Below are 57,671 nucleotides of genomic sequence, written 5' to 3'. Positions count from 1 at the left end.
CCCAGCGTCTGGTTCTTGGCGTGCCCCACCGTGTCGGCGCTGGGGTCGACGACCGCGTCCAGCACCATCCGGCCGACGTTCTTCGGGAACAGGTGGGCGTAGACGCCGCCGAGTTCGGTGCCGTAGGAGATGCCGAAGTAGTGCAGCTTCTCGTCGCCGAGGGCCTGGCGCATCAGGTCCATGTCGCGGGCGGTGTCGGTGGTGGAGACATGGGCCAGCAGCTTTCCGGCCGCCTCCTGGCAGCCCTGGCCGAAGTCCGCGGCGTCCTGGAAGTACGCCTTCTCCTCGGCCGGCGTGTCCGGGGTGGCGTCCACCGTCGCCTCGGCGGCCTGGATCTCCTCGTCGTCACGGCAGCGCACCCCCTCGCTGGCGGCGACCCCGCGCGGGTCGAAGCTCACCAGGTCGTACCGCTCGCGCAGCGACGAGACGGCGGAGGCGTACGACGGCATCATCGACACGCCCGAGCCGCCGGGGCCGCCGAAGTTGAACAGGAGCGATCCGATGCGGTCGTCGCCGGTGGCCTTGGCGCGGATCAGCGCGATGCCGATCGTCTCGTCCTTGGGCTTCGCCCAGTCCAGCGGCACCTTGAGCGTCGCGCACTGCCACTCGCTGCCGGGGGCGGGGGCGTCCGCCGTCGCCTTGCAACGGCCCCAGTCGAGCTTCTGCGACGTCGGCGAGGAGTTCTCCGCGCTGCTGTCGGACCGGCCGTCGCCGGGTGAGTCGCAGCCCGACACCAGCAACGCGGCGGCGGCACCCAGCGCCGCCCACCGTACGAAACGAGTCATGGACACATCCCCCCTCGCACGCCTCCGCATCTCGTCCGCGGATGGCTGTCAGGCCATGGTAGGCGCAACCCGCCGAGCCCGCCCAAGCCTGTGGATAACCTTCTGACCTGCGAGTTCAGGGTGATTCACGAGAGAGTCAGGAGCAGACGGTGCCCGCCGCCGGCACTTCGCCGTCCAGCAGATAGCCGTGCACGGCGTCCTGCACGCACTTGTTCTTGCTGTCGTACGCGCCGTGCCCCTGGCCCCTGTACGTCAGCTCCACACCGACCCCCTTGCCCAGCGCCTGCACCATCCTGCGGGCGCCCTCGTACGGCGTGGCCGGGTCGCCGGTGTTGCCGATGACGAGTATCGGTGCCGCGCCCGGCGCGCTCACGTCGGGATGGTCGGCCGCGCCCGGCACCGGCCAGTCGGTGCAGCCGACCAGGCCCCAGGCCAGGTAGTCCCCGAACAGTGGCGAGACGTCGCGGAACCCGGGCAGCTTCCGCTCCACGTACGCGGGGCTGTACCGCGGCTTGTCGTCGGCGCAGTTGATGGAGACGTTCGCCGCGGCCAGGTTGCTGTACTCGCCGTTCGGCCTGCGTCCGTTCATCGAGTCGGACAGCAGCATCAGGACCTGCCCGTTCCCGTCGTACGCCTGGTCCAGGCCCTCGGTCAGGTACTCCCAGAACTCCTGCGAGTACAGGGCCTGCGCGATGCCGCTGGTCGCGGCGGTCTGGGTCAGCTCGCGCGGGAAGATGCCGGCGATGGGCCTGCTGTCGAGGTCCTTCAGCAGCTTGGCGATCCGGTCCTTGACGTCCTGCGCGCTGTCCCCGATCGGGCAGTCCTCCGTCTTCGACACACAGTCCTCGGCGAAGTTGTCGAGCGCCCGCTGGAAGCCCCTGGCCTGGCCGAGCGAGTTCTGTTCGGGGGTCTTGGTCGGGTCGACGACGGCGTCGAAGACGGCGCGGCCCACGTTCTTCGGGAACAGGTGGGCGTAGACGCCGCCGAGTTCGGTGCCGTAGGAGATGCCGAAGTAGTGCAGTTTCTCGTCGCCGAGCACCTGGCGCATCAGGTCCAGGTCGCGGGCCGCGTCGGTGGTGAGCACGTGCGGCAGCATCTTCGCGGAGTTCTTCTCGCAGGCCTCGTTGAACTCCTGGACGTTCTCCAGCAGTTCGGTGCGCTCGGCCGCGTCGTCGGGCGTCGCGTCCTGCTGGAAGTAGGCGTCGAGCTGCTGGTCGTTCTGGCACAGTACGGGCGCACTGCCGCCCACCCCGCGCGGGTCGAAGCTCACCAGGTCGTACCGGGTGCGCAGATGCGCGTAGTCGTTGCCGAAGGCCGGCAGCGTGGTGACGCCCGACCCGCCGGGACCGCCGAAGTTGAAGATCAGCGAGCCGATGCGGCGGCTCTCGTCGCCGCTGGCCTTCGCCCGGATCAGCGCCAGCCCGATGGTGTCGCCCTCGGGGTCGTCCCAGTCGCGGGGCGCCTTCATGGTGGCGCACTGCCACTCCTCGCCGTTCGGCAGTGGCGAGGGGGTGTTCCCGCCGCCCTGCGCCTGGGACGGGGCCGGGCAGTCCGCCCAGCTGAGCTTCTGCCGCGTGAGGTCCTCGTCCTGGGCGTCGTCGTCGCCGCACCCCGCCAGCAGGGAGGTGAGCAGCAGGGCGGAGGCGGTCACGGCGGCGGCGCGCAGCAGGGAGGGGTTCGGCATGAGCCCATCCTGCGGCGGCACCCGGCGTGGCGCGCGGGGCACGGGCCGTACGAGGTACGCGTGTGCGTGCGGGCCATACGAGGTATGCGTGCGTGGGCGGCACGCGTGCGGCGGGTGCGGGCGGTACGCGCGCGCGTAGGGGGCGCGGGGCCACCCGCGCGCGCGTGCGCTGGGCCCCGCGAGGCCGGGATGATCCAAACGACAGGGCCTAGAGGGCGCCCTTGCGGGTGAGGTGGTTGAAGGCGAGCCAGCCCGGCAGCACCGGCAGCCAGAGGGTCAGCAGCCGGAACAGCAGAACGGAGGGGAAGGCGACCTCGCTCGGCAGGCCGACGGCGATCAGACCGACCGTCAGGGTGGCGTCGACCGCGCCCACACCACCCGGCGTGGGGGCCGCGGAGCCGAGCGCGTTGCCCGCGAGGAACACGACCGCGACGCTGGCGATGCTGATCGAGGTCGACTCGTCGCCGAACGCGCGGATCGACGAGTCCAGGCACATCACGAAGCACGCGGTGAGCAGCAGCATGCCGCCGATGCCGGTGAGCAGCTTCTGCGGCCGCTGGAGCACGTCCAGCATGCGCGGCACCACACCCGCGAACAGCGACCTCACGCGCGTGACGACGAATTTCCGCAGGAACGGCACCGAGGTCACCACGAGCACCAGCACCGCCACCGTCAGCAGACCCGCGATGACCGTCCGGGACGGCGACAGCGACGGCGTCTTCTCGGTGCCCGTCAGGTAGCCGAAGGCCAGCAGCATCATGATGTGGCAGCCGAGCCCGAACAGCTGCGAGGCGCCGACGCTCGCCACCGCGAGCCCCGGCCGTACCCCCGCGCGCTGCAGGAAGCGTGTGTTCAGCGCCACACCGCCCACCGCGGCCGGCGCCATGATCTTCACGAAGGACCCCGCGACCTGCGCCGCCACGGTCCGCAGGAACGGCACCCGCTCCGGCACGAACCCCAGCAGGCTCATCGCCGCGGCCACATAGCTCACCGCCGAGAACAGCGCCGCCGCCGCCACCCAGCCCCACTCGGCATTGGCCACGAGGGGGCCGAACTCGATGTGCGTGAGCTGCGTCAGCAGGAAGTAGGCGGCGATGGCGCCGGCGATGAAACTGATCAGCGTGCGCGGCCGCACCCGCTCCAGGCGGGCGGGTTCCACGGGCGCCTGCGGCCTGATCCGCAGCACCTCGTGCCGGATCTGGGTGAGCAGATCCTCCTCGCGCGCCTCCTCCAGGGCCTCGTCCACGGCTCGCTTCTCGGCCCGCGCCTGCGCGCGTACGGCCTTCTTGCCGGGCTTCTCCAGGGCGACCGCGGGCTCCTCTTCCCCGGTGGCCTCCGCGCGGGCCAGCTTGGCCTGCCGGGAGGCCTCCAGGACCGCCTCGCGCTCCCGCTCGGCCCGCTCCCGGGCCAGCCGGCGCAGGGTCGCGCGCGTGGAGCGCGTCAGCGCGATGGGCTGGAGCATCGGCAGACAGTCGGCCACCGCGTCGGGCCCGAGCACACCGACCGCCGAGGCCACCGCGCGCTCGGCGCCCACCCGCAGCGCGAGCGTGGTCATCAGCTGGGCGACGTCCATGCGCAGCAGCAGATCACCGGCCGCGATCTCGCCGCCGCGCAGGTCGGTGAGGACCACGGTGCCGGAACGATCCACCAGAATCGCGTCGCCCGCCAGCCTGCGGTGCGCGATCCGCCGCGACTGCAGGGCGCGCACCTGGTGCCAGGTGTTGTGCAGCAGCTCGTCGGTGATCTCCTCGTCGGTCAGGGAGTCCAGGGTGCGCCCGCCGGTGTGCTCGTAGACGAGCATCACGGCGTCCGGACCCAGCTCGGAGGTGGCGATCAGCTTGGGCGCGTTCGCACCGGCCGCGATGGCCGCGTAGGCGAGCAGCGCCTCCTGCTCCAGGGCCTGCCGCAGCGACTGGAGGCTGCGGCGGGTGGCGAAGCCGCGCAGGGTCATGTTGCGCCACACCCGGTAGAAGAAGCCCTGTGCCTGCTGCTCGCGGTCGACGACCGTGACGTCGAGCGGCGGGCCGTCCTCCAGGGTGACGAAGTAGTGCCGGCCGCGGTCGCCGGCGTCGGCCGTGTCCGCGGTGTCCTGGCGGGCGGCGCTCACCGGGCGGAACCCGACGGTCCGCAGGCCCGCCATCAGCGTCCGGCCCGTGGGACGGACGTTGGGCGAGCCGACCGCGTACAGCGTGCCGTAGGCCACCGTCCAGCCGATCAGCACCGTCAGGATGATCGAGAACGGTGTGGTGTAGCCGGTGACCAGCATCGAGAACGCGTCGAGGAGCAGCACGATCCACAGCACCGCGCGCCAGCGCGGTCTGCGGGACATGCCGACGGCCGTCATGTACGCGATGACAGGGGCGAGATAGCCGTGCACCGGGTCGGTGAGGGCGCTGAGGTCGCCGGGGGAGGGCTGGGTCAGGGCCTCCTGGATGGAGTCCGGGGCGGCCTTGGCGACCCAGAGGTCGGTGGCGAGCGTCACACCGTGGGCGAGGACGGCCGCGAGGACGCCGTCGGCGATCCGCAGCCCGTCCCGTTTGATCAGCCGTTCGATCGCGAAGGCGACCGGCACCAGCAGGATCGCGATGCTGGACGCCAGTCCCGCGATCTTGATCAGCAGGTCGGGCGCCTGGCCGGTGCCCTTGGTGATGTCCTGTTCGAGGCCCGAGGTGGTGCCGTGCGCGAACGCGGCGATCGCGAGCAGCACGACGACGGCGAGCACGCCCACCAGGAGCCGCATGAGGTCCGACGGGCGGTGCACGCGCGCGGGGAGGAGCGGTTCGTCGCCCTCGACTTCGTCGGTCGGCGTCTCGAGGTCGGGACGGACAGGACGGTCGGGACTGCCGGAGCGGTCGGGACTGCCGGGGCGGTCGGGACTGCCGGGACGGTCGGGCCGGCCGGGATCCGGGGCGGCGCTCCCGCGTGGATCGGGCCCACGCGTGTCCTCGCCGTGCGCGCCGGCGGTGTCCGGGCGCGACGACGCATCAGAGGTGCGGTCCGCGTCCTCCGGGTGCACACCCTGCTGATTCATCGTCTCTTCTTGATCTCGTATCACCAGTCACCGCCCGCACGATGGTGGCATGCTCCACCGACACACGGGGGCATCAGGGTGCAAATGCGGGGGCGCACAGTCTGCCCGAAGCACCGCTCCGGGGCGAGGGTCACGCACGGTTGCGACCGCGTCACATTGTCGGCGGCATGCGGCAGGATGGGACGAATGAGCGAGGAGAACCTTCCTGAGGACGCCCGCGCGGAGTACACCGACGCCCTGCCGGAGTACGCCGAGCGGGTTCTCGACGTCACGGAAATGATCCCGCCCGGGCGTGTCATGACGTACGGCGACGTCGCCGAGTGGTTGGAGGAGGGCGGCCCGCGTCAGGTCGGCCGCGTGATGGCGCTCTACGGCGGAGCCGTCCCCTGGTGGCGGGTCGTCCGCGCGGACGGCGTCCTGCTCCCCGGCCACGAACAAGAAGCGCTGGCCCAGTACCGCGCGGAGGGCACGCCCCTGAAGGAGGCGAGCCGGGCCGCCGAGGGCCACCTGCCGCGGGTCGACATGCGGCGGGCGCGGTGGGACGGCGGTGAGCGCGCGAAGGGTCACATCTGACAGCTTCCGCCATCGGCGACGGCGGTGGGGGACGCGTGATCCGTACGGGGGAAACAGGGCACGTCCGTGACATGACGTACGTTCGAGGGGCAGGGGACGCATGGGTCCGGCGAGCCCTGAGGGAACAACCGGAAGCTCTGCTTCCACCCCCTCCGTCGGCGTAGCGTCGGCTCCACCTGTCCCCCTCACCCCGCGGCCACCGCCGTCCCCGCACGGCGATCGGCCCTCCCGCACACCCACCAGGACCGGCGAACCACGTGAGCTCCTCTTCCTCCACCAGGCGCCTGTCGCACCCCACGGTGCGACAGGGGAACCGTGGCGCTTACCGGCTCGTCCGAACCCTCCCGGCCCGACCGGATCCCCCTCTCCTGGACGCCGCCCAGCGCGCCGTGGTTGACCACCGGACCGGCCCGCTGCTCGTCCTCGCCGGTCCGGGCACCGGCAAGACCACCACGCTGGTGGAGTCCGTGGCCGCGCGGATCGCCCGCGGCGCGGACCCCGAACGCATCCTCGTGCTGACCTTCAGCCGCAAGGCGGCGGTCGAACTGCGCGACCGCATGGCCCTGCGCATCGGCGCCGCCCGCGCGCCGAGGGCGACCACCTTCCACTCGTTCGGCTACGCCCTGGTCCGCGCCCACCAGGACAGCGATCTCTTCGCCGAGCCGCTGCGCCTGCTGTCCGGTCCCGAGCAGGACGTCACCGTCCGCGAGCTGCTCGCCGGCCAGCCGGAGCTGGAACGGCTCGGTCTCGCCCATGTGCGCTGGCCTGACGAGCTGCGCGCCTGCCTGACCACCCGCGGCTTCGCCGACGAGGTCCGCGCGGTCCTCGCCCGCACCCGCGAGCTGGGCCTCGGCCCGGAGGCCCTGGACGCCTTCGCCCGGCGCATCGGCCGCCCCGACTGGCGTGCCGCGGCCGCCTTCCTCGCCGAGTACCTCGACGTCCTCGACCTGCAAGGGGTCATCGACTACGCCGAACTCGTCCACCGCGCGGTGCTGCTCGCCCGCCGCCCCGAGGTCGCCGAGCGGCTCGCCGGACAGTACGACGCGGTGTACGTGGACGAGTACCAGGACACCGACCCCGCGCAGGTACGGCTGCTGCACGCCCTCGCCGGCGGCGGTCGCACCCTCGTCGCCTTCGGCGACCCCGACCAGTCGATCTACGCCTTCCGCGGCGCCGACGTGAACGGCATCCTCGACTTTCCGCGCGCCTTCCCGCGCGCGGACGGCCGTCCCGCGCCCGTCGAGGTCCTGCGCACCTCCCGCCGCTCCGGGGCCGCCCTGCTGGCCGCCACCCGGCTGCTGACCCAGCGCATGCCGCTGACCCGGCTCCCGGCCGAGAAGGTGCGCGCCCACCGCGAACTCACCCCGGTGCGCGAGGGCGGGCGCGTGGAGGTGTACACCTACCCGACGCCCGGCACCGAGCTGGACAACATCGCCGACATCCTGCGCCGGGCCCACCTGGAGGACGGCGTCCCGTGGCGGGACATGGCCGTCCTGGTACGCGCCGGCTCCCGCACCATCCCGGCGGTCCGCCGTGCCCTCAGCGCCGCGGGCGTCCCGCTCGACATCGACGGCGACGACCTGCCCCTGCGGCACGAGCCGGCGGTGGCGCCGCTGCTGACCGCGCTGCGGGCGGTGGCCACGGCGGAGGCCCGCTCCGCGGCAGCTGCCGGCCAGGCGGGCGATCAGGCGGCCGCTGCCGATCAGGCGGCCGCTGTCGGCCAGGCGGACGACCAGCCGGCAGCTGCTGCCCAGGCCGGCGAGCAGGCAGCCACTGCCCCCCAGGCGGCCGACCAGGCAGCCACTGCCCCCCAGGCGGCCGACCAGGCAGCCACTGCCCCCCAGGCGGCCGACCAGGCAGCCACTGTCCCCGAGGCGGCCGACCAGGCAGCCACTGCCCTGCACGCGGCCGACCAGCAGGCCCCGGAGCCCTGCTGGCTCGACACCGAGACCGCCCTCACCCTCCTCGCCTCCCCACTCGCCGGCATGGACGCGGCCGATCTGCGCCGCCTGGGACGCGCCCTGCGCGAGGAGGAGCGCGCCGCGGGCAATCCCGTACCGCCGCCGTCGGACGAGCTGCTCGCGCGGGCGCTCGCCGAACCCGAGCGCCTGGTCGCCCACGACCCGGCGTACGCGCGCGGAGCCCAGCGCCTCGGCGCACTGCTGCGCACGGCGCGCGAGCGCCTGGCGCACGGCGGTACGCCCGAGGAGGCGCTGTGGGACCTCTGGGAGGGCACGCCCTGGCCCGCACGGCTGGAGCGGGCCGCCCGGCGCGGCGGCGCCGCCGGCCGCAACGCCGACCGCGACCTGGACGCCGTGTGCGCGCTGTTCGCCACCGCGGCTCGCGCCGAGGAGCGCACCGGCGGGCAGGGCGCCCTGAACTTCCTGGAGCAGATCGAGGCCGAGGACATCGCCGCCGACACCCTCACCCGGCGTGCCCTGCGCCCCGACGCGGTCCGCCTGATGACCGCGCACCGCGCCAAGGGCCTGGAGTGGCGGCTCGTCGTCGTCGCGGGCGTCCAAGAGGGCCTGTGGCCCGACCTGCGCCGCCGCGGCTCCCTCCTGGAAGCCGACCGCATCGGCCGTGACGGACTGGCCGAACCGCTCACCCCGGGCGCGCTGCTCGCCGAGGAACGCCGCCTGTTCTACGTCGCCGCCACACGCGCGCGGGAACGGCTCGTCGTCACCGCGGTGAAGGCCCCGGCGGACGACGGCGACCAGCCCTCCCGCTTCCTGACCGAACTGGGCGTCGAACCGAAGGACGTCACGGGCCGTCCGCGCCGCCCCCTGTCCGTCGCCGCGCTCGTCGCCGAACTGCGCGCCACGACCGTCGACCCGCGTGTGTCGGACGCGCTGCGCGAGGCCGCCGCCCGCCGGCTGGCCCGGCTCGCCGCGCTCGCCGACGAGGACGGCCGGCCCCTGGTGCCCTCCGCCCACCCCTACCGCTGGTGGGGCATGTTCGAGCCGACCGAGAGCAAGGTGCCGCTGCGCCACCGCGACCAGCCCGTCGTGCTGTCCGGCAGCGCCCTCGACCAGCTCGCCAACACCTGCGCCCTCCAGTGGTTCCTCAGCCGCGAGGTGAAGGCCGACGCGCCCGCCACCGCCGCCCAGGGCTTCGGCAACGTGGTGCACGTCCTCGCCGACGAGGTCGCCTCCGGGCGCACCCCGGCCGACCTCGACGTCCTCATGGAACGCCTGGACTCCGTGTGGGACGCGCTCGCCTTCGACGCGCCATGGAAGTCGGCGCAGGAGAAGGAGCACGCGCGCGTGGCGCTCGAACGCTTCCTGAAGTGGCACGTCATGGACCGCACCGGCCGCTCCCCGGTGGCCAGCGAGCACGACTTCGACGTCACCCTGGAGGCGGGCGACTACGAGGTGCGCATCCGCGGCCAGATGGACCGCGTCGAGGCGGACGGCGAGGGCCGCGCCTACGTCGTCGACTTCAAGACCGGCAAGCAGGCGCCCAGCGCCGCCGAGGTGGCCCGCCATCCCCAGCTCGCCGTCTACCAGCTCGCCGTCCGCGAGGGCGCCGTCGACGACGTCTTCGACGGGGTGCGCCCCGAGCCGGGCGGCGCCGAGCTGGTCCAGCTGCGGCAGGGCGCCGCCAAGCGGGACGGCGGGGAGAGCCTGCCCAAGGTGCAGGCGCAGGAAGCCCTGGAGGGAGCGGCGGGGGAGTGGGTCGGCGAGCTGCTGGCCACGGCCGCCGGCAAGGTGCTCGACGAGCGCTTCGCCCCGACCACCGGCCAGCACTGCACGCACTGCGCGTTCCGGGCGTCGTGCAGCGCCCGGCCGGAGGGCCGCCACGTCATCGAGTGAGGTGCGGTGTGACGAGATTGAGTGACGTTGGGTGTGACGAGCCGCACCACCTGGGCTGACCTGCGCTTCTCCACCTCCGGCGACGATCGCGGCATCCGCTGTCAGTGGCCGCCGCTAGCCTCTCTGAGGTGCCCGCACGAATCACCGACCCCGAGCAGCTCAAGGAGCTCCTCGGCATCCCGTTCACCCCGGAGCAGACGGCCTGCATCACCGCGCCGCCCGCCCCGCAGGTGATCGTGGCCGGAGCCGGCTCCGGCAAGACCACGGTGATGGCGGCGCGCGTGGTGTGGCTGGTCGGCACCGGCCAGGTCGCACCCGAACAGGTCCTCGGCCTCACCTTCACCAACAAGGCCGCCGGCGAACTCGCCGAACGCGTCCGCAAGGCGCTGATCAAGGCGGGCGTCACCGACCCCGACACCATCGACCCGGACAACCCGCCCGGCGAGCCGGTGATCTCCACGTACCACGCCTTCGCGGGCCGTCTGCTGACCGACCACGGTCTGCGCATCGGCCTCGAACCGACGTCCCGCCTGCTCGCCGACGCCACCCGCTACCAGCTGGCCGCGCGGGTGCTGCGCGAAGCCCCGGGCCCGTATCCCGCGCTGACCCGCTCCTTCGCGGACCTGGTCAGCGACCTGCTCACCCTCGACTCGGAGCTGGCCGAACATCTCGTACGCCCCGAGGACCTGCGCGCGTGGGACGCCGAGCTGCTGCGCACTCTCGAGGGCGCCAAGCTCACCAACGCCGATCTGCGCAAGGTCCCCGAGACCGCCGCCGCGCGCCGCGAACTCGCCCAGCTGGTGCTGCGTTACCGGGCCGCCAAGCGCGAGCGGGACCTGCTCGACTTCGGCGACCAGATCGCCCTCGCCGCCCGCCTCGCCCAGCTGCCCGAGGTGGGCCGCCTCCTGCGCGACGAGTTCCGCGTGGTGCTCCTCGACGAGTACCAGGACACCTCGGTCGCCCAGCGCGTCCTCCTCGCCGGCCTCTTCGGCGGCGGCACCGGCCACCCGGTCACCGCCGTCGGCGACCCCTGCCAGGCGATCTACGGCTGGCGCGGCGCCTCCGTCGCCAACCTCGACGACTTCCCCGAGCACTTCGCGCACGCCGACGGCCGCCCCGCCACCCGCCAGGCGCTCAGCGAGAACCGCCGCAGCGGCGGCCGTCTCCTCGACCTCGCCAACGGTCTCGCCGAGCCGCTGCGCGCCATGCACGCGGGCGTGGAGGCCCTGCGCCCGGCCCCCGGCGCGGAGCGCGACGGCGTGGTCCGCTGCGCCCTGCTGCGCACCCACGCGGAGGAGATCGACTGGATCACCGACTCCATCGCCCACCTGGTGAACACCGGCAAGGCACCGGGCGAGATCGCCGTCCTGTGCCGAACGGCGACCGACTTCGCCGAGATCCAGGGCGCACTCGTCGCGCGGGACGTCCCCGTCGAGGTGGTCGGCCTCTCCGGGCTGCTGCACCTGCCCGAGGTCGCCGACCTGGTCGCCGTCTGCGAGGTCCTCCAGGACCCGGGCGCCAACGCCGCCCTGGTCCGGCTGCTGACCGGCCCCCGCTGGCGCATCGGCCCGCGCGACCTCGCCCTGCTCGGGCGGCGCGCCCGGCTGCTCGTGGCCCACGCGCGCGTGGACGCCCAGGACGACCCCGACCGGCGGCTCGCCGAGGCCGTGGAAGGCGTCGACCCGGCCGAGGTGATCTCGCTCGCGGACGCCCTCGACACCTTCCTGGAGACCCCGCTGGAAGGCGGGGAGGACGACGACGGGCTGCCCTTCTCGCCGGACGCGCGCGTGCGCTTCGCCCGCCTCGCCGCCGAACTGCGCGACCTGCGGCGCTCGCTCGCCGACCCGCTCATGGACGTGCTGCACCGCGTCCTCGCGGTCACCGGCCTGGAGGTGGAGCTGTCGGCGTCCCCGCACGCCCTCGCCGCCCGCCGCCGCGAGACCCTGTCGAACTTCCTGGACATCGCCGCGTCCTTCGCCGCCAACGAGAGCGAGGCGTCCCTGCTGGCCTTCCTCGGCTTCCTGCGCACCGCCGCCCAGTACGAGAAGGGCCTCGACAACGCCCTGCCCGGCGGCGAGAACACCGTCAAGGTGCTCACCGCGCACAAGTCCAAGGGCCTGGAGTGGGACGTCGTCGCCGTCCCCGGCCTGGTCACCGGCACCTTCCCGAGCGCCCAGGGCCGCGAGAAGTGGACCGCCCAGGCCAAGGTGCTGCCGCACGAGCTGCGCGGAGACGCCGACACCCTGCCCGACGTGGAGGCCTGGGACTCGCGCGGCATGAAGGCCTTCCACGAGGCCATGAAGGAGCACCAGCGCACCGAGGAGCTGCGCCTCGGCTACGTCACCTTCACCCGCCCCCGCTCCCTGCTGCTAGGCTCCGGCCACTGGTGGGGTCCCACCCAGAAGAAGCCGCGCGGCCCCTCCGACTTCCTCATGGCCCTCCACGACCACTGCGCCGCCGGGTACGGCGAGATCGAGGTCTGGGCGGACGAACCCGCCGAGGACGAGGAGAACCCGGCCCTGCGCCAGGCCACCGCCGACCGGGCCTGGCCGCTGCCCCTGGACGACACGGCCCTGGCCCGCCGCCGCGCGGCCGCCGAGACGGTCCTCGCCCACCTCGACGCCCTCGCCACCGCCGACCACGGCCGCCCGACGGCCACGCACGACGCCGACGCCCACGACGACCCGGAGTGGCCCGCGCCTCCGGAGGAGGACGACGTTCCGTACGACGAGCCGCCGTACGAGGACGAGATCCCGTACGGAGACGAGCCGTACGCCGACGAGGACGAGCCGTACGCCGACGAGTACGTCCCCGACGACGAACACGCCCCCACCGACGAGGACCCGGACGACTGGGACTCCTGGACCACCGGCCGCCCGACCGTCCCGCACCAGGCGACGGCCCCGGACCCCGGTATCCCGGAGCAGCCCTCGGAAGAGCCCCGCCTCACCCCCGAGGAGTCCCGGATGATCGCCTCCTGGGACCGCGACCTCGACGCCCTCACCGGGGAGCTGCTGCGCGCCCGGGAGAGCGTCACGGAGGTCCCCCTCCCCGCGTCCCTGACGGCGACCCAGCTGCTGTGGCTGGCCGACGACCCGGACGGCTTCGCGCGGGAGCTGGCCCGCCCCATGCCCCGCCCGCCGCAGCCCGCCGCCCGCCGCGGCACCCGCTTCCACGCCTGGGTCGAGGCCCGCTTCGAAGAGCTGACGCTGCCCATGCTGGAGCCGGAGGAGCTGCCCGGCACCGAGGCCGAGATCGCCGACGAACGCGACCTCGAAGCCCTGAAGGACGCCTTCGAACGCACCGAGTACGCCCACCGCACACCGCACCGCGTGGAGGCCCCCTTCCAGATCACGATCGCCGGACGCGTCGTACGGGGCCGTATCGACGCCGTCTACCGCGACGGCGACGGCGAGGACGCGACGTACGAGATCGTCGACTGGAAGACCGGCCGCGACCACACCGCCGACGCCCTCCAGCTCGCCCTGTACCGGCTCGCCTGGGCCGAGCAGCAGAGGGTTCCCCTCGAGTCGGTCACGGCCGCGTTCGTGTACATACGCAGTGGCGCGGTCGTACGCCCCGACGATCTCCCGGGCCGGGAGGCCCTGGAGCGGCTGCTGCGCGAGGAGCCGTCCGGTGACGAACCGCACGATCGGGCTGTCGGCGCGGGCCTATAGGCTCGTGACCATGAGCCAGACCCCGGACAGCGCCGTCCGCACGTACATCGACCAGCACCGCACCGCCTTCCTGGACGAGCTCGCGGAGTGGCTGCGCATACCGTCGGTGTCCGCTCAGCCGCACCACGCGTCCGATGTGCGACGCAGCGCCGACTGGCTCGCCGGCAAGCTCAAGGAGACCGGCTTCCCGACCGCCGAGGTCTGGGAGACGCCGGGCGCCCCCGCCGTCTACGCCGAGTGGCCCTCCGACGATCCCGCGGCGCCGACCGTCCTGGTCTACGGCCACCACGACGTGCAGCCCGCCGCCCGCGAGGACGGCTGGGACAGCGAGCCCTTCGAGCCCGTCGTCCGGGAGAACCGGCTCTACGCGCGCGGGGCCGCCGACGACAAGGGCCAGGTGTTCTTCCACACCCTCGGCGTGCGCGCCCACCTCGCCGCCACCGGCCGCACCGTCCCGGCCGTCCACCTGAAGCTGCTGATCGAGGGCGAGGAGGAGTCCGGCTCCCCGCACTTCCGCGCCCTCGTCGAGGAGCACGCGGCCCGGCTCGCCGCCGACGCCGTGATCGTCTCCGACACCGGCATGTGGTCCGAAGACACCCCCACGGTGTGCACCGGCATGCGCGGCCTCGCCGAGTGCGAGATCCGGCTCCACGGCCCCGACCAGGACATCCACTCCGGGTCCTTCGGCGGCGCCGTGCCCAACCCCGCCACCGCCGTCGCCCGCCTGGTCGCCGCCCTGCACGACGAGCAGGGACGCGTGGTGATCCCCGGCTTCTACGACGGTGTCGTCGAGCTGACCGACCGCGAGCGCGAGCTCTTCGCCGAGCTGCCCTTCGACGAGCGGCAGTGGCTGCGCACCGCGAAGTCGTACGCCGCCCAGGGCGAGGCCGGCTACACCACGCTGGAACGCGTCTGGGCCCGTCCCACCGCCGAGGTCAACGGCATCGGCGGCGGCTACCAGGGCGCCGGCAGCAAGACGATCATCCCGTCCACGGCCATGGTGAAGCTGTCCTTCCGCCTGGTCGCGGGCCAGGACCTGGACCACATCGAGCAGGTCGTCCGCGCGTGGGCCGCCGAGCAGGTGCCCGCCGGCATCCGGCACGAGATCGCCTTCTCCGCGGGCACCCGCCCGTGTCTGACCCCGCTGGACCACCCGGCCCTGCAATCGGTCGCCCGCGCCATGGGCCGCGCCTTCGGCACGGAGGTGCGCTTCACCCGTGAGGGCGGTTCCGGACCGGCCGCCGACCTCCAGGACGTCCTCGGCGCACCCGTCCTCTTCCTGGGCATCTCCGTCCCGTCCGACGGCTGGCACGCGCCGAACGAGAAGGTGGAGCTCGATCTGCTCCTCAAGGGCGCCGAGACCGGCGCCTATCTGTGGGGCGATCTCGCGGCGAACTGGCGTCATGCCCCCTGACCCTGCCCAGCCGTCCGGAGCCCCGGTCCGCGCGGGGCACACTGTAGGGACCGCCCCGCACCGCCGAGCCCTGCCGGACCCGGTCGCCTTCCGCCCGTACGACCCGCTGAACCGCCCGCCGAACCGAACCGCTGCACCGGGGGAGTTGGAAGCACCCGTGACCACCTGGACCGACCACACCGCCGACCGACCCATCTCGCTCACCGCCCCGAGCGGCATCGACCGGGCCGCCCACCACCGGCTCGACGAGGCCTGGCTCGCGGCGGCGTGGAGCCACCCCACGACCCGCTGCTTCGTGGTCTCCGGCGGTCAGGTCCTCATCGACGAGACGGCGGACGGCCGCACCGAACTCGTCATGACCCCGTCCTTCGAGGCCCCGCTCACCGAGGCCCACCGCTACTTCCTGGGCATCGACGAGGACGGCGTCAGCTACTTCGCCCTCCAGAAGGACGCCCTGCCCGGCCGGATCGACCAGTCCGCCCGGCCGGCGGGCCTGCGCGAGGCCGGCCTGCTGCTGTCCCCGCGCGACGCCGGACTGATGGTGCACGCCGTCGGCCTGGAGAACTGGCAGCGCACCCACCGCTTCTGTTCCCGCTGCGGCGAGCGCACCGTGATCGCCGCGGCCGGCCACATCCGCCGCTGCCCCGCCTGCGGCGCCGAGCACTACCCGCGCACCGACCCGGCGGTGATCATGGCCGTCACCGACGAGGACGACCGCATCCTCCTCGGCCGCCAGGTCCACTGGCCCGAGGGCCGCTTCTCCACGCTCGCCGGCTTCGTCGAGCCCGGCGAGTCCATCGAGCAGGCGGTGCGCCGGGAGGTCTTCGAGGAGGCGGGCGTCGCCGTCGGCCAGGTCGAGTACATCGCCAGCCAGCCCTGGCCCTTCCCGTCCAGCCTCATGCTCGGCTTCATGGCGCGCGCCACATCGACCGACATCGACGTCGACGGCGACGAGATCCACGAGGCCCGCTGGTTCTCCCGCGACGAGCTGGGCGCCGCCTTCGAGTCCGGCGAGGTCATGCCGCCCTACGGCATCTCGATCGCGGCCCGCCTGATCGAGCTGTGGTACGGCAAGCCGCTGCCGACGCGCAGCGTCATCTGAGCCGGGAAACGCGCGAAGGCGGCCCCCAGGAGATTCCGGGGGCCGCCTTCGCGACGTCACGGCAGGCCGACGTCAGACGCCGATCTTCTGCTTGACCTGCGCCAGCGACGGGTTCGTCAGCGTGCTCCCGTCCGGGAACAGCACGGTCGGAACGGTCTGGTTCCCGCCGTTCGCCTTCTCCACGAACGCGGCGGACTCCGGGTCCTGCTCGATGTTGATCTCGGTGTACGCGATGCCCTCGCGGTCCAGCTGGCTCTTCAGCCGGCGGCAGTAGCCACACCACGTGGTGCTGTACATCGTCACAGTGCCCAGCATGTCTTCGCGCTCCTTCGGCGGGTCGGGGACGGGTGGTCGCAGAGGGGGAACGTACTTGAAAGGGCCACCATTCCCGTACGCAGCTCTCGCCGGAGTGATTAGTACGACTGCAAGGTCCCGCCTGTGGACAACCGGCTCGGCAGTCTCCGGCGACCTGGCAGCATGGCTGTGTGACAGCAGCAACGCACTCCTCCCTCTTCCCGCAGGCACCGGCCTCGGCCGACGCGGTGCTCGAAGGGCTCGACCCCGAGCAGCGCGAGGTCGCCACCGCGCTGCACGGCCCGGTGTGCGTGCTCGCGGGAGCCGGTACGGGCAAGACCCGAGCGATCACCCACCGCATCGCCTACGGTGTGCGCGCCGGCATCCTCCAGCCCTCCAGCGTGCTCGCCGTCACCTTCACCAACCGCGCGGCCGGAGAGATGCGCGGCCGGCTCCGCCAGCTCGGCGCCACCGGCGTCCAGGCCCGCACCTTCCACTCCGCGGCGCTCCGGCAGCTCCAGTATTTCTGGCCGAAAGCGATCGGTGGCTCCCTGCCCCGGCTCGTCGACCGCAAGATCCAACTCGTCGCCGACGCGGCCGCCGCCTGCCGCATCCGCCTCGACCGCAACGAGCTGCGGGACGTCACCGCGGAGATCGAATGGTCCAAGGTCACCCAGACCGTCCCCGCCGACTACGCGCTCGCAGCCGCGAAGGCCGGCCGCGAGGCCCCTCGCGACCCGGCCGAGATCGCCCAGCTCTACTCGGCCTACGAAGACCTCAAGCGCGACCGCGTGGTCATCGACTTCGAGGACGTCCTGCTGCTGACCGTCGCCATCCTCCAGGACCGCCAGGACATCGCCGAACAGGTCCGCGCCCAGTACCAGCACTTCGTGGTCGACGAGTACCAGGACGTCAGCCCCCTCCAGCAGCGCCTGCTGGAGCTGTGGCTCGGCGACCGGGACAACCTGTGCGTCGTCGGTGACGCCAGCCAGACGATCTATTCGTTCACGGGAGCAACCCCCGACCATCTGCTCGACTTCCGCACCCGGCACCCCGGCGCCACGGTCGTCAAGCTGGTCCGCGACTACCGCTCCAGCCCCCAGGTCGTCCGCCTCGCCAACGGCCTGCTCGCCCAGGCCCGCGGCCGCGCCGCCGACCATCGGCTGGAACTTGTCTCCCAGCGCCCGGCCGGCCCCGAACCCGTCTACACTGAGTACACCGACGAACCCGCCGAGGCCGAGGGTGCCGCCGGTCGGATTCGCGACCTCCTCGACTCCGGCATCCCGGCCGGCGAGATCGCCATCCTGTTCCGCACCAACGCCCAGTCCGAGACCTACGAGCAGGCTCTCGCCGACGCCGGGATCCCCTACCAGCTGCGCGGCGCGGAGCGCTTCTTCGACCGGCCCGAGGTCCGCAAGGCCGGTATCGCCCTGCGCGGCGCCGCCCGCTTCGGCGGCAACGACTCCGCCCTGGACGAGGCCGTCGACCTGCCCTCCCAGGTTCGCGCCGTGCTCTCCTCCGACGGCTGGACCCCCCAGCCCCCGGCCGGCTCCGGCGCCGTCAGAGAGCGCTGGGAGTCCCTGGCCGCGCTGGTCAACCTCGCGCAGGACTTCGCCGCCGCCCAGCCCGGCGCCACCCTCGCCGACTTCGTCGCCGAACTCGACGAGCGGGCGAACGCCCAGCACCCGCCCACCGTCCAGGGCGTCACCCTCGCCTCCCTCCACTCGGCCAAGGGCCTGGAATGGGACGTCGTTTTCCTGGTCGGTGTCGCCGAGGGCATGATGCCGATCACCTACGCCAGAACCGACGAGCAGATCGAGGAGGAGCGCCGCCTCCTCTATGTCGGCGTCACCCGCGCCCGCTCCCATCTGTACGTCTCCTGGGCGCTCGCCCGCTCGCCCGGCGGCCGCCCGAACCGCCGCCCCAGCCGCTTTCTCGACGGACTACGCCCCGGCTCGGGCACCGCGGCGGGGCGGGGCGGGCAGGGCGGCGGCACCGGCGGCGTCGAGCGCGGCCTCGCGGGCCGGACGGAGGCCGCCGCCCCCCGGCGAACCCAGCGCACCCCCGCACGCTGCCGGGTGTGCGGACGCACCCTCACCGACGCCGGCGAGCTGAAGCTGCTGCGCTGCGAGGACTGCCCCTCCGACATGGACGAGGGGCTGTACGAGCGGCTGCGCGAGTGGCGTGCGGACCAGGCGCGGCGCAGCGGCCAGCCCGCGTTCTGCGTCTTCACCGACAAGACGCTGATGGCGATCGCCGAGACCGTCCCCGACGACGCGGGCGAACTGGCCCGGATCCCCGGCGTCGGGGCACGGAAGTTGGGCCGCTACGGAGCCGATGTGCTGGCGCTCTGCGCAGGCCAGGACCCCGGCGGAAGAGAGATCGACGACTGATACGAACTCGTCGAAAAAATAGTTTGCGCATGCCCCAGCAATCCCCATAGGTTCTTAGCCGTGGGAACGGCGGCCTTCTCGGAGGCCCCGATTCCGTGTTGTACTTGCATATCCGTCGGACTGGCTCACCCCAGTCCCCCGAGACGCCGAGAGGAGGCGAGTCCAGTGATCAGCATCAACAGCAGCTCCACCAGCACCGTCAAAATGACCGATCGCTCGGTCGTCGCCTCCCTGTGCATGCTCGGCGCCTCGGACCAGGGCACCGGTCTGTCCGGCATTCGTGCCGTCCGTCCGGCGTCCTCCGCTGCTCTCGCGGGCCTTCCCGTCCGTGAGCGCAATGAGCGACCGACCAAGGCACTGGAAGCGGCAGTAGAGGCACAGGCGCATGCCTATGTCTTTACGGCGACCGGTGCCGGATTCCGGACGCAGACGACGCAGCACCACCTGATGTGGGCCTTCCGTGGGCCAGAACCCTGGAGTGATCCAGCCTGATCGGCGATCAGGCCGGCGCCTTCAGGGCCGCGGAACCCCATCCGGGATCCGCGGCCCTTCTGTTTGCCCACGAACGTGGGCGACAGAGCGAAGGGGCCTCGGGACAAGAAAAAAGCGCCCGGTACCAGCCGCCACCCGGTCCACCCGACCGGAACGACCAGACGAGGAAGACGAATCGTGCAACTCGAAGCGCACGCCCCGTCCGTACCGCCTTCCGAAACGATCCCCCCGCCCGGCCTCACGGAGGACTCCACCTTGACCCCGCTCACCGCGCTCACCGCGCTCGACGACGCCATCGAGAACCTCGGCGTACCCGTCCCCTGCCGTTCCTACGACCCGGAGGTCTTCTTCGCCGAGTCGCCGGCCGACGTCGAGTACGCCAAGTCCCTCTGCCGCACCTGCCCGCTGATCGAGGCCTGCCTCGCCGGCGCCAAGGAGCGGCGTGAGCCCTGGGGCGTCTGGGGTGGCGAGCTGTTCGTCCAGGGTGTCGTCGTCGCCCGGAAGCGGCCGCGTGGCCGCCCGCGGAAGAACCCGGTCACGGCATGAACACCGCAGGAACGATCGACCGTCCCCTCACGCACGACCCCAAGAAGCAGGCCCCGATGAAGCCGTCCGCCAGCGAGCCCACCGGCTCCGCAACTCCAGACTTCACCACCACCGGCGCGACCGACTCGCGTCAGAACAGGACCCGAGAGATGCAACTCATCCCAGAAGCCCTGGCTCGTGCGCATATGCACGACCGACTGCATGAGGCGCAGCGGGAGCGCCGGGCCATGAGCCTGGCGGCCGCTCGCCGGATGCAGCGCCGGGCGGAGCGCGCCTCGCTGCGCGCCCGCCGGGCGCTCGCCCTGGCCGTCATGCAGTAACCCACCACGCCAGAAGCGGCGGCCTCCCGGATCCGGAGAGGCATGAGCTTCCCGCGGGGGCCGGTCCGTCCGAACGGACCGGCCCCCGCGGTGCGTTGTGCCCGGCGATCACCCGGCGACGGCGTTATCGTCGCCGGGTGACGAGTCTTTCCGGAGGCAGTGACAACGGCGCTTCCACCACGGAGCGCGGGCGGCTGGTGTGCGCCCGCTGCGGCACCCCCGCGGACGGCCCTCAGCCCACGTGGACCTGCTCCGTGGAGAACGGGGTCCGCCAGTACTTCTGCGACCGCTGCTCCCGGGAGAACCTCAGAGCGATCGAGGGGCGCCTCGACTCGGCCTGGTGGTAGGCCTCGGGCCTCCTCCCGGACCTCAGGCCTCCGCGGCCGGTTCCTCCTCCGCCAGTTCCTCCGGCACGAACCCCGGCAGCCACTCCTCCAGCTCCTCGCGCAGCCGGACGGTCGCCCCCAGCTGGCACAGGACACCGATGGTGCTGAGGGTCACACGGTGTATCAGGAGATACGCCGGGGGCAGGTTCAGCTGCTTGCCGAGCTGGTAGGCGGGGGAGCGGATGTCGGCGATCCGGGCCGCCTGACTGCGCATCCAGCCACGCGTGAAGGTGAACTCGTCCACCTGGGCCGGTTCGATGATCGGCAGGAGATAGTCGAGCACCGCGTCGGGGTCCAGCTCGATGGACTCCTTGACGAACCCCTCCGCGCACAGCAGGTCGTAGACGGCCTGGGCCTCGCCGTCGAGGGTCATGCGCAGGGACTCGCCGATCGGGGTCGGCAGGCCGCCCTGAAGGCGGTCGACCGTGCCGAAGTCCAGCACGCCCAGCCGCCAGTCGTCCTTCCCGTCCGGGCCGCCGGGCAGCAGGCGGAAGTTCCCGGGGTGCGGGTCGGCGTGGAGCAGGCCGGTGCGGGCGGGGCCGGAGAAGAGGAAGCGGGCGAGCAGTTGGCCGGCCCGGTCCCGCTGGTCCCGGGTGCCGTCGGAGATGATCTCCGACAGGGGGATGCCGTCGATCCACTCGGTGACCAGGACCTGGTCGCTCTGGTGGACCACGGCGGGCACCACCACGTCCGGATCGCCGGCGAACTCCTCGGCGTGCGCCCGCTGGGCCTGCGCCTCCAGGCCGTAGTCCAGCTCCTCCGAGACCCGGTCCTTCAGCTCCGTGATCAAGGGCTTGATGTCCATGCCGGGGACCAGGGGCCCCAGCAGCCGGGCGAAGCGGCTCAGCTGGTTGAGGTCGGAGATCAGGGCCTCGCCGGCGCCCGGGTACTGCACCTTGACCGCGACCTCACGGCCGTCGTGCCACACCCCCCGGTGCACCTGGCCGATCGAGGCCGCCGCCGACGGCTTGTCCTCGAACTCCAGGAACAGCTCGCGCCAGTCGTCCCCGAGCCGTTGCGCGAGCACCGTGTGCACGGTGCGCGTGGGCATCGGCGGGGCCGCCTCCTGAAGCTTGGTCAGGGCCGCCCGGTAGGGGCCGGCGATCTCCTCGGGCAGCGCCGACTCGAAGACGGACAGTGCCTGCCCGAACTTCATCGCGCCGCCCTTGAGCTCTCCGAGCACCTTGAACAGCTGCTCGGCCGTGCGCTGTTGCAGCTCGCGGCCGACGATCTCCGCGGACTCGCCGACGATCCGCTTTCCCAGGCCCCAGGTCGCCCGGCCGGCGAAGCCGAGCGGGAGCGCGGCGAGCTTGGCGGTCCTGGTGACCGCCTTCCGGGGAAGATCAGACATACGCCCTCCAAGTCCCAGCCGGCCGCGCCGCGCCTGCCGGACGGCGTACCCGCGTTGACGACCCTTGCTCCGTCATTGTCTCGTGCGCGGCGGCGTCCATTGAGGCCTGTTCCCCTTTTGCCTTCTCCGCAGCTCCGCACGGGCATGCGGAGTGTGCCCAAACCGGCCTCGCGTGCCACTGGAGGCCAGGGAGCGAGACCTCCCAGCGGGCCCCCGCGCTGGAGGGCGTTCGCCCGTCGAGGAAGGCGAGCGCGTGCGCGGCCGCGAGCCCGGCCACCGTGGTGGCCAGCGTCAGATCGCACGGCCGCACGTGCCGCTGCCTGCCCGACCGCCACTGGGCGACCAGCCGGGGCCAGGTCGGGTCCCGGTCGGCGCGCGCCTCGTGCAGACAGCCGGCGCAGCCGGTCTCACCGGGTAGGACGAGCGGGCCGACCATGCCGGTTCCCTCCACCACCCCGGCGTACAGGTGCGGGGTGCCCGAGGCCATGAGGGGAGCGGCGGTGTCCGGGTCGGGGGCGTGGACGGACACGTCGTCGCGTGGCGCGAGGACCACCAGGGAGAAGCCGGGGTCGGCCTCACCGGCGGGGGAGCGCCGGTCACGGCGGGGCGGGCGGTCCGGTGCGGCGGCGCGCACCACCCGCCGGGCGGACTCGTCCCGGCGGGCGCCCACGGCCTCGGCGGGCAGCCCGCCGGGAGCCACGTCCCACGGCTCCACAGAGCCGCCGTCGCGCACATCGACCACGCCGACGCCCGCGCCCGACAGCAGCGCGGCCAGCGTGGCACCGACCCGGCCGGCGCCTCGCACCTGCACCCGCAGGGAGCGGCGCGTGGCCAGCCGCTCGGTGGCCTCGCCCGGTTCCGACGTGGTCAGCGACAGCGTGGCGAGGTCGGGGCGCAGCCGGTCGAGGACCTCCGGTCTGCCGCGCAGGGCCTCCGCGGCCGGTCCGCCGCCTTTCGCGTCGTCGAGGAGGCCGGCTTGCGACAGCTCCCGCACCAGCGCGTCGACATGCCCGTCGGGCAGGTCCATGCGCTCTCCCTCGGCGCGCAGGAGGTCCAGTCCGCGGGTGCCGTTGAGCAGATCGAGGAAGGCGCCGGTCGCGGTGTCCATCGGACCGAGCGTCATCGCGTGTGCCGGAGTCATCCCGAACTGCACGGTGTTGAGGTCGCGCCAGCCGCGCCGGAGCGCGGGCTTCACCATCGGATGCATGACAGGCCCCCGTTGCCCAAGAAAGTCGTATCAAAACCCTTTTCGCCAACGGAAGGTGGATCAGCCGGGTTTGCCCCGCCAGGCCCGTCCGTTCCCGTCTGTGCCGGTCCGTGCTCCGTCGACACATGCCAGCATGCCCGGACTCGGCGGCGCGCGCCGGACGTTGTCCACAGGCGGCGGATGATTGTCGTACAAATCAAACGCACGGTGGGGCATCCGAACCGAACCGTTCCGGACCCGGGACTTCCCCCAGGTGCAGCGGGTAACGTCGGGGCGTGCCCGCCGATCCACTGCACCGCGCCGGAACACCACAGCGCAGCACGACGAGCCCGCCGACCGGCGGCTCGGGGGCGAGCGCGATCGAGGTACGCAGGAGCGCCCGCCGGCGAAGGACGGTGTCCGCGTACCGCGAGGGCGATCGCACCGTCGTGCTCATCCCCGCCCGGATGTCCGAGGCCGAGGAGCAGCGCTGGGTCAACGTCATGCTCGACAAGCTGGCCGCCCAGGAGAGCAAGCGGGTCCTCGGCGACGCCGAGCTGGCCGAGCGCGCCGAGCGGCTGTCGGCGCAGTACTTCGACGGCCGGGCGCGGCCCACCTCGGTCCGCTGGGTCACCAACCAGAACACCCGCTGGGGCTCGTGCACCCCGGCGGAGGGCAGCATCCGGCTCTCCCACCGGCTCCAGGGCATGCCCGAGTACGTCATCGACTACGTGCTCCTCCACGAGCTGGCCCATCTGCTGGTCCCCGGCCACGGACCCCGTTTCTGGCGGCTGTTGGAGGCGTATCCGCGCACCGAGCGGGCCCGCGGTTACCTCGAAGGGGTGGTGGCGGCCGAGCGGCTGCCGCACCTGCCGGGCGCGCGCGGCGAGTGACGTGATCCGCGCGGTCAGTGATCTCCCCCGCGCGGTCGGTGACTCCGTCCCGCGCGGCTTTCGCCACTGGTCAGCGGAGGTTCTGTACCGGGTCTGTACCGGCCGCGTCCGTTGTCGGAGTTTGCCGTTAGCCTGGCGCGACGCACTCACATTCGGGATGGGGGACGGTCGTAACGCATGGCCAGGGAATTCCAACGCGGCCACAAGGCCAGGATCAGTGACCTCACCGCGGGCACGGATCTGTACGTAGGCGTGCAGATCTCCGCCCCCGGACTGACCTTCGACATCAGCTGCTTCGGACTCGACGCCGACGAACGGCTCTCGGACGACCGGTACTTCGTCTTCTTCAACCAGCCGAAGTCCCCCGAGGAGGCCATCCAGCTGCTGGGCGCCCAGGCGGGCGACACGGAGTCCTTCCGGGTCACGCTCGACCGGATCCCGCCGCAGATCCAGAAGCTGTCGTTCACGGCGACGATCGACGGCGCCGGGCAGATGTCGCAGATCAACCCCGGCTACATCAGGATCGTCGCGGGCGGCGAGGAGGTGGCCCGGTACTCCTTCAACGGCTCGGAGTTCTCCACCGAGCGGGCCGTGATGCTGGGCGACTTCTACCTCAAGGACGTCTGGCGGTTCGCGGCCGTCGGACAGGGCTTCGACGGCGGCCTCGAGGCGCTGCTGAGGAACTTCGGCGGCGAGGTCGCGGAGGAGGAGTCCCCCGCCCCGCAGCAGCCCCAGGCCGCAGCCGCGCCCGGCTTCGCCCCGCCCGCCCAGGCCGCCGCCCCGCCCGCGTTCGGCGTCCCGGCCTCGCAGGCCCCCGCGCCCGCTCCGGCGCCCGCGCCCGCTCCGGCACCCGCCCCTGCGCCCGACCCCGCGCCCGCCCCGGCCCCCGCGCCCGCCGCGCAGGGCTTCGCGCCCCCGCAGGGAGCCACGCCGCCTCCGCCGCCGCAGCCCCAGGTGCACGCCGCGCCGACCATCGCCGCGCCCATGACGCCGCCCGCCGGCACCGTCCCGCCGCCCGCCCCGGCCCCGACGCCGCCCTACGGCCAGCCGGCCCCGCAGCAGCCGTACGGCCAGCCCGGCCCGCAGGCCCCCTACGGCCAGCCGCCCCAGCAGCAGCCGTACGGCCAGGCCGCCCCGGCCCCGACCGCGCCGCTGCCGCCCGGCTACGCCCAGCCCCAGGCGCCGCAAGCGCCCCAGGCCCCGACGCCGCCGCCCGGCTACGGCCAGCAGCCTCCCTTCGGCCAGGCCCCGGGCCAGCCGGCGCCCTACGGCGCCCCGCAGGGCATGCCTCAGGGAATGCCCCAGGGCGCCCCGCAGGCACCCGGCGTCGCCGCCGCGCTCCAGCAGTTCCGGGAGACGCCCACCGGGCAGCGCTGGACGCAGCAGAACAAGAAGATGGTCCGCGTCGACCTCGGCATCGGCGGCCAGCCCGTACTGGCGCGCCAGGGCAGCATGGTGCTCTACCAGGGCAAGGTCGACTTCAGCTACAAGGGCGCCGGGTTCGCCGGCCGGATCGTCGGCAACGCGACCGGCCAGGAGATGCAGCTGATGCGCTGCACCGGCCAGGGCCAGGTCTTCCTCGCCGAGAACTCCACGATGCTGCACCCGATCGAGCTTCAGGGCGACGGCATCTGCGTCTCCGCCGAGAACGTCCTCGCCTTCGACGAGAGCCTGACCTACGAGGTCCGGCGGATCGAGGGCCACGGCATCCCCGGCGGCGCGCTGTTCACGATGCAGTTCCAGGGCACCGGCACGATCGTCGTCAAGACCCACGGCACGCCCGTCGTGCTGCCGGTCACGCCGACCACGTTCGCCGACTGCAACGCCGTGGTCGCCTGGTCGGCCGCCTCCCAGGTGGTCGTCTCCAGCCAGGTCCGCATGCGCCGCAACGCCTACCCCGGCGACACCGGGGAGAGCGTCAACCTCCAGTTCCGCGGCGCGCCCGGCAACTTCATCGTCGTCCAGCCGTACGAGATCTGAGGGAGAGCCCGACATGAACCAGCCGCTCGCGGGCTACGCCCCCGCACCCGTCACCGCCCGCATGGAGAACCACGGCAACCACATGCTGAAGGTCGCCATGCAGACCGGAAACGACCTCCTCGCGCGCGTGGGGTCGATGGTCGCCTACGAAGGCTTCGTCCAGTACGAGCCCAACCCGCCGGCCGTGCGCCAGATCGCGAAGGACTGGATGACCGGCGAGGGCGCGCCCCTGATGAAGTGCTCCGGCGACGGCCTGCTCTACCTCGCCGACTACGGCGCCAACGTCGTCGTGATCAACCTCAACGGCGACGGGATCTCCGTCAACGCCACCAACCTGCTCGCCTTCGACGCACACCTGACCTGGGGCGTGGAGCGGGTCAAGGGGCTGGCGAAGTTCGCCGGGCAGGGCCTGTGGAACACGAAGATCTCCGGGCAGGGCTGGGTCGCGCTGACCTCCCGGGGCAAGCCGATCGTCGTCGACTGCGGCGGCGGTGAGGACGAGACGTACGTCGATCCGGACGCCCTCGTCGCCTGGTCCCCGAACCTGAAGGTGAAGGGCAAGCGCAGCTTCAAGGCACAGTCGCTGATCGGCCGGGGCAGCGGGGAGGCCTACCAGATGGCCTTCTCCGGCCAGGGCATCGTCGTCGTCCAGCCCAGCGAGGACAGCACCGACCGCCTCCGGGTCCGGGGCTGAGGGGGAGCCAGAAACACCATGCAGAGTCCGCTTTTCGCCCACGCCGAGCAGCAGACCCAGGAGCGCTGGAGCCTGCAGAACAAGCAGATGCTGCGCGTCGCCCTGGAGGGCCACGACGACATCCTGGCCCGCAAGGGCACCATGGTCGCCTACCAGGGCCTGGTGGAGTTCGACGCCGAGTACCAGAGCAGCAACGAGTCACGCGCGCGTGCCCGCACCGGTGAGGGCCTGGACCTGATGCGCTGCCACGGGCAGGGCACGGTCTACCTCGCCAACCTCAAGCAGCACGTCCACCTGGTGGACGTGGACCAGGACGGCCTCACCGTCGACAGCAGCTACGTCCTCGCGATGGACTCCTCGCTGCACCACGAGGTGATCGCCGTCGACAGCCTGTACGGCATCTCCGGCTCCGGGAAGTACCAGCTCAACATCACCGGCCGGGGCAAGGTCGCCCTGATGACCTCCGGCATGCCGCTGATGATGCAGGTGACGCCGGACAAGTACGTCAACTGCGACGCCGACGCGATCGTCGCCTGGTCCACCGGGCTGCGGGTGCAGATGCAGGCGCAGACGCACTCCTCCGGTGTCTGGCGGCGCCGCGGCAACACCGGCGAGGGCTGGGAGCTCAGCTTCATGGGCACCGGATTCGCGCTGATCCAGCCCAGCGAGCTGCTGCCCCCGCAGAACGCCCAGATCGGCTCGGGTCTCGCCGCGCAGTACGGGATGGGACAGCAGGGGGCCCGGGGGCAGAACCAGGGCAACGTCTGGAACTGAGGATCCGGAAAGCAAACGTAAGGGGCGACCGCCCAGGCGGTCGCCCCTTACACATGGGTCAGGCGCCGAGCCGCGCGCGCGTCGCCTCGAGTAGGCGTACGACGGACTCGTCCGCTACGCCGGCCACCTCGTCGTACGCGAACCAGCGCAGGTCCAGGGACTCGTCGCTGATCTCCTGGACCGCGTCCGGCGGCGCCAGCACCGCGTACTGCACGTCGAAGTGGACGTGGCACGGCGGGGGGATCGGATGCCGGTCCAGCCGCACCGGGCCGCCCGGCAGGAGGGTCAGCCCCGCGATGCCGGACTCCTCCGTGGCCTCCCGCAGAGCCGCTCCGGCCAGGGAAGCGTCCGCCGGCTCGCAGTGGCCGCCCATCTGCAGCCACATCCGCAGCTTGCGGTGGAGGGTGAGCAGCACGCGGCCGCGCTCGGGGTCGATCACCAGGGCGCTCGCCGTGACGTGGCCCGCGTGGCAGGCCTTCCACATGCCGTCCGGGTGGGCCGCCAGGTGGTCGAGATAGGCCTGGCGCAGCTCTTCCTGGCCCTCGTACCCCTTCAGCACGAGGACCGCGTCGTCGTACAGGCTCACTCGGTGCCGTCGCCCTTGCTCTCGCCCTCGTCCTTCTTGCTCTCGCCCTCGTCCCTCTTCTCGAGGTCGGCCTTGGTCGGGTCGGGCTTGTGCGCCGCCTCGCCGAGCATCTTGTCCAGCTCGGAGAAGTCCAGCTGCTCGCGGTGCACGAAGCCGTCCGGGTCGTCCAGATCGGTGGCCGTCGGCAGCATGTCCGGGTGCGCCCACAGGCCGTCCCGGCCGTCCACACCGCGCGCGTCGGTCAGCGACGCCCACAGACGGGAGGCGTCGCGCAGCCGGCGCGGGCGCAGCTCCAGGCCGATCAGCGTGGCGAACGTCTGCTCGGCCGGACCGCCCGAGGCGCGGCGGCGGCGCAGGGTCTCGCGCAGCGCGTCGGCGGACGCCAGACGGGGCTTCGCGGCCGCGTGGACCACGGCGTCGACCCAGCCCTCGACGAGCGCCAGCGCGGTCTCCAGACGGGCCAGGGCGGCCTTCTGCTCCGGGGTGTCCTCCGGCTGGAACATGCCCTGCTGGAGGGCATCCTGCAGCTGCTCCGGGTTCTGCGGGTCGAACTGGCCGACCACGTCCTCCAGCTTGGCGGTGTCGACCTTGATGCCGCGCGCGTAGCCGTCGACCGCGCCGAACAGGTGCGAGCGCAGCCACGGCACGTGCGCGAAGAGGCGCTGGTGGGCGGCCTCGCGCAGGGCGAGATACAGCCGCACCTCCTCCTTGGGCACGCCCAGGTCCTTGCCGAACGCCTCGATGTTCACCGGCAGCAGCGCGGCCTTGCCGGCCGGGCCGAGCGGCAGGCCGATGTCGGTGGAGCCGACGACCTCGCCCGCGAGCACGCCGACGGCCTGCCCGATCTGCGTGCCGAACATCGCGCCGCCCATCGAGCGCATCATGCCGATCAGCGGGCCGGCCATGGCCTGCATCTCCTCCGGCAGGACGTCGCCCATGGCGTTGCCGACGCGCTCGGCGACCGGGTCCACCAGCTCCCGCCAGGCGGGCAGCGTCGCCTCGACCCACTCCGCGCGGCTCCAGGCCACGGCGGAGGCGGCGCCGGACGGCAGGGACGTGGCGTCGTCCAGCCACAGGTCGGCCAGGCGGACGGCCTCCTGGACCGCGGTGCGCTCGGCGGGGCCGACGCTCGCGTCCTTGGTGCCGTCGGACGTGCCCTGGGAGACCGTCTGGCGGGCGATCTGCTTCGCCATGTCCCAGTTCACCGGGCCGCCCTCGTAGGAGAGCATCTGGCCCAGCTGCTGGAACGCGGCGCCCAGGTCGGTGGGGTTCAGCGAACCGAACATGGCAGCGAGCGGATTGTCCGCGCCGGGGCCACCGAAGCCTCCGGCGCCGGGCAGCCCGAAACCGAACGGGTTGGCCGGTCCCTGCCCACCACCGCTCTGCTGGTCCTTCTCCTTGCCCTCGTCGCCGTTCTCCGGCTCCTCCGGCGGAAGGCCGAATCCGAATGGGGTGTCACTCACGGGATTCCTCGGCTTGGTAAGGCCGCCGGTTCTTTCTCCGACGGCACGACTGCCCGACAACACCACCCAGCGTAGACACCCGGGGCAGTTCGGGCCTCGGTGCTTCGCCGACGGAGGGCCTGCGGCAGGATGGATTCCACCTGGTACGTACGCGTCACTCGCGCTCGTATGTGAAGACAACCGCTGGAGACACCCGGTGAGTTCCCCAGACCCGCAGGTTCGCGCAGCGCGAAACCACTCAACCCCTCCCGCAGCGCGCGGGCCCGTCGTCGCGGTCACCGGTGCCGCGTCCGGGGTCGGCGCCCTGCTCACCGCGCGGCTGGCCGCGTCGGAGGAGATCAAGCAGGTCATCGCCATCGACGAGCGACGCGGTGAGTGCGCGGACGCGCAGTGGCACATCCTCGACGTGCGCGATCCGGCGATCGCCGAGAAGCTGCGGGGCGCGGACGTCGTCGTCCACCTCGCGCTCGACCTCGACCTGGAGACCGACCCCGCCGCCCGGACGGCGTACAACGTGCGGGGGACGCAGACCGTGCTCACCGCCGCCGCAGCCGCCGGGGTGCACCGCGTGGTGCTCTGCACCTCCGCGATGGTCTACGGGGCGCTGCCGGACAACGAGCTGCCCCTGTCCGAGGAAGCCGAGCTGCGCGCCACGGCCGAGGCGACCGGCGTCGGGGACCTGCTGGAGATCGAGCGGCTGGCGCGCCGCGCGCCCCGCGCGCACCCCGGGCTCAATGTCACCGTGGTGCGCCCCGCGGTGCTGGTCGGAGGCACGGACACCGCGCTGACCAGGTATTTCGAGTCGCCGCGGCTGCTGGTGGTGGCCGGCTCGCGGCCCGCTTGGCAGTTCTGCCACGTCGATGACCTGTGCAGTGCTCTGGAGTACGCCGTCCTGGAGAAGGTGGACGGGGAGCTGGCCGTCGGGTGCGACGGATGGCTGGAGCAGGAGGAGGTCGAGGAGCTGAGCGGGATCCGGCGGATGGAACTTCCGTCGGCGGTCGCGCTCGGCGCGGCGGCCCGGCTGCACCGGATCGGGCTCACGCCGTCCCCGGCGGGCGACCTGGCGTACACGATGTACCCCTGGGTGGTGAGCGGCAGCCGGCTGCACGACGCCGGGTGGCGGCCGCAGTGGACCAACGAGGAGGTGCTGGCGGAGCTGCTGGAGGAGGTCTCCGGACGGCACACCGTGGCCGGGCGGCGGCTGGGCCGCAAGGACGCGACGGCGGCGGGAGCGGCCGGAGCGACGGTGGCGCTGCTGGGCGCCGCGGCCGTGGTGCGGCGGGCGCGGAAGGCCCGGCGGCGGATCTGAGGGCGGCTGCCGCGGTCGCCGGACGCGGCGGCGTGCCCTCGCTCTGTAGGAGGCTCCAAAGGGGCACCCGTGGGTGCGGGGGAAACCGCTATTCACGGGTGTCGGAGGGGTGAGGCAGGATGGAGACATGGCAGCCACGAACGATCATCCCGGTGAGCAGGGCGCGCAGGAGCCCATCAAGCTGATCGGCATCCGTGAAACGCCGCTCTCCGTGGACGAGGTCTTCCGGGCGGTCGGGGACGACGCCGCCGGGGGCACCGCCCTGTTCGTGGGAACCGTGCGCAACCACGACAGCGGGGCCGACGTCGACGAGCTCGGATACTCGTGCCATCCGAGCGCCGAGGCCGAGATGCGGCGCATCGCGGAGAAGGTCGTCGCCGAGTACCCGGTGCGCGCGCTGGCGGCCGTGCACCGCGTGGGCGATCTGCGTGTCGGGGATCTCGCCGTCGTCGTCGCCGTCTCCTGTCCGCATCGCGGCGAGGCCTTCGAGGCCTGCCGCAAGCTGATCGACGACCTCAAGCACGAGGTGCCCATCTGGAAGCACCAGCGGTTCTCCGACGGCACCGAGGAGTGGGTCGGCGCCTGCTGAACCCACCGCGCGCCTGCTGAACCCCTCCGCCCGTGTGCTGAATCCTCCGCGCGTCTGATGCACCTCCGCTTGCGTAACCGCACCCCTCGCGTGAGCGTTGTCGGTGCGGATGGTTAATCTGCTGATCAGTCAGTTGCGGACGCTCGTGTGGGGTTGGGAGGTCGGCATGGCGGCGCTTGCCTGGTTGCTGATTCCGCTTGTGGCTGCGGTCGGCGCGGGTCTGTGGGGCGTGTGGGCCAGTCGGACCCGCAAGGTGCGCAGTGACGGACCCGAGCTCGACGGGTACGCCCGGTTCCGCGCGGCCATGGAGAAGACCCACACCGGCAGCTGACCGGGAGAGCCGCCCTGACGGTGTGCTGACAGAAGCGTCCCGTACTGTCGAGGCATGCCACGCCGCACCGCGACGATGCTCGCCTCCACCCTGATGCTGATCGCGCTCCTGTGCGCGGGAGTCCTCATCCCCGTGCCGTACTCGGAGATGTCCCCGGGGCCGACGGTGAACACACTGGGCGAGCACGACGGCGAGCCGGTGCTGCAGATCTCGGGCCGGAAGACCTATGAGGCGTCCGGTCATCTCAACATGACCACGGTCCGCGTCACCAGCGCCGACTACCGGATGAACCTGGTGGAGGCGGTCTACGGCTGGCTGGCCCACGACAACAAGGTCGTGCCGCACGACACGCTCTACCCGGACGGCAAGACCGAGGAGGAGTCCACCCAGGAGAACGCCGAGGAGTTCAGCCAGTCCCAGGAGAGCGCCAAGGTCGCCGCCCTGAAGGAGCTGGACATCCCGGTGGAGTCCTGGGTGATCGTCTCCACCGTGCTGAAGGGCTCGCCGGCGGAGGGCAGGCTGCACGCGGGCGATGTGATCAAGGCCGTGGACGGTACGGCGGTGAAGGAGCCCGCCGACGTCGCCGAGCTGGTGACCAAGCACAAGCCCGGCGAGAAGGTGCGCTTCACGATCGTGCCGGCCAAGGAGCAGGCCGCCGCGGAGAAGGAGAAGCGGGACCCGGCCAGGACGGAGAACGTCACCATCACCACGGAGACCTCCGACGACGGCGGCGAGAAGCGGGCCATCGTCGGGATCTCCGCGGGGACGGACCACACGTTCCCGTTCACCATCGACATCAAGCTCGCCGACGTCGGCGGCCCCAGCGCCGGACTGATGTTCGCGCTCGGCATCTACGACAAGCTCACCCCGGGCAGCCTCACCGGCGGCCGTTTCGTCGCCGGCACCGGCACCATCGACGACGCGGGCAAGGTCGGCCCGATCGGCGGGATCGAGATGAAGACGGTCGGCGCGCGCGGCAAGGGCGCCGAGTTCTTCCTGACGCCCGCCGACAACTGCGCGGCCGCCGCCAAGGACACCCCCAAGGGCCTCACCCTGGTCAAGGTGGACACCATCGACGACGCGCTGGACGCCCTGCGGGACATCCGCGGCGGCGACACCGCCGACCTGCCGAAGTGCACCACCAAGGGCTGAGCCGTCGTACACGGCTCGGGGGCGGCCCCTGCCGGGCATGGGCCGCCCCCGTCGCCGTAACTGGACCCCTCAGTCCTCGAACGTCGCCGCCAGTGCCTCCGCGAGGCCCGGCACCAGGTCGGAGCCGGTGAGCACCTCGGTCGGCGAGTCCTTCTCGCGCAGCCGCAGCGCCGACTCGCGCGAGCCGTCGCGCAGGACGGCGACCGTCATCCGGACCTCCTGGCGCTCGGGGTGCTTCGCCACCCACTTCGTGAGCGCGGCCTCGTCCAGGTCCTTCGGAACCTGGGCCTCCGCGGACGGCGGCAGCATCAGGCGCTCCACGGTGAGCGCGCAGCCGGCGACCGCGTCGGGCCAGGCGATGGTGCCAAGGAACTCGTCGAGCGGCTTGTCCGTTGGAACTTCGTCCTGCTCGATCGGGGTGAGGGCGGTGGTCTCCTGCTCGTCCCCCAGGCCGAGCTGCTCCGCGAGGGCGGGTTCCTGGGCCCGCAACCGCGCGGTGTCTACGAGGGCGAAAAGGCGGGCGGGCTGGTCCCAGCCGAGGCCGGAGGCGTACTCGTCGATCTCGAGTACGGCCCGGGTGAGCGGGCTCGCCGCCATGGGAGTGTTGGACATGGTCACAATCCTGCCTCGTTCCCGCCCGGAATCGGGAACCGAGTAAAGCGTGAGTAAGTTGCATAGGAGAGGGCCTACGATCACGGGGCCCGTCCCACGGCCCGCGACACCGGGGGCCTGACAGACCAACAGCGACTTTCGAGGTGCCACCTTGGCTTTCCAGATGCCGGACCGCGGCGGAGGCCCGACGGGGCCACGGATCAGAGTGGGCCGCCCGTCCCGGCGTGTCCGGACCCTGCTCATGACACTGGGCGTCCTTGCCGTCCTCGGCATGGCGTTCACCATGTTCGCGGGCTTCTGGACGGACTGGCTCTGGTACCGCTCGGTGAAGTACTCGTCCGTATTCACCACCACCCTGTGGACCAAGATCGGACTCTTCTTCGTCTTCGGCCTGCTCATGGCCCTGGCGGTCGGCTTCAACATCTGGCTCGCGCACCGGCTGCGGCCGCCGCTGAGCGCGATGTCGATGGAGCAGCAGAGCCTCGACCGCTACCGGATGGGCATCGCGCCGTACAAGAAGTGGCTGCTGTTCGGCATCACGGCCCTGGTGGGCCTGATCGCCGGCGCGTCCGCTTCGGGCCAGTGGCGGACCTGGCTGATGTGGGTCAACGGCGTGCCCTTCGGCCAGAAGGACCCGCAGTTCGGCCTGGACGTCAAGTTCTACGCCTTCGACCTGCCCTGGTACCGGTTCCTGCTGGGCTTCGGCTTCGCCGCCGTGATCCTCTCCGTGATCGCTGCCGCGCTCACCCACTACCTGTACGGCGGGCTGCGCGTCACCAGCCCCGGCGCCCGCGCCACGGCCGCCGCCACCGGGCACCTGTCGGTGCTCATCGGCATCTTCGTCGCCCTGAAGGCGGTCGCGTACTGGCTGGACCGGTACGGCCTCGCGGTGAAGTCCAGCGACTTCAAGGCGACGGACAACTGGACCGGCCTCAGGTATGTCGACGCCAACGCCTATCTGCCGGCCAAGACGATCCTGTTCTGCATCGCCGTCATCTGCGCCCTGCTGTTCTTCGCCACCCTGTGGCGGCGCACCTGGCAGCTGCCCCTGATCGGCTTCGGCCTGATGGTGCTCTCGGCGATCCTCATCGGCGGCCTGTACCCGGCGATCGTGCAGAAGTTCCAGGTCCAGCCGAACGAGCAGGCCAAGGAAGCGCCGTACGTCGAGAAGAACCTCAAGGCGACGCGTGAGGCGTACGGGATCGACGGGACCAAGGTCAGCGACTACGCCGGGACCAGCAAGACCGAGGACAAGGCCACGCTGCGCGACGACGCGGACAGCGCGGCCAGCATCCGGATCATGGACCCGAACATCGTCTCGCCGACGTTCCAGCAGCTCCAGCAGATGCGGAACTACTACGCGTTCCCGACCAACCTGGACGTCGACCGCTACAGCCAGGACGGCAAGGACCAGGACACGGTCATCGGTCTGCGCGAGCTGAACCTGGCGGGCATCCCGAAGAAGAACTGGATCAACAACCACTTCCGTTACACCCACGGCTACGGCGTGGTCGCCGCCAAGGGCACCACCGCCGACTCCGAGGGCCGCCCGGTCTTCACCGAGTCCGACCTGCCGTCCAAGGGTGACCTGCCGGAGTACCAGCAGCGGATCTACTACGGCGAGAAGACCACCACGTACTCGATCGTCGGCGGTCCCCAGAAGGAGATCGACTACTCCGACGACAGCGGCGAGAAGACCTACAGCTACCAGGCCAAGAGCGGGGTCAACCTCTCCAACCCGGTCAACCGGGCCGCGTACGCGGTGGCGTTCAACGAGCCGCAGATCCTCTACTCGGGCGCCATCGGCGAGGGCTCGCGGATCCTGTACAACCGCACGCCCAAGGAGCGCGTCGAGGCGGTCGCCCCGTGGCTGACCATCGACGGCGACGCCTACCCCGCGGTCGTGAACGGCAAGATCCAGTGGATCGTCGACGCGTACACGACGACGAACGGCTACCCGTACGCCTCCCGTACGACCCTCGGCACCACCACCGCCGACTCGCTGACCGCGACCAACGACTCCCGCGCGGTGGTCGCCCAGCAGAACCAGGTCAACTACATCCGCAACTCGGTGAAGGCGACCGTCGACGCGTACACCGGCGAGGTCAAGCTCTACCAGTGGGACACCCAGGACCCGGTCCTGAAGACCTGGATGAAGGCGTTCCCGGACACGGTGGAGCCGAAGAGCGCCATCTCCGAGGACCTGATGGCCCACCTGCGCTACCCGCAGGACCTGTTCAAGGTGCAGCGCGAGCTGCTCACCCGCTACCACGTGAAGGACGCCGAGACGTTCCTCAGCGGCAGTGAGGTGTGGCAGGTGCCGGACGACCCGACGAACAAGACGGGCGACGCGGTCCCGCCGTACTACCTGAGCATGAAGATGCCCGACCAGAAGGAACAGGCGTTCTCGCTGACGACCACCTTCACGCCCAACGGCCGGGACAACCTGAGTGCGTTCATGGCGGTCGACGCGGAGGCCGGCACCAGCGGCTACGGGCAGATCAGAATCCTGAAACTGCCCACGAGCACCACGGTCTCCGGACCCAAGCAGGTGCAGAGCCAGTTCAACTCCGAACAGGACATCGCCGAGTCCATCAGGCTGCTGAGAGGCGGCGACTCGGAGGTGGAGTACGGCAACCTGCTGACGGTGCCGCTGGACGGCGGACTGCTCTACGTGGAGCCGGTCTACGTCCGCGGTGGCGGACTGAAGTACCCGCTGCTGCGCAAGGTGTTGGTGACCTACGGCGGCAACACCGCGTTCGAGGACACCCTGGAGGAAGCCCTCAACAAGGTGTTCGGAGCGGAAGGCCCGGCCCCGCAGCCGCCCGAGGAAGAGGGCGGCGAAGGCGACGGCGACACCACGACCCCGCCGCCGGCGACCGGCGATCCGACGGTCGAAGAGGCCCTCGGCGACGCCCAGAAGGCGTTCGACGCCGGCCAGGAGGCCCTGCAGAAGGGCGACTGGGAGGCGTACGGCCGGGCGCAGCAGGACCTGGAGGACGCGCTGAAGCGGGCCGAGGAGGCCCAGTCGCGGGCCGACCGGACCGGCGGCAGCTGATCATCGAGCCCACCTCGCGCCGTGATACGGTTGACGAACAACGGCGCGGGGTGGAGCAGCTCGGTAGCTCGCTGGGCTCATAACCCAGAGGTCGCAGGTTCAAATCCTGTCCCCGCTACTGAAGTCGACGGAAGTCGACGACGTACGACGGCGAAGGCCCGGATCCTCAACGGATCCGGGCCTTCGTGGTGTGCGAACTCATGTGCCGACGTGAGGCATCGCCGTGCCGCCGTGGGGAGTTGGGAAATCTGTGTTTGACTTGTCTCTCTGTGGGCATGTCGACAAAACGCTGAAGTGACCTCACTGGCTTCGGTATACCAGGTGTACCCGGGTTGCGGGTGGTGCGACGATGGACGTTATGGGGGACATGGCAACTCTGTTCGAGACAGGGCGGTTTGTGCAGCCGGCCGGCCAGGAGGAGACCCGCGACGAGGCCACCGAGGCCGCCGAGGAGGCGCGGCAGCGGCTCGCCGCGGAGGCCGGTGACGTCGAGGCGATGAGCGTCCTCGGAGCCATGCTGCTGCGCCGCGGCGATCTCGACGGAGCCGAGCCCCATCTGCGTGCCGCCACCGCCGCCGGGGACCGTGCTGCCGCCAACAATCTGGGTGTCCTGCTCCATCAGCGGGGATACCCCGACGAGGCCGCCGGATGGTGGCGGATCGCCGCTGTCGCCGGCTCCGCTGCGGCCGCGCACGCGCTCGGGCGGCACTACCGCGAGCGCGGGGACGAGCCCGCCGCCGAGTACTGGCTGCGCCAGTCCGCCGAGCAGGGCCATGCGCTGGGCGCGTACGCGCTCGCCGATCTGCTGGAGCACCGCGGGGACGGCGAGGCCGAGAAGTGGATGCGGGCCGCGGCCGAGCGGGGGCACCGGGAGGGCGCGTACCGGCTGGCGCGGGCGCTGGACCGGCACGCGGCGGCCGCGGGGGACATCGATGGTGACAACGGTGTCGAGGCCGGGGCCGGGGCCGCGGAGGAGGCCGAGCAGTGGTACCGGCAGGCCGCCGCGCGCGGGCACCGGCGGGCCGCGCTGTACCTCGGGGCGATCCTGGAGCGGCGCGGTGAGCTGAAGGAGGCCGGGCGCTGGTACCTGACGTCCGCCAAGGACGGGGAGGCGCGGGCCGCGTGCGCGCTCGGGTTCCTGCTGCGCGACGCCGGTGACGAGGAGAGCGCCGCCGTGTGGTGGCTGCGGGCCGCGCAGGAAGGGGACGGCAACGCGGCCAACGCGCTGGGCGCGCTGCACGCCGAGCGGGGGCAGACGCAGACCGCGGAGCGGTGGTACAGGGCGGCGATGGACGCCGGGGATGTGAACGGCGCGTACAACCTCGGGCTGCTCTGCGCCGAGCAGGGGCGGACCGCGCAGGCCGAGCAGTGGTACCGGCGGGCGGCGTACGCCGGGCACCGGGAGGCGGCGAACGCGCTGGCGATCCTGCTGCTGCAGGGCGGCGACGAGACCGGAGCGGAGCCGTGGTTCTCCAAGGCCGCCGAGGCGGGGAGCGTGGACGCCGCGTTCAATCTGGGGATTCTGTACGCGGGGCGGGGCGAGGACGCCGCCGCCCTGCGGTGGTACGAGCGGGCGGCCGCCGCCGGGCACACCGAGGCGGCGCTCCAGGTGGGGATCGCGCGGCTGCGCGACGGCGACGAGCAGGAGGCCGAGCGGCATCTGCGGTGCGCGGCCGGCGGGGGGAGCGCGGAGGCGGCGTACCGGCTGGCGACCGTGCTGGACGCGCGGCAGCCCGCGGGGGCCGGGCCCGAGCTCGGGGAGCCGGTGCACCGGCGGACCGAGTGCGAGGAGTGGTACGAGCGGGCGGCGTCGCAGGGGCATCGGCGGGCGCAGGTGCGGGTCGGGATGCTGGCGGCGGCGCGGGGAGACGTCGTCGAGGCGGCACGGTGGTACCGGGAGGCGGCCGAGGCGGGGTCGCGGAACGGGGCGTTCAATCTCGGGCTGCTGCTGGCCCGGGAGGGGAGCGAGCCGGAGGCAGTCGTGTGGTGGAAGCGGGCCGCCGATGACGGGCACGGTCGGGCAGCGCTCCGGCTGGCCCTGGTCTACGCGCGTCGCGGGGAGCTGGTGGAGGGCCAGCGGTGGGCGGATCTCGCGGTGACGCTGGGACCGGGAGAGGTGGCCGAGCGCGCAGCGCGGTTGCGGGACGCGCTGCTCGAGGAGTTGTCGGCGTGAGGGGGGCGAAGCGCGTCGCAGGAAGCGATTTGCTTCCTGCGGTGGGGTTGACGTAATGTTGCATTCACCGACGCGGGGTGGAGCAGCTCGGTAGCTCGCTGGGCTCATAACCCAGAGGTCGCAGGTTCAAATCCTGTCCCCGCTACTGAAGGCCGAGGGCCGGAGTCCGAAAGGGTTCCGGCCCTCGGTTTTTTTCATGCCCGGGCCCCGTGCGGGGCGCGGGCTCATGACGAAGGCCCCGGCGCGAGGAAGCGCCGGGGCCTTGCGTGTGCGGTGCGGGCTACGCCGACGCGCAGTTCGGGCAGATGCCGCGGTAGGTCACCTCTACGTCCGACACCGTGAAGCCGAAGCGCTCCGAGTCGGGGAGGTCGGCCAGCGGGTTGCCGGTGGGGTGGACGTCGCGGATGGAGCCGCACTGGGCGCACACCAGGTGGTGGTGCGGGCGGTGGGCGTTCGGGTCGTACCGCTTGGCCCGCTTGTCGGTGGTGACCTCGATGACCTCGCCGAGGGACACCAGCTCGCCGAGGGTGTTGTAGACGGTGGCCCGGGAGATCTCGGGCAGCTTCGCGACGGCTCGGGCGTGGACCTCGTCGGCCGTGAGGTGTACGTGCTCGCCGTCGAGGACCTCGGCCACAACACGCCGCTGCGCGGTCATCCGCCATCCGCGTCCGCGCAGCCGATCAAGAAGGTCGCTCATGGAGACCAGCCTAACAGCAAGGGGCCCAGATCCCGAATAGGTGTGAAGTTGGAGTCGTGCTGAACTTGGATGCTTATTTGACTTAGACATTGTCCATTGTAGGATCGAGCCTGGCATCAGCCAAGGACAGGTAAGACCAGAAGGGCGCAGGAGGCGGACGTGACTCAGGGACCGCTCACCACGGAGGCCGGTGCTCCGGTAGCCGACAACCAGAACAGCGAGACCGCGGGCGTCGGCGGCCCGGTGCTCGTCCAGGACCAGCTCCTCCTGGAGAAGCTGGCCCACTTCAACCGTGAGCGCATCCCGGAGCGTGTGGTGCACGCCCGCGGCGCCGGTGCCTACGGCACCTTCACGGTGACTGCCGATGTCACGAAGTACACGCGTGCCGCGTTCCTCTCCGAGGTCGGCAAGCAGACCGAGGTGTTCCTGCGGTTCTCGACCGTGGCCGGCAACCTCGGCGCCGCGGACGCGGTCCGCGACCCGCGTGGCTTCGCGGTGAAGTTCTACACCGAGGAGGGCAACTACGACCTCGTCGGCAACAACACCCCGGTGTTCTTCATCCGCGACGCGATCAAGTTCCCGGACTTCATCCACACCCAGAAGCGCGACCCGTACACCGGCTCGACCGAGGCGGACAACGTCTGGGACTTCTGGAGCCTGAGCCCGGAGAGCACGCACCAGGTGACCTGGCTGTTCGGCGACCGCGGCATCCCCGCCTCGTACCGCCACATGAACGGCTACGGCTCGCACACCTTCCAGTGGAACAACGAGGCCGGCGAGGTCTTCTGGGTCAAGTACCACTTCAAGACCGACCAGGGGATCAAGAACCTCACCCAGGAAGAGGCCAACAGGCTCGCCGGTGAGGACCCCGACTCCCACCAGCGCGACCTGCGCGAGGCGATCGAGCGCGGTGAGTTCCCGAGCTGGACCGTGCAGGTCCAGATCATGCCGGCGGCGGACGCGGCGACGTACCGCTTCAACCCGTTCGACCTCACCAAGGTGTGGCCGCACGCGGACTACCCGCCGATCACCATCGGCAAGCTGGAGCTCAACCGCAACCCGCGGAACATCTTCGCCGAGGTGGAGCAGTCGATCTTCTCGCCCGCGCACTTCGTGCCGGGGATCGGCCCCTCGCCGGACAAGATGCTCCAGGGCCGGCTGTTCGCCTACGGCGACGCGCACCGGTACCGCGTCGGCATCAACGCCGACCACCTGCCGGTGAACCGCCCGCACGCCACCGTGGCGAACACCAACTCCCGGGACGGCTTCCTCTACGACGGCCGGCACGGCGGTGCGAAGAACTACGAGCCGAACAGCTTCGGGGGGCCGCAGCAGACGGGCCGGCCGCTGTGGCAGCCCTTCGACGGGTTCACCGCGGGCACCGGCAACCACCCGACCCCGCGGCACGCCGAGGACGACGACTTCGTCCAGGCGGGCAACCTCTACCGGCTGATGAGCGCGGACGAGCAGGAGCGGCTCGTCGCCAACCTGGCGGGCTTCATCGCCAAGGTCTCGCGCGAGGACATCGTCGAGCGCGCGATCGGCAACTTCCGCAACGCGGACGCCGACTTCGGCAAGCGGCTGGAGGCCGCGGTCCAGGCCCTGCGCGGCTGAACAACCCCACCAGTGCTGGATCGCTTGCCGTAGGAAGCGGGCCGGGTCCCTCGAAGGGGCCCGGCCCGCTTTTCTCCTTATGGGCTCAGGCGGGTACGGCAGGGGCCTGCCGCCGGGCCGGGGCCCAGCAGCGGATGATGTCGCGGACCGAGACGATGCCGACCGGCTCGTCGCGGTCGAGGACGATGAGATGACGGAAGCCGCCGTGCGCCATGGCGCGGGCCGCCTCGTCCAGGGTCCAGGCCGGGGCGGCGAAGACGACGTCGGTGGTGGTGTGGGCGTGCGCGCACTCCGTGTCCGGGTCCTGGCCGAGACCCACGGAGTTGAGGATGTCGCGTTCGGTGAGAATGCCGAATCCGCCGGCGTCGGGGTCGTGGACCACGGCCGCGCCGACCCTGCGGGCCGACATCAGGGCGGCGGCCTGACGGAGGGTGTGGGTGGGGCCGATGGTGAGGACGACGGTGCTCATGGCGTCGCGGACGAGCATGGGCTGGAGCCACCTCCTTATGAATCCCCTGGTGAACCCCCGGGGTGGGGATTGTTCAGGAATTCACAAATTCACAAGTGGGGGGACTCTCAGAGTGGCAGGCAAAGAGAGGGTCAACAAGGGGGCGCGTGAAGCTCAGTAGCGCTGGTTCAGGTACCCCAGGAGCTCGTCGTGGAGCAGACCGTTCGACGCCGCCGCGTTGCCGCTGTGCGGACCGGGGCGCCCGTCCAGGCCGGTGAAGGTGCCGCCCGCCTCGGTGACGATGATGGCGTTCGCGGCCATGTCCCACAGCGACAGCTCGGGCTCGGCGCACAGGTCGACCGACCCCTCGGCCACCATCATGTACGGCCAGAAGTCGCCGTACGCGCGCGTGCGCCACACCTCGCGGGTCAGGTCCAGGAAGCCGTTCAGCCGGCCCTGCTCCTCCCAGCCGGAGAGCGAGGAGTACGCGAAGGAGGCGTCGGCGAGCTTCGAGACCCGGGAGACATGCAGCCGGGTCGCCTTCTGCAGGCTGCGGCCGCTGAACGCGCCGTGGCCCTTCGCCGCCCACCAGCGACGGCCGAGCGCGGGCGCGGAGACCACGCCGACGACGGGCTGGTAGCCGCCCTCTCCGGCTTCCATCAGGGCGATGAGGGTCGCCCAGACGGGCACGCCGCGCACATAGTTCTTGGTGCCGTCGATGGGGTCGATCACCCAGCGGCGGGGGCCGGTGCCCTCGACGCCGTACTCCTCGCCGAGGATCGCGTCCCGGGGCCGCGCCCGCTGGAGCTGGCCGCGGATGAGCTCCTCGGCGGCTTTGTCCGCTTCGCTGACCGGGGTCATGTCCGGCTTCGTCTCGACCTTGAGGTCGAGGGCCTTGAAGCGGTCCATGGTGGCGGCGTCCGCGGCGTCCGCGAGGACGTGGGCGAGACGGAGGTCGTCGAGGTAGTCCGGCATATGAGGAACCGTATCCGGCCAGGGGTGGACGGGGCTACACGGGCCCGTCGCCGCCCTGGAGTCATGACATGCTGCGGGCATGGACGGGACGTTCGCGGCACGGCTCGACAGCGCGGAGGAGTGGTGGTCCGCCGCCGTCGAGGACGCCCAGGAGGGGCGCTGGGTGCGCGATGCCGTCGAGCGGCAGGTGATGGCGGACATCGGAGCCGCGACCAACCCCCTGCACGGCGGGCGGCTGCCGCCCTTCACGGATGACCCCTGGCGCGTGCGGCTCGGGCGGATCGCCAACTGGGCCGGGGTGCTCCGGCTGGCCGCGCGCGCCGGAGGGTGGGACCTCCGGCCCGTCGTCGGACACCGCCCGCCGCGCCCCGCGGGCATGGCCGTGCTGCTCTCCGGCCTCTACGCGATCGGTGAGCAGGGCGAGCTGTGGATGCGCGGACTCCTGGCGGGGGCGGACCCGCCCGGCGCCGAGGTGGCCCGCGCGGAGGGCTTTCTGACGGGGCCGGGGTCCGTGGAGGACCTGGAGCTGTTCTTCTACGACTGACATGACCGCGTACGACTGACATGACCGCGTGCGGCTGGCATGACCGCGTGCGCCTGCGACTGCGTCCTTTGTGCCTGCGTGGACCCTTGACAGTGGTTTGGGGCGCGTCAACTCTGGGCCCAGTGCCGCTGGGTCGGCGAGGGAGGCGACGATGCCTGCAGCGCGGGAGTCCCTGCTGGACGCCGCTTACACGGCGCTGGCGCGCCGGCCGTGGTCGGCGGTGCGCATGGTGGATGTGGCCGCGGCGGCCGGGGTGTCCCGGCAGACGCTGTACAACGAGTTCGGCAGCAAGGACGGGCTCGCCCGGGCGCTGGTACGGCGGGAGGCGGACGCGTATCTGGCCGGTGTCGACCGGGCCCTCACCATGCCGGGGGAGCCCCGGGAGCGGCTGACCTCCACCGCCGAGTGGACAGCGACGGCCGCTCGGGAGAACGCGCTGGTCCATGCCCTGCTCACAGGCTGCTGGAGCGAGCGGCTGCCCGCCCTCACCCTCACCGCCGTACCGTCCACCACCGCCGTGCCCGCGCAGCGGCGCGTGGACGGCCCGCTGCCGTCACCCGGCGACTTCGTGGCCCTGGTCCGCGACCGTGCCGTCGCCGTCCTCACCGGGCCCGGCGGCGACAAGGCGGAGGCCGCCGAACTGGCCCGCTGCTGCGAGCTGGTGATCCGGCTGGCGCTGTCCTGTGTGGCCGCCCCGCCGGGCGAGGGCGGCGTCGCCGAGCTGGTGCGCGGTGTTCTGCACCGGCAGCCGGTCTGACGTGCCTCAGTGGGACGAGCCGGACAGCTGGAGTCCGATCACGCCGATGATCACCAGGCTGATCGAGACGATCTTCAGCGTGGAGACGATGTCACCGAGGAAGACCATGCCGTAGATCGCGGTGCCCGCCGCCCCGATCCCGGTCCACACCGCGTACGCCGGGCCCACGTCCAGCTTCTTCAGGGAGAGCGTCAGCAGACCGAAGCTGCCCAGGGCGAAGACGGCGAAGGCGATGGTCGGCCAGAGGCGGGTGAAGCCATGCGAGAGCTTGAGACAGACGGCGAAACCGGTTTCGAGCAACCCGGCCACGATGACCAGCAGCCACGCCATGTGCTGTCCTCCCGTACGTCCCCGTGAATCCCCGTTTGCGCACTGTGACCGCTTCGACCGCCTTTGGCCGAGCCGACTTCCGGCTCGGTGCGATTATGCCCTTACCGGACCTGCCCCCTGGCAAACAACGCGGAGGTCAGTCCCCTTCCCGCCGCTCCCGCGTGGACAGCAGCCGGCGCAGCGAGTAGAGGCGGGCCGGGTCGGCGTGACCCTCGGCCACCCAGCCGTCCAGCGCGCAGTCCGGCTCGTCGTGACTGCACGCGCGCGGGCACCCCTCGGTGCCGGCTTCCAGGTCGGGGAAGGCGTGGATCACCCGGGACGGGTCGATATGGGCCAGCCCGAACGACCGTACGCCCGGGGTGTCGACCACCCAGCCGTCGGCGCCCGAGAGGGGCAGCGCCAGGGCGGAGGTGGTGGTGTGCCGGCCGCGGCCCGTCACCGCGTTCACCTGACCGGTCAGCCGTCGCCGCTCCTCCGCGACGAGCGCGTTGACCAGGGTCGTCTTGCCGACGCCCGAGTGGCCGACGAAGGCGGTGATCCTGCCGTCCAGGTGCTCGCGCACCCGGTCCGCCGCGCCGCCGTTCTCCAGCTCCTCACGGCTGGTGACGACGTACGGGATGTCCAGGTCGCCGTACAGCTCCAGCAGCTTGTCCGGCGGGGCGAGGTCCGACTTCGTCATCACCAGCAGCGGGGTGAGGCCGCCGTCGTACGCCGCCACCAGGCAGCGGTCGATCAGGCGCGGGCGGGGCTCCGGGTCGGCGAGGGCGGTGACGATGGCCAGCTGGTGGGCGTTGGCGACGACCACGCGCTCGTACGGGTCGTCGTCGTCGGCCGTGCGGCGCAGCACCGAGGAGCGCTCCGCGATCCGGACGATCCGCGCGAGGGTGTCCTTCTTGCCGGACAGATCGCCGACCAGGGCCACCCGGTCGCCGACCACGGCCGCCTTCCGGCCCAGCTCGCGGGCCTTCATGGCCATCACCACGCGGTCCTCGACGAGGCAGGTCAGGCGGCCCCGGTCGACGGTGAGGACCATTCCCTCGGCGGCGTCCTCGTGCTTGGGCCGGATGTTCGTACGCGGCCGGTTGCCCTTGCGGTTGGGGCGGCTGCGGATGTCGTCCTCGTCGGTGTGCTTGCCGTAGCGGCGCATGGTGTTCCCCGAGTCCCTAGGCCTCGAGCATCCCGGTCCACAGCTCGGGGAAGTCCGGAAGGGTCTTCGCCGTCGTCGCCACGTTCTCGATCTGCACACCCTCGACCGCCAGGCCCAGGATCGCGCCGGCGGTCGCCATGCGGTGGTCCTCGTACGTGTGGAAGATGCCGCCGTGCAGCGGGCGCGGCCGGATGTGCAGACCGTCGGCGGTCTCGGTGACATCGCCGCCGAGCTCGTTGATCTCCTTGGTCAGGGCCGCCAGGCGGTCCGTCTCGTGCAGCCGCAGATGCGCCACGCCGCGCAGCGTGGACGGGGAGTCGGCGAGCGCGGCGACCGCCGCGATGCCCGGGGTCAGCTCGCCGACCTCGCTCAGGTCGACATCGATGCCATGGATCGCACCCGAACCGGTGAACCGCAGGCCGTACTCGGTCAGCTCGCAGGAGCCGCCCATCTCCGTGAAGATCTCCCGCAGCCGGTCGCCGGGCTGGGTGGTGCGGGCCGGCCAGTCCGGGATGACCACCTTGCCGCCGGTCACCAGCGCCGCCGCCAGGAACGGCTGGGCGTTGGACAGATCCGGCTCGATCGTCAGATCACGGCCGAGCAGCGCGCCCGGTGTGACCCGCCAGACGTTCGGCTCGCCGCCCGACTCCGGGGTGTCCACCTGGGCGCCGACCGCGCGCAGCATGTCGACGGTCATGCGGATGTGCGGGAGCGACGGCAGCGTGGCCCCCACGTGCCGGACCTCCACGCCCTGGTTGAAGCGCGGCCCCGAGAGCAGCAGCGCCGAGACGAACTGCGAGGACGAGGACGCGTCGATCTCCACCCGGCCGCCGTCCAGGGCGCCCCCGCCGTGCACGGTCAGCGGCAGCGCGCCCCGGCCGTCGTCGTCGATCCGGGCGCCCAGCACGCGCAGCGCGTCGATGACGCCGTTCAGGGGACGCTCGTACGACCTCGGGTCGCCGTCGAAGCGGATCGGGCCGTCGGCGAGCGCGGCGACCGGCGGCAGGAACCGCATCACCGTGCCGGCGTTGCCGACGTCGACCGTGGCCGGTCCGCGCAGGCCCGTGGGGAGCACCCGCCAGGCCTCGCCCGTGACGTCCCCGGCCCCCGCGCCGACGGAGCTGGACGACACCGTCTCCTCGATCCCCACGCCCATCGCCCGCAGCGCACCGGCCATCAGCAGGGTGTCGCGCGAGCGCAGCGGGCGGCGCAGCCAGCCGGGTTCGCTCGCCAGGGCGGCGAGCACCAGGGCGCGGTTGGTGACCGACTTGGACCCCGGCACGTGGACCGTCGCGTCGACGGCTCCGCTCGCGTGCGGGGCGGGCCAGAGGGCGGGGTACGTGGGGTTCGGGGCCATGGCCCCACTTTATAAGGAGGGGGGTGGAGCGGCTGTTCTTCGGGTGCGGCGGCGTAGTGGCTGGTCGGGCCCCGCGGCGAAGCCGCACATCGATGCAGCCCCGCGCCCTGGAGGGCCGGGCGTCACAAGCCCAGCAGCCAACGCCCCCCACCTATCAGCGAGCACACCGACACCGCGTGGAACAGGAACAGCCACACCGCCGCCGGTGCGTGCGTCAGCCGCGCCAGCTGGTCGGCGTCGGAGTCGGGCGCTCCGCCCCGCCGCCGCTTCGACTGCAGCTCGAACGCCGGCCGTACGCCTCCCAGCAGCAGGAACCACACCACCGCGTACGCGAACGCGGCCTGCACCTGCGGGCCCGTGAGCCAGGACACCAGGACGAACAGGGCGCCGGTCAGGACGACCGTGAGGACGCCGTACGCGTTGCGGATCATCACCAGCATGGCCAGCAGCAGGGCCGTCGCCAGCCACAGCAGCAGCGTGATGCGGCCGGCGGCCAGCAGGGCCGCGCCGCCCAGGCCCAGCAGCGGCGGCGCGGTGTAGCCCGCGGCGGCTGTGAGGATCATGCCAAGGCCGTACGGCTTGCCGCGGCTGACGGTGAGGCCGCTGGTGTCGGAGTGCAGCCGGATGCCGGTGAGGGTACGGCCGGTGAGCAGGGCGATCAGGCCGTGGCCGCCCTCGTGGGCGATGGTGATCGCGTTGCGGGACAGCCGCCACAGGCCGTGCGGGACGATCACGGCGAGCGCGGCGACCAGGGTGGCGATCATCACCCACAGGTCGGGGTCGGGCTGGGTGCCGACGAGTTCGTCCCAGAGAGAGGTGGCGGTCGTGCTGTCCATGATTGAAAGGCGCTCCCTCTGGTCGTGCGGAGTCTGGCAGTGTGGCACGTATGTGCGGACGGTATGCAGCGAGTCGCAGGCCCGAGGATCTCGCAGGAATCTTTGAGATCGAGAAGTGGGAGCCGGAGGAGACACTGGCGCCCGATTACAACGTGGCGCCGACCAAGGAGGTCTACGCCGTCCTCGACCGTCCCCTCAAAGACGCCGACGACCCGCGCCCGGTTCGGCAGCTGCGGAAGCTGAAGTGGGGCCTGGTGCCGTCCTGGGCCAAGACGCCCGAGGGCGGCGCCCGGATGATCAACGCCCGCTCGGAGACCGTGCACGAGAAGCCCGCCTTCCGCCGGGCCTTCGCCGCCCGGCGCTGCATCCTGCCCGCCGACGGCTACTACGAGTGGGTCACCGGCAAGCAGGAGCGGGAGCTGGAGGTCGAGGGCCGGAAGAAGCGGCCCCGCAAGCAGCCGTACTTCGTGCTGCCCGCCGACGGCTCGGTCTTCGCGATGGCCGGGCTGTACGAGTTCTGGCGGGACCGCACGCTGCCCGACGACCACCCGCAGGCCTGGTGGGTCACCTGCTCGGTGCTCACCACCGAGGCGGAGGCCGACCCGCTCGCCGTCGCCCCCGCCGAGGGCCCGAGCGCGCTCGCCGAGATCCACCCCCGGATGCCGCTGATGCTCACCCCGGACCGCTGGGACGCCTGGCTGGACCCGTCCCGGACGGACCCCGAGGACCTGCGCGAGCTGCTCACCCCGCCCCCGCCCGGCCTGATGCGCGCCTACCCGGTGAGCACGGCCGTCAGCAACGTCCGCAACAACGGACCGGAGCTGCTGAAGGAGCTGGCGGCGCCCGAAGAGGGCACACTCTTCTGACGTGACGAACGACACCGCCGAGCAGATCACCGAGACCGTCGAGACCGACGCGGGGACCGCCCGCATCACCTGGCACCGGGCCCGCAGGGCGCGCCTCGTGCTCGCCGTCAGCCACGGCGCGGGCGGCGGCATCGAGGCCCGCGACCTCCAGGCGGTCGCCGCCGCGCTGCCCGCGCACGGCGTGAGCGTCGCCCTTGTGGAGCAGCCCTGGCGGGTGGCCGGCAAGAAGATGGCGCCCGCGCCGAAGACGCTGGACACCGGGTGGCGGGGCATCTGGCCCGCGCTGTCCGGGCACGGCCTGCCGGTGGTCGCGGGCGGGCGCAGCGCCGGGGCCCGGGTGGCCTGCCGCACCGCGGGGGAGCTGGGCGCGGCCGGCGTGCTGGCGCTGGCCTTCCCGCTGCACCCGCCGGGCAAGCCGGAGAAGTCGCGCGCCGAGGAGCTGCTGGGGGCGGGGGCGCCGACCCTCGTCGTGCAGGGCGGCAACGATCCGTGGGGGAAGCCCGAGGAGTTCCCCGAGGGCGACTTCGAGCTGGTCGAGGTGCCGTACGCCGATCACGGCCTGGCCGTGCCGAAGCGGGCGCCGCTGGACCAGGCGGAGGCCCTGGCGGTGATCACGGACGCGGTCGCGAAGTGGACCGGCGCCCTCGTGTGAGGCTCTCGCGCAAAGTTCTGGCGCAAAGCTCTCGCGGCTCTGGCGCAAAGCTCTCGCGTAAAGCCATGTAAAGCTTCGAACAAGACCGCGGGAATGCCCGGCGCACGGTCGCTGTTGAGGCGGACAGAAGTGCTGACGACCAGCACCGACGTCGTAGGAGAGGAAGTCCGCCGCATGGGTTCGACCTTCTGCCCGAGCCGCAGCAGCCGTGCTGACCTGGACTGGACGGTGCTGCACGCGGCCAAGACCGCCCCTCTTCGGGCGGCGGGCGGACCGGATCGACAGGCGGCCCCGACCGTGGGTCGTCTATCCTCCGATTCGAGTGGGACTGGATTCGGTCCCACAAGGAACTTCGAGGAGGTGGGTCCGGTTCCCGGTACCGACGCAGGGACCGACAACGGCCAGGCGGAGCTGCCCGAGGGCCAGGGCATCAGCGCGGACACGGGCGCGGAGACCACGGCGGAGCGCAGCGCGCGCTTCGAGCGGGACGCGCTCGAGTTCCTCGACCAGATGTACTCGGCCGCACTGCGCATGACGCGCAACCCGGCCGACGCCGAGGACCTGGTGCAGGAGACGTATGCCAAGGCGTACGCGTCCTTCCACCAGTTCCGCGAGGGCACCAACCTCAAGGCGTGGCTGTACCGGATCCTCACCAACACGTTCATCAACTCCTACCGCAAGAAGCAGCGTGAACCGCAGCGCAGCGCGGCCGAGGAGATCGAGGACTGGCAGCTCGCCCGTGCCGAGTCGCACATGTCGACGGGTCTGCGCTCCGCGGAGTCGCAGGCGCTCGACCACCTGCCCGACTCGGACGTGAAGGAAGCGCTCCAGGCGATCCCCGAGGAGTTCCGCATCGCCGTGTATCTCGCCGACGTAGAGGGCTTTGCGTACAAGGAGATCGCGGACATCATGGGGACACCCATCGGTACGGTGATGTCCCGGCTGCACCGGGGCCGCCGTCAACTGCGCGGCATGCTCGAGGACTACGCCCGCGAGCGCGGGCTGGTCCCGGCCGGCGCCGGAGACTCGGACGAAGCGAAAGGCTCGGGCTCATGAGCTGCGGAGAGCCGCACGAGACGGACTGCAGTGAGGTCCTGGACCACCTGTACGAGTTCCTCGACAGTGAGATGCCGCCCGTCGACCGGGACAAGTTCCAGCACCACTTCGAGGAATGCTCCCCCTGCCTGGAGAAGTACGGGCTGGAGCAGGCGGTGAAGAAGCTGGTCAAGCGGTGCTGCGGGCATGACGAGGTACCGACCGACCTGCGCGCCAAGGTCATGGGACGGATCGAGCTGATCCGCTCCGGGCAGACCGTGCCCGAGCACGATGTGACGGCGACACCGCAGGAGTCCTGACCTCCGTCACCGAACATCACCCGAATGTGCTAATCGGCGGACCATCGGTCCGCACCCCACCCCCGGCCGCCCTAGGCTCCGAGCCTGTTACGGGCATGGACGGGGGCTGGGGAGGGGCGTCGTCATGGAGGCGGTTCCGGCACGGGCGCGGGTGTACGTCGCCGGTGTCGCCCTTGGCGCGCTGATCTGTCTGGCGCCGCTGCCCACGGCCCGCGCGCCCTGGTGGGCGATCGCCCTGCTGGCGGCGCTGTACGCCGGCGGCGAGCGGATCGCCGGCCGGCGTCAGGCCGGTACGTGCCACCCCGTGCTGCTGGCCGGCGCCTTCGTGCTGTCGCCGCCCGCCGCCGCGCTCGTCGCGGTGCCGGGCGCGCTGCTGTCCCGGGTCGAGCAGCGGCCGGTGGCGCTGCGCCGGATCTGGCGGGCCGCCGAGCTGGTGCTCGCCGTCTGGGCCGCGGCCCGGGTGTTCCGGGCACTGGGCGGACGGGACGCCGTCGCGGCCGCCGACTTCCCGTACGCGCTGCTGCCCGCCGCGGCCTCCGTGCTGGTGTTCAGCGCGGTGCTCGCCCTGCTCGACGGCAGCGTCCTGGTGCTCGCCGAGCGGGTGCCGCCCCGCCGGGCCTGGCGTGGGCTGTTCGCGCGCTCGCTCGCCCCGCTCGGGGTGCATGGGCTGGCCGGGCTGATGATGGCCGTGCTGTGGCGCAGCCGCTACGGTCCGGTCGCCTCGCTGCTCGTGCTGCTGCCGATGTGCGTCTCCTGGTGGGCCTTCGACCAGTACCACCGGGAGCGGGCCGCCCACCAGGCCACCATCCGGGCGCTGGTGCAGGCCGTCGACATCAAGGACGGGTACACCCGCGGCCACAGCGAGCGGGTCGGACAGGCCTCCATGATGATCGCCCGCGAGCTGGGCATGACCGACGAGCGCGTCGAGGTGCTGCGGTTCGCCGGCATCCTGCACGACGTGGGCAAGCTCGGCGTCCCCACCCGGCTGCTGCGCAAGGACGGGCCGCTGACGCCCGAGGAGCGGCGGATCATCGAGCTGCACCCCGAGTACGGGCACGAGATGGTGCGGGGCATCTCCTTCCTGGGCGAGGCCCGGGCCGCCGTCCTGCACCACCACGAGCGGATGGACGGCAGCGGCTACCCCTACGGGCTGGCCGGCGGCCAGATCCCCGAGTCCGCGCGGGTCGTCGCCGTCGCCGACGCCTTCGACGCCATGACGTCCACCCGGACCTACCGGCGGGCCCGGCCCGTCGAGGCGGCGCTGACGGAGCTGAAGCGGTGCGCGGGGACGCAGTTCGACCCGCGGATGGTGGAGGCGCTGGCGCGGGCCCTGGCGAAGTACGGCTGGCATCCCACGGTGACCGCCGACGAGATCCCGGCGCCCCGGCCGCCCTCCGCACCCGTCCCCGGCCGCGAGGGGGCACACCCGTGACGCCGGCCCTGCCCCGCGCCCTCATCCACACCTGCGCCGCCCTGCTCGCCGCCGTCTCCCTCGCGGTCACGCTCGGGACCGGACTGGCGGACCGCGGCATCGCACTGGCGTTCGGTGCGCTGATCGCCCTCGGCGAGCTGACCCGGTGGACCGGGACCGACCCCGCCCGGGAGGCGGCGCCGCTCGGCGCCGCGGGCGCCCTGTCCTACGCGTTGCTCGGCGAGAACGCCGGGCGGCCCACCGGCCACGGCGTCACCCAGGTCGTCGCCGTCGTGCTCGCCGCCTCGCTGCTCGGCTGCGTCCCGCACATCGCGCGCGGCCGGGGACCGACGTACGACCATCTGGCGCGGCGCGTGCTCACCGTCGGCTTCGTCGCCGCCTGCTACCAACCGGTCTACAACCGGGGCCTGTTCGACGGCTGGGTCGGGCCCGCGTACGCGCTGCTGCTGCTCGCGCTGCTCGCCCTCACCGCGCTGTGCGACGCGGTGCTCGCCGCCGCGCTGGCGCACGGGCGCACCCGGTGGCCGTTCGGCCCGCTGCTCCGCGACGAGCTGCGGGCCGTGCCCGGCGTCGGCTCCGCGATCTGCGCGACCGGTGCCGTGATCGCGCTCGCCGTCGCGGTCGCCGGGTTGTGGGCGCTGCCGGTGTTCTGTGTGCCGCTGCTGCTCACCCAGGTGTCGGTCCGGCGGTACGCCGCCGTGCGCGCCACCTACCGGCAGACCATCGCCTCCCTCGCCCGCGCCACCGAGATCGCCGGCTGCACCCCGGCCGGGCACGCCCGCCGGGTCGCCGCGCTCGGCCGGGCCGTCGGCCGGGACCTGGGGTTGTCCGAGCCGGAGCTGACCGTGCTGGAGTACGCGGCCCTCATGCACGACATCGGCCAGCTCAGCCTGGTCGACCCGGTCCCGGCCGGGGCCACCGCCGTGCTGCCCGCCGCCGAGCAGCGCCGGATCGCACTGCTGGGCGGGGCCGTGGTCCGGCAGACCGGGGTCAGCCCGCAGGTCGCCGAGATCGTGGAGCGGCAGGCCGATCCGTGCGCGGAGCAGCCGCTCGCCGCACGGATCGTGCGGGTGGTGAACGCGTACGAGGAGAAGGCCCGCAACGCCGGGCCCGGCGGACCCCTGACGGCGCTGGAGGAACTGCGGCTCGCGACGGCGGGGGAGTACGCCCCGGAGGTGGTGGAAGCACTGGCCCGGGTACTGTCCCGGGACGGTCTGACCCTGCCCGTGGGTGGGTAACCCATGGGTAATGAGCGGCCCTCCAGGCGTACGTGGTTGGATGCGAAGGAGAGGGAGTCCGAGAGGCTGTCCGGGGGCACAGCCGGCCCACTCCACGGAACTGGCAGGCGGGAATCGTGAGGATCTTCGGCAAGGGACGGCACCGGCCCTCCGCCTCCTGGCGGCAGGCCACCGACCGCGCGTTCACGCTGATCGGCGACGGCCGGTACGAGGACGCGGGCGCGCTGCTGACACGCGCCGCCGATCTGGAGCCCTGGCTGTCGGAGTCCTGGTTCAACCTCGCCCTGCTGCACAAGTTCCGGCACGACTGGGAGCAGGCCCGGGCCGCGGGCCTCAGGGCCGTCGCGCTGCTGGACCGGGAGACCGGGGCGCCCGACTGGTGGAACGTCGGCATCGCCGCCACCGCGCTCCAGGACTGGCCGCTGGCCCGGCGCGCCTGGCAGGCGTACGGCCTGCACGTGCCCGGCGGCGCCACCGCCTCCGGTGAGCCCGTCGGCATGGACCTGGGCAGCGCGGCCGTACGCCTGTCGCCCGAGGGCGAGGCCGAGGTGGTGTGGGGGCGGCGGCTCGACCCCGCGCGGATAGAGGTGCTGTCCATTCCGCTGCCCTCGTCCGGGCGGCGCTGGGGCGAGGTGGTGCTGCACGACGGGGTGCCGCACGGGGAGCGGACCACGGCCGCCGGGCACACCTATCCGGTCTTCGACGAGATCGAGCTGTGGGCGCCTTCGCCGGTCCCGACCTGGGTCGTGCTCCTCGAGGCGGCCACCGAGGCGGACCGGGACGCGCTGGAGCAGCTGGCCGCGGAGGCCGGGTTCGCCGCGGAGGACTGGTCGTCGTCGGTGCGGCTGCTGTGCCGGATGTGCTCGGAGTCACGGATGCCGGCGGACGAGGGGGACGGGGAGCACCTCGATCCCCACGACCACAGTGAGCCGGGGCATCCGGGGCCGCTCGGGCATCGGACGGATGGGCAGCTGTGGGTGCCGGAGCGGGAGTGCGGGGTGGCTGCGCCGGCATCGCTGGTTCGGGGGTTGTTGGACGGGTGGGTCGCCGACAGCCCGGACTCGAGGGACTGGCGGGATCTCGAAGAGGTCTGCTAGGTCCGTTGCCGGGTGCGGGTTCGTGGGGGTTGATCGCGCCCACGCGGCGGAGCCGCATATCGACACAGACCCGCGCCCTGCCGGGGCGCGTCACCCGTACCCTGTATTGGCATCGCACCCTTTGTTTTTTCCAGGAAGGCATACGTCGGTCATGGCGCAGCAGGACATCGATCAGCAGCACGTGGGCGTGCTCCCCGTGGACGACGAGGGCTTCGTCATCGACACGGAGGACTGCGAGGAGCGCGAGCAGGCGTACCGCGGGCGCGGCACCTCCCGGCCGATCACCGTCGTCGGGAACCCGGTGCTCCACAAGGAGTGCCAGGACGTCACCGAGTTCGACGACGAGCTGCGCAAGCTGGTCGACGACATGTTCGCCTCGCAGCGCACCGCCGAGGGCGTGGGCCTGGCCGCCAACCAGATCGGTGTCGACCGGAAGGTCTTCGTCTACGACTGCCCGGACGACGAAGGTGTGCGGCACGTCGGTGTGGTCTGCAACCCGAAGCTGGTCGAGCTGCCCGCGGAGAAGCGCCGCCTGGACGACAGCAACGAGGGCTGTCTGTCGGTGCCGACCGCGTACATGCCGCTGGCCCGGCCCGACTACGCCGAGGTGACCGGCCAGGACGAGTACGGCAACCCGATCAAGGTCCGCGGCACCGGATACTTCGCTCGGTGTTTGCAGCACGAGACGGACCACCTGTACGGCTACCTGTACATCGACCGTCTCTCGAAGCGGGACCGCAAGGACGCCCTGCGGCAGATGGCCGAGAACGAGCCCCGCTACCCCGTGGTCGCGAACGACTAGCCACAGACGCCCCTTCCGTACGGCGCCTGGCCGGGTTCCCCGCCCGACCGGGCGCCGTTCGTCTGTCCGTCGCACGTTCGACCGCTTCTGCTTCCGTAGTGATCCAGAACCAGTCACACAAGAGGGGTGTCTCGGCAGTATGGGGTAGTGAGTGGAGCAAATCCGTTCCCAGAACGGTCAGTTGTGGTGCTGAATGGGAAGTGCGGGGTTACGCAACGGCGCACGCCCGGCACGACGGGAGGGGTGTGTGCCGACCGGCGGCTGAGAGGGGTTTGTTCGTGCCTGCTTTCCCACACAGCACCAGTACCACCGCGACCGCGGTCGCCGTTCCACCGTCGCTCGCTCTTCCAATGATCGAGGCGGCGTTTCCCAGGCAATTGCACCCGTATTGGCCCAGGCTCCAGGAGAAGACCCGTACCTGGTTGCTGGAAAAGCGGCTCATGCCGGCGGACAAGGTCGAGGAATATGCCGACGGCCTGTGCTACACCGATCTGATGGCGGGGTACTACGTCGGCGCCCCGGACGAGGTCATGCAGGCGATCGGGGACTACAGCGCGTGGTTCTTCGTCTGGGACGACCGCCACGACCGGGACATCGTCCACCGCCGGCCCCAGGCCTGGGGACGGCTGCGCACCCGGCTGCACACGGCCCTCGACAGCCCCCGGGACCACCTGCGCCACCAGGACCCTCTGGTGGCCGGGTTCGCCGACAGCGTGCTGCGGCTGTACTCGTTCCTGCCGGACACGTGGAACGCGCGATTCGCCCGCCACTTCCACGCGGTGATCGAGGCGTACGACCGGGAATTCCAGAACCGCACCGAGGGATTCGTTCCCACGGTCCGGGAATACCTGGAACTGCGCCGCCTCACCTTCGCGCACTGGATCTGGACCGACCTGCTGGAGCCGAGCGCGGGAATCGAACTCCCGGAGGTGGTAAGGAAACACCCGTCATATCGGCGGGCCGCACTGCTGAGTCAGGAATTCGCCGCCTGGTACAACGACCTCTGTTCGCTGCCCAAGGAAATCGCAGGCGACGAGGTCCACAATCTCGGCATCAGTCTCATCACCCATGAGGGGCTGACGCTCGAGGAAGCGGTCGTCGAAGTCCGGCGGCGCGTCGAGAAATGCATAACCGACTTTCTCGTCGCCGAGCGGGACGCGCTGCGGTTCGCCGACGGACTGGCCGACGGCACGGTGCGGGGAAAGGAACTGAGCCTCGCCGTGCGGGCCTGCGTCGCATATATGCGGAACTGGTTCAGCTCCGTCTACTGGTTCCACCACGAGTCCGGCCGGTATCGGGTGGACAGTTGGGACGACCGGTCCACGCCCCCGTACGTCGACAACGAAGCGGCAGGTGAGAAATGACCGTCGAGTCCGTGAACTCCGCGGCCCCCGAAGCGGGTCAGGCACCGGAACTGCGCGAACCGCCCCTCGCCGGCGGAGCCGTACCGCTCCTCGGCCACGGTCTGAAGCTCGTCCGAGATCCCCTGGCCTTCATGTCCCGGCTGCGCGAGCACGGGGACGTCGTACGGCTGAAGCTCGGCCCCAAGACGGTGTACGCGGTCACCACCCCCGCGCTCACCGGAGCCCTCGCGCTGAGCCCCGACTTCAAGATCGACGGGCCGCTGTGGGAGTCCCTGGAGGGTCTGCTCGGCAAGGAGGGCGTGGCCACCGCCAACGGCCCCCGCCACCGGCGCCAGCGCCGCACCATCCAGCCCGCGTTCCGGCTGGACGCCATCCCCGCGTACGGGCCGATCATGGAGGAGGAGGCGCACGGGCTGACCACCCGCTGGCGGCCCGGCGAGACCATCGACTGCACCTCGGAGTCCTTCCGGGTGGCCGTGCGGATCGCGGCCCGCTGTCTGCTGCGCGGCGAGTACATGGACGAGCGGGCCGAGCGGCTGTGCACCGCGCTCGCGGTCGTCTTCCAGGGCATGTACCGGCGGATGGTGGTGCCGCTGGGGCCGCTGTACCGGCTGCCGCTGCCGGCCAACCGCGAATTCAACCGCGCGTTGGCCGATTTGCATCTCCTCGTCGACGAGATCATCGCCGAGCGCCGGGCGTCCGGTCAAAAGCCGGACGATTTGCTGACGGCGTTGCTGGAGGCGAAGGACGAGAATGGCGACCCCATCGGGGAGCAGGAGATCCACGACCAGGTCGTCGCGATACTCACCCCCGGAAGCGAAACCGTCGCGTCCACCATCATGTGGCTGCTGCAAGTGCTCGCGGAACATCCGGAACACGCGGACAAGGTCCGGGAAGAGGTTGAATCCGTAACGGGTGGGCGTCCGGTGGCATTCGAGGACGTGCGCAAGCTGCGGCACACCAACAATGTCGTGGTCGAGGCGATGCGTTTGCGCCCGGCCGTCTGGATATTGACCCGGCGGGCGGTCACCGACACCGTGCTCGGCGGCTATCGCATTCCGGCCGGAGCCGACATCGTGTACAGCCCGTACGCGATCCAGCGCGATCCGCACTCCTACGCGGACCACCTCGACTTCGATCCCGACCGATGGCTTCCGGAACGCGCCAAGGACGTGCCGAAATATGCCATGAGCCCCTTCAGTGTGGGTAATCGGAAGTGCCCGAGCGACCACTTCTCGATGGCCCAACTGACGCTCATCACGGCGGCGGTGGCGACGAAGTACCGCTTCGAGCAGGTGGCGGGCTCCGACGACGCCACCCGCGTGGGCATCACGCTCCGACCGCAGCGCCTGCTGCTGAAGCCCGTACCCAGGTGAGGGTGCGGGGGCCGGGGGGGGGGGGCCACAAGGCGTGCCCCGCGCCCGGCTCCCGGATCGCCTCCCCCCGCCAGGCCTGCTCCGCCACGCCCACCGCCGACAGGTAGACCGCCACCTACGA

At 71.9% G+C, this 57,671-nt stretch carries 49 protein-coding genes and 2 tRNA genes (1 of these 51 only partly in view); 35 read left to right on the top strand and 16 right to left on the bottom strand.

Annotated elements, in window-relative coordinates:
* The 3 genes from ACZ42A_RS33200 to ACZ42A_RS33190 all read right to left on the bottom strand — a co-directional run.
* A protein-coding gene (locus ACZ42A_RS33200) for an alpha/beta hydrolase (RefSeq protein WP_468531009.1) crosses the window boundary here: on the bottom strand, positions 1-785 show its 5' portion. It extends 718 nt beyond the left edge of the window; only the first 785 of its 1,503 coding nucleotides appear in the window; the start codon lies at positions 783-785; the stop codon falls past the left edge of the window.
* 136 nt (positions 786-921) lie between these two features.
* A complete protein-coding gene (locus ACZ42A_RS33195; protein WP_468531008.1) occupies positions 922-2,469 on the bottom strand; it encodes an alpha/beta fold hydrolase in 1,548 nt (515 codons plus the stop codon).
* A 208-nt stretch (positions 2,470-2,677) separates the two neighbouring features.
* Positions 2,678-5,500: a lysylphosphatidylglycerol synthase transmembrane domain-containing protein gene (locus ACZ42A_RS33190; RefSeq protein WP_468531007.1), complete on the bottom strand. Its 2,823-nt coding sequence runs from the start codon at positions 5,498-5,500 to the stop codon at positions 2,678-2,680.
* 186 nt (positions 5,501-5,686) lie between these two features.
* Here ACZ42A_RS33190 and ACZ42A_RS33185 point away from each other — a divergent pair, with 186 nt between their 5' ends.
* From ACZ42A_RS33185 to nudC, 5 genes are all read left to right on the top strand, one after another.
* Positions 5,687-6,073, top strand: coding sequence for an MGMT family protein (locus ACZ42A_RS33185; RefSeq protein WP_468531006.1), 387 nt, complete (start codon positions 5,687-5,689; stop codon positions 6,071-6,073).
* A gap of 257 nt (positions 6,074-6,330) precedes the next feature.
* Entirely contained in the window at positions 6,331-9,888 is a 3,558-nt protein-coding gene (locus tag ACZ42A_RS33180) for an ATP-dependent helicase (RefSeq protein ID WP_468531005.1), read from the top strand.
* A gap of 128 nt (positions 9,889-10,016) precedes the next feature.
* Positions 10,017-13,565, top strand: coding sequence for an ATP-dependent helicase (locus tag ACZ42A_RS33175; RefSeq protein ID WP_468531004.1), 3,549 nt, complete (start codon positions 10,017-10,019; stop codon positions 13,563-13,565).
* A 10-nt stretch (positions 13,566-13,575) separates the two neighbouring features.
* Positions 13,576-14,979 (top strand): dipeptidase, encoded by a 1,404-nt coding sequence (locus tag ACZ42A_RS33170; protein ID WP_468531003.1) that lies wholly within the window; start codon positions 13,576-13,578, stop codon positions 14,977-14,979.
* Between the two features lie 157 nt (positions 14,980-15,136).
* Entirely contained in the window at positions 15,137-16,081 is a 945-nt protein-coding gene (gene nudC, locus ACZ42A_RS33165; protein WP_468531002.1) for an NAD(+) diphosphatase, read from the top strand.
* A gap of 72 nt (positions 16,082-16,153) precedes the next feature.
* On the opposite strand, the gene ACZ42A_RS33160 is transcribed toward nudC, so the two are convergent.
* Entirely contained in the window at positions 16,154-16,396 is a 243-nt protein-coding gene (locus ACZ42A_RS33160) for a mycoredoxin (protein WP_103781408.1), read from the bottom strand.
* 170 nt (positions 16,397-16,566) lie between these two features.
* On the opposite strand from ACZ42A_RS33160, the gene ACZ42A_RS33155 reads away from it, so the two are divergent.
* The 5 genes from ACZ42A_RS33155 (at position 16,567) to ACZ42A_RS33135 (ending at position 20,473) form a co-directional block, all read left to right on the top strand.
* On the top strand, positions 16,567-18,768 hold the full coding sequence (locus ACZ42A_RS33155) for an ATP-dependent DNA helicase UvrD2 (protein WP_468531001.1): 2,202 nt from the start codon (positions 16,567-16,569) through the stop codon (positions 18,766-18,768).
* A 165-nt stretch (positions 18,769-18,933) separates the two neighbouring features.
* Entirely contained in the window at positions 18,934-19,260 is a 327-nt protein-coding gene (locus ACZ42A_RS33150; protein WP_468531000.1) for a hypothetical protein, read from the top strand.
* 177 nt (positions 19,261-19,437) lie between these two features.
* Positions 19,438-19,806: a WhiB family transcriptional regulator gene (locus tag ACZ42A_RS33145; protein ID WP_019072119.1), complete on the top strand. Its 369-nt coding sequence runs from the start codon at positions 19,438-19,440 to the stop codon at positions 19,804-19,806.
* A complete protein-coding gene (locus ACZ42A_RS33140; RefSeq protein WP_468530999.1) occupies positions 19,803-20,126 on the top strand; it encodes a hypothetical protein in 324 nt (107 codons plus the stop codon). The genes ACZ42A_RS33145 and ACZ42A_RS33140 overlap by 4 nt, the downstream gene beginning before the upstream one ends.
* A gap of 137 nt (positions 20,127-20,263) precedes the next feature.
* Positions 20,264-20,473 (top strand): hypothetical protein, encoded by a 210-nt coding sequence (locus ACZ42A_RS33135; protein ID WP_468530998.1) that lies wholly within the window; start codon positions 20,264-20,266, stop codon positions 20,471-20,473.
* A 22-nt stretch (positions 20,474-20,495) separates the two neighbouring features.
* On the opposite strand, the gene ACZ42A_RS33130 is transcribed toward ACZ42A_RS33135, so the two are convergent.
* Both ACZ42A_RS33130 and ACZ42A_RS33125 read right to left on the bottom strand, forming a co-directional pair.
* The gene (locus ACZ42A_RS33130) at positions 20,496-21,863 is read right to left on the bottom strand and encodes an ABC1 kinase family protein (RefSeq protein WP_468530997.1); all 1,368 of its coding nucleotides are present in this window, start codon (positions 21,861-21,863) and stop codon (positions 20,496-20,498) included.
* Positions 21,856-23,070, bottom strand: a complete 1,215-nt coding sequence (locus ACZ42A_RS33125; protein ID WP_468530996.1) for a TOMM precursor leader peptide-binding protein — start codon at positions 23,068-23,070, stop codon at positions 21,856-21,858. The genes ACZ42A_RS33130 and ACZ42A_RS33125 overlap by 8 nt, the downstream gene beginning before the upstream one ends.
* A gap of 275 nt (positions 23,071-23,345) precedes the next feature.
* Between ACZ42A_RS33125 and ACZ42A_RS33120 the strand changes: the two genes are divergently transcribed.
* From ACZ42A_RS33120 to ACZ42A_RS33105, 4 genes are all read left to right on the top strand, one after another.
* Positions 23,346-23,942: a M48 metallopeptidase family protein gene (locus ACZ42A_RS33120; protein ID WP_468530995.1), complete on the top strand. Its 597-nt coding sequence runs from the start codon at positions 23,346-23,348 to the stop codon at positions 23,940-23,942.
* A gap of 177 nt (positions 23,943-24,119) precedes the next feature.
* Positions 24,120-25,922: a TerD family protein gene (locus ACZ42A_RS33115; protein ID WP_468530994.1), complete on the top strand. Its 1,803-nt coding sequence runs from the start codon at positions 24,120-24,122 to the stop codon at positions 25,920-25,922.
* Positions 25,923-25,935: 13 nt separating this feature from the next.
* A complete protein-coding gene (locus ACZ42A_RS33110) occupies positions 25,936-26,616 on the top strand; it encodes an AIM24 family protein (RefSeq protein WP_030974882.1) in 681 nt (226 codons plus the stop codon).
* Between the two features lie 18 nt (positions 26,617-26,634).
* The gene (locus ACZ42A_RS33105) at positions 26,635-27,390 is read left to right on the top strand and encodes an AIM24 family protein (protein ID WP_468530993.1); all 756 of its coding nucleotides are present in this window, start codon (positions 26,635-26,637) and stop codon (positions 27,388-27,390) included.
* Positions 27,391-27,448: 58 nt separating this feature from the next.
* On the opposite strand, the gene ACZ42A_RS33100 is transcribed toward ACZ42A_RS33105, so the two are convergent.
* Positions 27,449-27,976, bottom strand: coding sequence for an NUDIX hydrolase (locus ACZ42A_RS33100; protein ID WP_468530992.1), 528 nt, complete (start codon positions 27,974-27,976; stop codon positions 27,449-27,451).
* Positions 27,973-29,439 carry a zinc-dependent metalloprotease gene (locus tag ACZ42A_RS33095; RefSeq protein WP_468530991.1) on the bottom strand — a complete coding sequence of 489 codons (1,467 nt, stop codon included), beginning with the start codon at positions 29,437-29,439 and terminating at the stop codon, positions 27,973-27,975. The genes ACZ42A_RS33100 and ACZ42A_RS33095 overlap by 4 nt, the downstream gene beginning before the upstream one ends.
* A gap of 196 nt (positions 29,440-29,635) precedes the next feature.
* Between ACZ42A_RS33095 and ACZ42A_RS33090 the strand changes: the two genes are divergently transcribed.
* The 4 genes from ACZ42A_RS33090 (at position 29,636) to ACZ42A_RS33075 (ending at position 32,820) form a co-directional block, all read left to right on the top strand.
* A complete protein-coding gene (locus ACZ42A_RS33090) occupies positions 29,636-30,748 on the top strand; it encodes an SDR family oxidoreductase (RefSeq protein WP_468530990.1) in 1,113 nt (370 codons plus the stop codon).
* 127 nt (positions 30,749-30,875) lie between these two features.
* Positions 30,876-31,337, top strand: a complete 462-nt coding sequence (locus tag ACZ42A_RS33085; RefSeq protein WP_468530989.1) for a molybdenum cofactor biosynthesis protein MoaE — start codon at positions 30,876-30,878, stop codon at positions 31,335-31,337.
* 109 nt (positions 31,338-31,446) lie between these two features.
* Positions 31,447-31,668: a hypothetical protein gene (locus ACZ42A_RS33080; protein WP_468531023.1), complete on the top strand. Its 222-nt coding sequence runs from the start codon at positions 31,447-31,449 to the stop codon at positions 31,666-31,668.
* Between the two features lie 54 nt (positions 31,669-31,722).
* On the top strand, positions 31,723-32,820 hold the full coding sequence (locus tag ACZ42A_RS33075; protein ID WP_468530988.1) for a YlbL family protein: 1,098 nt from the start codon (positions 31,723-31,725) through the stop codon (positions 32,818-32,820).
* 69 nt (positions 32,821-32,889) lie between these two features.
* On the opposite strand, the gene ACZ42A_RS33070 is transcribed toward ACZ42A_RS33075, so the two are convergent.
* Positions 32,890-33,432: a PPA1309 family protein gene (locus ACZ42A_RS33070; RefSeq protein WP_468530987.1), complete on the bottom strand. Its 543-nt coding sequence runs from the start codon at positions 33,430-33,432 to the stop codon at positions 32,890-32,892.
* A gap of 163 nt (positions 33,433-33,595) precedes the next feature.
* Here ACZ42A_RS33070 and ACZ42A_RS33065 point away from each other — a divergent pair, with 163 nt between their 5' ends.
* From ACZ42A_RS33065 to ACZ42A_RS33050, 4 genes are all read left to right on the top strand, one after another.
* Positions 33,596-36,490, top strand: a complete 2,895-nt coding sequence (locus ACZ42A_RS33065) for a UPF0182 family membrane protein (protein WP_468531022.1) — start codon at positions 33,596-33,598, stop codon at positions 36,488-36,490.
* A 44-nt stretch (positions 36,491-36,534) separates the two neighbouring features.
* Positions 36,535-36,608: transfer RNA gene (locus ACZ42A_RS33060), tRNA-Met, on the top strand.
* Positions 36,609-36,839: 231 nt separating this feature from the next.
* A complete protein-coding gene (locus tag ACZ42A_RS33055) occupies positions 36,840-38,663 on the top strand; it encodes a tetratricopeptide repeat protein (protein WP_468530986.1) in 1,824 nt (607 codons plus the stop codon).
* A 71-nt stretch (positions 38,664-38,734) separates the two neighbouring features.
* A tRNA-Met gene (locus ACZ42A_RS33050) sits at positions 38,735-38,808 on the top strand.
* 135 nt (positions 38,809-38,943) lie between these two features.
* On the opposite strand, the gene ACZ42A_RS33045 is transcribed toward ACZ42A_RS33050, so the two are convergent.
* The gene (locus tag ACZ42A_RS33045) at positions 38,944-39,360 is read right to left on the bottom strand and encodes a Fur family transcriptional regulator (RefSeq protein WP_365757874.1); all 417 of its coding nucleotides are present in this window, start codon (positions 39,358-39,360) and stop codon (positions 38,944-38,946) included.
* Between the two features lie 159 nt (positions 39,361-39,519).
* Between ACZ42A_RS33045 and ACZ42A_RS33040 the strand changes: the two genes are divergently transcribed.
* The gene (locus tag ACZ42A_RS33040; RefSeq protein ID WP_468530985.1) at positions 39,520-40,974 is read left to right on the top strand and encodes a catalase; all 1,455 of its coding nucleotides are present in this window, start codon (positions 39,520-39,522) and stop codon (positions 40,972-40,974) included.
* A gap of 85 nt (positions 40,975-41,059) precedes the next feature.
* Here ACZ42A_RS33040 and ACZ42A_RS33035 read toward each other — a convergent pair whose 3' ends face one another.
* A complete protein-coding gene (locus ACZ42A_RS33035) occupies positions 41,060-41,461 on the bottom strand; it encodes a CBS domain-containing protein (protein ID WP_468530984.1) in 402 nt (133 codons plus the stop codon).
* Between the two features lie 135 nt (positions 41,462-41,596).
* Positions 41,597-42,397 carry a histidinol-phosphatase gene (hisN, locus tag ACZ42A_RS33030; protein ID WP_468530983.1) on the bottom strand — a complete coding sequence of 267 codons (801 nt, stop codon included), beginning with the start codon at positions 42,395-42,397 and terminating at the stop codon, positions 41,597-41,599.
* Positions 42,398-42,476: 79 nt separating this feature from the next.
* Between hisN and ACZ42A_RS33025 the strand changes: the two genes are divergently transcribed.
* Both ACZ42A_RS33025 and ACZ42A_RS33020 read left to right on the top strand, forming a co-directional pair.
* Positions 42,477-42,941, top strand: coding sequence for a hypothetical protein (locus ACZ42A_RS33025; protein WP_468530982.1), 465 nt, complete (start codon positions 42,477-42,479; stop codon positions 42,939-42,941).
* Between the two features lie 151 nt (positions 42,942-43,092).
* A complete protein-coding gene (locus tag ACZ42A_RS33020) occupies positions 43,093-43,698 on the top strand; it encodes a TetR/AcrR family transcriptional regulator (RefSeq protein WP_468530981.1) in 606 nt (201 codons plus the stop codon).
* A gap of 6 nt (positions 43,699-43,704) precedes the next feature.
* On the opposite strand, the gene ACZ42A_RS33015 is transcribed toward ACZ42A_RS33020, so the two are convergent.
* From ACZ42A_RS33015 to ACZ42A_RS33000, 4 genes are all read right to left on the bottom strand, one after another.
* Positions 43,705-44,028 carry a DMT family transporter gene (locus tag ACZ42A_RS33015; RefSeq protein ID WP_468530980.1) on the bottom strand — a complete coding sequence of 108 codons (324 nt, stop codon included), beginning with the start codon at positions 44,026-44,028 and terminating at the stop codon, positions 43,705-43,707.
* A 136-nt stretch (positions 44,029-44,164) separates the two neighbouring features.
* A complete protein-coding gene (gene rsgA / locus ACZ42A_RS33010) occupies positions 44,165-45,175 on the bottom strand; it encodes a ribosome small subunit-dependent GTPase A (protein ID WP_468530979.1) in 1,011 nt (336 codons plus the stop codon).
* Between the two features lie 16 nt (positions 45,176-45,191).
* The gene (gene aroA / locus ACZ42A_RS33005) at positions 45,192-46,532 is read right to left on the bottom strand and encodes a 3-phosphoshikimate 1-carboxyvinyltransferase (protein ID WP_468530978.1); all 1,341 of its coding nucleotides are present in this window, start codon (positions 46,530-46,532) and stop codon (positions 45,192-45,194) included.
* Positions 46,533-46,654: 122 nt separating this feature from the next.
* Entirely contained in the window at positions 46,655-47,368 is a 714-nt protein-coding gene (locus ACZ42A_RS33000) for a M50 family metallopeptidase (protein WP_468530977.1), read from the bottom strand.
* 50 nt (positions 47,369-47,418) lie between these two features.
* On the opposite strand from ACZ42A_RS33000, the gene ACZ42A_RS32995 reads away from it, so the two are divergent.
* From ACZ42A_RS32995 to ACZ42A_RS32950, 10 genes are all read left to right on the top strand, one after another.
* Entirely contained in the window at positions 47,419-48,234 is an 816-nt protein-coding gene (locus tag ACZ42A_RS32995) for an SOS response-associated peptidase (RefSeq protein ID WP_468530976.1), read from the top strand.
* Positions 48,235-48,259: 25 nt separating this feature from the next.
* On the top strand, positions 48,260-48,886 hold the full coding sequence (locus ACZ42A_RS32990) for an alpha/beta hydrolase family protein (protein WP_468531021.1): 627 nt from the start codon (positions 48,260-48,262) through the stop codon (positions 48,884-48,886).
* A 360-nt stretch (positions 48,887-49,246) separates the two neighbouring features.
* Positions 49,247-49,942: a sigma-70 family RNA polymerase sigma factor gene (locus ACZ42A_RS32985; protein ID WP_468530975.1), complete on the top strand. Its 696-nt coding sequence runs from the start codon at positions 49,247-49,249 to the stop codon at positions 49,940-49,942.
* On the top strand, positions 49,939-50,241 hold the full coding sequence (gene rsrA / locus ACZ42A_RS32980; protein WP_468530974.1) for a mycothiol system anti-sigma-R factor: 303 nt from the start codon (positions 49,939-49,941) through the stop codon (positions 50,239-50,241). Before ACZ42A_RS32985 ends, rsrA begins: the two co-directional genes overlap by 4 nt.
* 124 nt (positions 50,242-50,365) lie before the next feature.
* Complete coding sequence (locus ACZ42A_RS32975; protein ID WP_468530973.1) at positions 50,366-51,673, top strand: HD-GYP domain-containing protein; 1,308 nt, start codon at positions 50,366-50,368, stop codon at positions 51,671-51,673.
* Positions 51,670-52,911, top strand: coding sequence for an HD-GYP domain-containing protein (locus ACZ42A_RS32970; protein WP_468530972.1), 1,242 nt, complete (start codon positions 51,670-51,672; stop codon positions 52,909-52,911). The genes ACZ42A_RS32975 and ACZ42A_RS32970 overlap by 4 nt, the downstream gene beginning before the upstream one ends.
* A 116-nt stretch (positions 52,912-53,027) precedes the next feature.
* On the top strand, positions 53,028-54,008 hold the full coding sequence (locus tag ACZ42A_RS32965) for a tetratricopeptide repeat protein (RefSeq protein WP_468530971.1): 981 nt from the start codon (positions 53,028-53,030) through the stop codon (positions 54,006-54,008).
* 151 nt (positions 54,009-54,159) lie between these two features.
* Positions 54,160-54,810 carry a peptide deformylase gene (gene def, locus ACZ42A_RS32960; RefSeq protein ID WP_468530970.1) on the top strand — a complete coding sequence of 217 codons (651 nt, stop codon included), beginning with the start codon at positions 54,160-54,162 and terminating at the stop codon, positions 54,808-54,810.
* 278 nt (positions 54,811-55,088) lie between these two features.
* Complete coding sequence (gene cyc1 / locus ACZ42A_RS32955; RefSeq protein ID WP_468531020.1) at positions 55,089-56,174, top strand: epi-isozizaene synthase; 1,086 nt, start codon at positions 55,089-55,091, stop codon at positions 56,172-56,174.
* On the top strand, positions 56,171-57,550 hold the full coding sequence (locus ACZ42A_RS32950) for a bifunctional albaflavenone monooxygenase/terpene synthase (protein ID WP_468530969.1): 1,380 nt from the start codon (positions 56,171-56,173) through the stop codon (positions 57,548-57,550). Before cyc1 ends, ACZ42A_RS32950 begins: the two co-directional genes overlap by 4 nt.
* Positions 57,551-57,671 lie beyond the last annotated feature (121 nt).

Source organism: Streptomyces sp. NPDC030838, assembly GCF_055572035.1.
The sequence above is the reverse complement of the archived record's forward strand: the minus strand, read 5'-3'. Positions and strand labels throughout refer to the sequence as shown.

Bases quoted from the DNA above. Each gene is read 5' to 3' on its own strand.
- ACZ42A_RS33195 (WP_468531008.1), bottom strand. From the start codon at position 2,469: ATGCCGAACCCCTCCCTGCTGCGCGCCGCCGCCGTGACCGCCTCCGCC.
- ACZ42A_RS33190 (WP_468531007.1), bottom strand. From the start codon at position 5,500: ATGAATCAGCAGGGTGTGCACCCGGAGGACGCGGACCGCACCTCTGAT.
- ACZ42A_RS33185 (WP_468531006.1), top strand. From the start codon at position 5,687: ATGAGCGAGGAGAACCTTCCTGAGGACGCCCGCGCGGAGTACACCGAC.
- ACZ42A_RS33170 (WP_468531003.1), top strand. From the start codon at position 13,576: ATGAGCCAGACCCCGGACAGCGCCGTCCGCACGTACATCGACCAGCAC.
- ACZ42A_RS33160 (WP_103781408.1), bottom strand. From the start codon at position 16,396: ATGCTGGGCACTGTGACGATGTACAGCACCACGTGGTGTGGCTACTGC.
- ACZ42A_RS33140 (WP_468530999.1), top strand. From the start codon at position 19,803: ATGAACACCGCAGGAACGATCGACCGTCCCCTCACGCACGACCCCAAG.
- ACZ42A_RS33130 (WP_468530997.1), bottom strand. From the start codon at position 21,863: ATGTCTGATCTTCCCCGGAAGGCGGTCACCAGGACCGCCAAGCTCGCC.
- ACZ42A_RS33125 (WP_468530996.1), bottom strand. From the start codon at position 23,070: ATGCATCCGATGGTGAAGCCCGCGCTCCGGCGCGGCTGGCGCGACCTC.
- ACZ42A_RS33115 (WP_468530994.1), top strand. From the start codon at position 24,120: ATGGCCAGGGAATTCCAACGCGGCCACAAGGCCAGGATCAGTGACCTC.
- ACZ42A_RS33110 (WP_030974882.1), top strand. From the start codon at position 25,936: ATGAACCAGCCGCTCGCGGGCTACGCCCCCGCACCCGTCACCGCCCGC.
- ACZ42A_RS33105 (WP_468530993.1), top strand. From the start codon at position 26,635: ATGCAGAGTCCGCTTTTCGCCCACGCCGAGCAGCAGACCCAGGAGCGC.
- ACZ42A_RS33085 (WP_468530989.1), top strand. From the start codon at position 30,876: ATGGCAGCCACGAACGATCATCCCGGTGAGCAGGGCGCGCAGGAGCCC.
- ACZ42A_RS33080 (WP_468531023.1), top strand. From the start codon at position 31,447: ATGGTTAATCTGCTGATCAGTCAGTTGCGGACGCTCGTGTGGGGTTGG.
- ACZ42A_RS33075 (WP_468530988.1), top strand. From the start codon at position 31,723: ATGCCACGCCGCACCGCGACGATGCTCGCCTCCACCCTGATGCTGATC.
- ACZ42A_RS33070 (WP_468530987.1), bottom strand. From the start codon at position 33,432: ATGTCCAACACTCCCATGGCGGCGAGCCCGCTCACCCGGGCCGTACTC.
- ACZ42A_RS33065 (WP_468531022.1), top strand. From the start codon at position 33,596: ATGCCGGACCGCGGCGGAGGCCCGACGGGGCCACGGATCAGAGTGGGC.
- ACZ42A_RS33055 (WP_468530986.1), top strand. From the start codon at position 36,840: ATGGACGTTATGGGGGACATGGCAACTCTGTTCGAGACAGGGCGGTTT.
- ACZ42A_RS33045 (WP_365757874.1), bottom strand. From the start codon at position 39,360: ATGAGCGACCTTCTTGATCGGCTGCGCGGACGCGGATGGCGGATGACC.
- ACZ42A_RS33035 (WP_468530984.1), bottom strand. From the start codon at position 41,461: ATGCTCGTCCGCGACGCCATGAGCACCGTCGTCCTCACCATCGGCCCC.
- hisN (WP_468530983.1), bottom strand. From the start codon at position 42,397: ATGCCGGACTACCTCGACGACCTCCGTCTCGCCCACGTCCTCGCGGAC.
- ACZ42A_RS33025 (WP_468530982.1), top strand. From the start codon at position 42,477: ATGGACGGGACGTTCGCGGCACGGCTCGACAGCGCGGAGGAGTGGTGG.
- ACZ42A_RS33020 (WP_468530981.1), top strand. From the start codon at position 43,093: ATGCCTGCAGCGCGGGAGTCCCTGCTGGACGCCGCTTACACGGCGCTG.
- ACZ42A_RS33015 (WP_468530980.1), bottom strand. From the start codon at position 44,028: ATGGCGTGGCTGCTGGTCATCGTGGCCGGGTTGCTCGAAACCGGTTTC.
- rsgA (WP_468530979.1), bottom strand. From the start codon at position 45,175: ATGCGCCGCTACGGCAAGCACACCGACGAGGACGACATCCGCAGCCGC.
- aroA (WP_468530978.1), bottom strand. From the start codon at position 46,532: ATGGCCCCGAACCCCACGTACCCCGCCCTCTGGCCCGCCCCGCACGCG.
- ACZ42A_RS33000 (WP_468530977.1), bottom strand. From the start codon at position 47,368: ATGGACAGCACGACCGCCACCTCTCTCTGGGACGAACTCGTCGGCACC.
- ACZ42A_RS32995 (WP_468530976.1), top strand. From the start codon at position 47,419: ATGTGCGGACGGTATGCAGCGAGTCGCAGGCCCGAGGATCTCGCAGGA.
- rsrA (WP_468530974.1), top strand. From the start codon at position 49,939: ATGAGCTGCGGAGAGCCGCACGAGACGGACTGCAGTGAGGTCCTGGAC.
- ACZ42A_RS32975 (WP_468530973.1), top strand. From the start codon at position 50,366: ATGGAGGCGGTTCCGGCACGGGCGCGGGTGTACGTCGCCGGTGTCGCC.
- def (WP_468530970.1), top strand. From the start codon at position 54,160: ATGGCGCAGCAGGACATCGATCAGCAGCACGTGGGCGTGCTCCCCGTG.
- ACZ42A_RS32950 (WP_468530969.1), top strand. From the start codon at position 56,171: ATGACCGTCGAGTCCGTGAACTCCGCGGCCCCCGAAGCGGGTCAGGCA.